Source organism: Pantoea sp. PvP021, from assembly GCF_054056055.1.
The window spans coordinates 1-57,671 of sequence record NZ_JBSRXX010000006.1; the positions used below are offsets into that span (position 1 = coordinate 1).

Below are 57,671 nucleotides of genomic sequence, written 5' to 3' on the forward strand. Positions count from 1 at the left end.
TTTCAGAAGTTTTTCTCCGGCGGCGCAGTCTCCTGTGCCTCTCAACCCGCTTCCCGTTGCCGGTGTTCCGTGTCGATGGAGGCGCATTATAGGGAGTTTCCGCGGGCTGACAAGCGTTTCTTTGAATTAATTTGCTGAGCGCATCTTTTTTAAACGAACGGCTTAAAAAGAGACGTTTCATGACGGAATAACGCACAAAAATCGCCATTAAACGTTGTAAAGAGACCTGCCGTTGCTTAATGCGGGTGCTATTATTTTGCTTCTTCTCGCAGGATAACCCCAGGAAGGATACTCAATGATAAAATCCGCGCGCAGCATGGCTGGTTTGCCATGGATAGCTGCCATGGCCTTTTTCATGCAGTCACTCGACGCCACCATACTGAATACTGCCCTGCCCGCTATCGCCACCAGCCTCGACCGTTCTCCTCTGGCCATGCAATCCGCCGTCATCAGTTACACCCTGACTGTCGCTATGTTGATTCCGGTCAGCGGCTGGCTCGCCGATCGCTACGGCACGCGCAAGGTATTTATCGTTGCCGTTTCGCTGTTCACCCTCGGCTCGCTGGCTTGTGCACTTTCTCCCACACTCCAGGTACTGGTCATCTCGCGTATCATACAGGGCGTCGGTGGCGCAATGATGATGCCGGTCGCGCGACTGGCGCTGTTACGCGCCTATCCGCGCAGTGAGCTGTTGCCGGTGCTCAACTTTGTCACCATGCCGGGATTAGTTGGCCCGATACTGGGGCCAATGCTGGGCGGCGTGCTGGTGACCTACGCGACCTGGCACTGGATTTTCCTGATTAATATCCCGATTGGCATTCTCGGCATTATCTACGCACGCAAATATATGCCGGACTTCACCACGCCGAAGCGCCGCTTCGACTTTTTCGGCTTCTTATTGTTCGGGGCTGGACTGGTGATGATCTCGATTGGGATTGAGCTGTTTGGCGAGCGGATTGTTTCCGCCCGGCTGGCGGGCGGGATATTACTCAGCGGGATTGTGCTTTTGCTTCTTTATATAGTGCATGCCCGAAATCACCCTTCGCCACTGATCAATCTGCCGATGTTTAAAACCCGGACGTTCTCAGTGGGCATCGGTGGCAACATCGCGTCACGTCTTGGCACCGGTTGTGTGCCCTTTTTGATGCCGCTCATGTTGCAGGTCGGCTTTGGCTATTCAGCGATTATCGCGGGCTGCATGATGGCACCCATCGCCATTGGTTCAATACTGGCGAAGTCGACGGTGACGCAACTGCTGCGCTGGCTGGGTTACCGCCGCCTGCTGGTTGGCATTACCGCCATTATTGGCATTCTGATCGCCAGCTTCTCTCTGCAGTCGCCCGCTGAAAGCATCATTGTGCTCTTACTTCCGCTGTTTATTCTCGGCATGGCCATGTCTACGCAGTTTACCGCCATGAATACCATCACCCTGGCCGATCTGAATGATGATAACGCCAGCGGCGGTAACAGCGTGCTGGCCGTGACTCAGCAGCTAGCGATCAGTTTTGGTGTGGCCGTCAGCGCCGCGGTGCTGCGCTTCTACCAGGAGTTTGAAACCAGCACCATTTCACAGTTCCACGCCACGTTTATGACCATGGGCGTGGTAACAGTACTGTCGGCGCTGACCTTTATGCTGCTGAAAAACGGCGATGGCCGTAATCTGATCAGTAATCGCGACAAAAAGAAAAAGCGCTAAACCGATCCACGCACCACCAGTTCCGGCGTCAGCACCAGCGTTTGCTGACTGGCGTCGGGATTGCTGAGACGATGGAGCAGGGTGTCTATCGCCAGTTCACCCAGCGCATCTTTCGGCTGATGGATGGTACTCAGTGGCGGAGTGAGATAGCGCGCCAGTTCGATATCGTCATATCCCATTACCGCCATCTGCTGCGGAACCTGCATGCCGGCCTGATAGAGTGCGTGATAAACGCCCACCGCCATGGCATCGTTGCTGGTGAAAACCGCTTCCGGCGGCGTTTCCAGCGCCAGCAGTTCGACCATCCCGTTGTAGCCTCCCTGGAATTCAAAGTCACCATTCACCACATAGCCGGGCAGAATCGTCAGGCCACTCTTTGTCATGGCGTTGCGATAACCTTCCAGGCGCATACGAGCCGGGGTTTTATCCTGTGGACCGGCGATACAGGCGATGCGGGTATAACCACTGTCGATAAGATGCTGAGTCGCCAGCTCCCCGCCCAGCAGCGCGTTATCCTGAATAATGTCACCACGGCCTTCAAACGGCGCCCAGTCCATCATGACGGCAGGTATAGAGGGATAACGGTTCAGAATGTCGGCCGAGGGCAGGTGACTTTCTGTACACATAATCAATAAACCGTCGACGCGCTTCTGCATCAGCGTTTCCAGGCTGCGGTTCATCCGCTCTTCATCACCTGCCGTGTTACAGAGAATCAGGCTGTAGCCACGCTGATAGCAGCTCTCCTCCACACCCCGCACCACTTCGGCATAAAATGGGTTACTACTGGTGGTCAGCAGCATACCGATCGTGTGCGTCTGATTGATTTTCAGACTGCGCGCCAGCGCAGAGGGGGCGTAATTCAGATGGCGGATGGCCTGCTCAACTTTTTCGCGCACGCCTTCACTAACAAAGCGATTGTTATTGATAACGTGCGAGACAGTGGAGGTAGAGACGCCCGCCAGGCGAGCGACATCTTTCATGGTGCTCAAATGCTTAGCCCTGCTGCTGCAAAAATTCATCGATCTCCGCGCGCCACGGCACGGAGGGCTGCGCACCCGAGCGGGTAACGGCGATAGCAGCGGCGGCATGGGCAAACCGCACCGCGTCATACATCGTTTTCTGCTCCAGTCGCGCGGTAATAAAGGCGCCATTAAAGGTATCGCCCGCCGCGATGGTGTCGATAGCTTTAACACTGAAGCCAGCAATACGCTGACCTTCTCCCTGCTCGCTCAGCCAGACACCGCGGCGACCCAGAGTAATCAGAACCGTGCCGATACCTTTCGCATGCAGTACTGCCGCAGCGCGGGCGGCATCTTCATCGTTGCTGACCGCAATGCCGGTCAGACTCTCGGCTTCGGTTTCATTCGGGGTAATAATGTCGATCAACGCCAGCAGTTCATCTGAGAGCTGGGTGGCGGGTGCAGGATTTAGAATAACCTGCGTCTGATGCTGTCGGGCAAGCGTCGCGGCGGCCAGCACACTTTCCAGCGGTGATTCCAGCTGCATTAATAGTGCATCGGCGTCGGCGATAACCTGCTGATGGCGCGTCACGCAGGCGGGTGTTAACGCCGCGTTTGCACCGGAGTAGATGCCGATGTTGTTCTCACCGTCACCATTGACGAAAATCATCGCCACGCCGGTTGACTCACCCTCGACCACTTCGACCGGCGTGGTATCAATATTGTCCTGGGCCAGTTGCTGACGAACACGTTCACCAATGTCGTCAGCGCCCACACAGGCGATAAATGCGATATCGGCACCAGCACGACCGGCGGCGACAGCCTGATTCGCACCCTTACCGCCAAACGCAATCTGATAATTCTGCCCGATCACCGTTTCACCGGGACGAGGAAAGTGCGCCAGATTAAGGATGTGGTCAGCGTTAATGCTGCCAAGAACGGCCAGTTTTGCGTTTTTGCTCATTAGGGGAGTCCGGAATAAGTGCGCCACCAGGAGGGTGGCGCAGTGCCCTGCTTTTCTTTGAGTTATTGAGTGACCAGCTTCAGGTCGACCGGGTTGATCGCCTTCACTTTTTCACCCTTCAGCACTTTATCAGCGGTATCTACGCCGATCATGCCAATTTTGTCTGGCATCTGTGCCACGGTCGCGGACAGTTTGCCACCTTCTACCGCTTTAACGCCATCAGCAGTACCGTCAAAACCAACGACGATCACACCAGTTTTACCGGCGGTCTGCAGCGCACGCAGTGCACCCAGCGCCATTTCGTCGTTCTGAGCGAATACGGCCTGAACGTCCGGGTGTGCCTGAAGCAGGTTCTGCATGACGTTCAGACCTTTGGTACGGTCAAAATCGGCTGGCTGGCTGGCGAGGATCTGGAATTTATGCGCATCAGCGGCCTGTTTGAAGCCTTCGCCACGCTCACGGGCGGCAGAAGTCCCGGCAATGCCCTGCAGTTCAATAATTTTGGCGTTTTCGCCGACTTTTTTGGCGATGAAGTCGCCGGCCATTTTACCGCCGAAACGGTTATCGGAGGCGACGTGGCTGACAACGGTGCCCTGTGCCGCAACGCGATCCAGCGTGATAACCGGGATGTTCGCCTGGTTAGCCATCTTCACCGCATTGCCCACAGCATCAGAGTCGGTTGGGTTGATCAGCAGCAATTTGGTGCCACGAACCGTCAGATCCTGCACGTTAGCCAGCTCTTTCGCCGGGTTGTTCTGTGAATCCAGCACCACCAGGTTGTAGCCCAGCTTGTCCGCTTCTTTCTGCGCACCCTCTTTCAGCGAAACAAAGAACGGGTTATTCAGGGTTGAAACCACCAGCGCGATAGTATCTTTGGCCATAGCGCTGGTACTGAGCGTTGCGCCAAGGATCACGGCCAGTGCGGTTAACTTTTTCATCATGTCATCCTGTGTAAGGTCAGAGTTATTTACTGCTTTTATTATCTACCAGCACCGCCAGCAGGATTACTACCGCCTTAACGATCATCTGGTAGTACGAAGAGACGCCCATCAGGTTCAGGCCGTTGTTCAGGAAGCCGAGGATCAGTGCGCCAATCAGGGTGCCGAAAATACGCCCTTTACCGCCTGCCAGGCTGGTTCCGCCCAGCACGACCGCAGCAATCGCATCCAGCTCATAGCCGGTACCCGCTGTCGGCTGTGCCGAAGAAAGACGCGCCACTTCAATGGTGCCTGCCAGCGCCGCCAGCATGCCACTCAGTGAATAGACGATGATTTTGACGCGATTCACATTGATGCCGGAGAGACGCGTTGCCGCTTCATTACCGCCAAGCGCATAGATATAGCGACCCAGACGGGTGTGCTGCAGCATGTACCAGGCAGCAATAAAGACCAGCGCCATCAGCCAGACCGGCGCAGGGATACCCAGCGGACGACCAATACCAAACCAGCCCAGCAGATCGGCATTGGCATTAAAACCCGTGTTAACCGGACTGCCGTCGGTGTAGACCATGGTGACACCGCGCAGCAGCAGCATCATGACCAGCGTGGCGATAAACGCCTGCACTTTGCCGCGCGCCACAATGGTGCCGGTCAGGGCACCGATTGCCGCTCCCAGCGCCAGCGACGCCGCCACCGCGACCAGGGCATTGACCTCCATACCCACCAGCGATGCACCCACCGCGCCAGTCAGGGCCAGCAGCGATCCTACAGAGAGGTCGATACCAGAAGTCAGGATCACCAGCGTCATCCCGACCGCCATAATGGCGTTAACCGAGGTCTGCTGCAGAATGTTGAACAGGTTCGCCACGGTAAAGAAGTTCGGGCTCTGGCTGGCCACCACGGCGATCAGCACCATCAGCGCAATCAGCGACTTCTGTTCCAGTAGCCAGCTTTTGCTAAACCAGCGACGGCTGGCAGGTAAAGTTTGGGTCGTCATACCACTAAATCCTCGCTGTGTTGCTTGCCTACGGCGGCGGCCATCAGGCTCTCCTGAGTGGCTTCTTCTCGGGTAAATTCGCCGCTGATACGGCCTTCATGCATCACCAGAATCCGATCGCTCATGCCCAGCACTTCCGGCATTTCCGAGGAGACCAGAATGATGCTCAGCCCTTCGGCTTTAAACTGGTTAATCAGTTGATAGATCTCTTTCTTCGCGCCGACATCCACACCGCGTGTCGGTTCATCCAGAATCAGTACGTTAGGCCGGGTCATCAGCCCGCGGGCAATCGCCACTTTCTGCTGGTTGCCGCCCGAAAGCAGACCAATGGGCTGCTCCATTGAAGGCGTTTTAACGTTAAACAGCCGGATAAAGTCGCCCACGGCCAGCTGCTCTGCCGCATGTTTCAGCGTGCCGCTGCCGTGACTGAAATAGCCTAACGCTGTCAGCGACATGTTCTCTTTTACTGACATGCCCAGCACCAGGCCATCGCGCTTACGATCTTCGGAGATATAGACGATGCCGTTAGCCAGCCCATCCTGCGGTGAGCGCGTCACCACTTCCCGACCATTGAGCCACAGTGTGCCTTCGCGACGCGGCAGGGCGCCGTAAAGCACCTTCATCAGTTCGGTACGGCCCGCGCCCATCAAGCCAGACACGCCGAGGATTTCACCTTTGCGCAGGCTGAAACTGACGTTATCCACGCCCGGTCCGCTGACGTTTTCCACTTTCAGCCGCACGTCGCCTGGTGCCTGATCAATATGGGGATATTGATCTTCCAGCTTACGGCCGACCATCATCTCGATCAGGCTCTCTTCAGTCAGCTCGCTGACCGGGCGTTCAGCAATAAACTGACCGTCGCGGAACACCGTGACGTCATCGCAGATCTCAAAGATCTCTTTCATGCGATGCGAGATATAGACGATGCCGCAGCCCTGCGCTTTCAGTTCGTTGATCACCCGGAACAGCGACAGCGTTTCGGTATCAGTCAGCGCATCGGTCGGCTCATCCATGATGATCACCTGCGACTCAAAGCTCAGGACTTTGGCGATTTCGACCATCTGCTGATCGCCAATCGACAAATCCCCCACCAGCTTGTGGCTGCTGAAGCGCAGATTAAGCCGTTTAAGCAGCGCATCAGCTTCGGCATACATACGCGGCCACTGGATACGGCCAAAACGGCTGACATATTCGCGGCCGAGAAAAATATTCTCCGCCACGGTTAATTGAGGGATCAGGTTCAGTTCCTGATGAATGATGCCAATACCCGCTTCCTGAGACGCTTTCGGCCCGCTGAAACGGGTCTCTTTGCCCAGCCAGCGCAGCGTACCGGCATCATATTGATAGATGCCGGTCAGAACTTTCATCATGGTGGACTTGCCTGCGCCGTTCTCGCCCACCAGCGCCATCACGCGTCCTGCCCGGACATTCAGCGACGCCCCCTTGAGGGCTTTCACACCCGGAAAGGATTTTTCAATGCCGTCGAGTTGCAGTAAAAGTTGCATAGCGGCCTCAGAAGGTCACACCGGCGCTGAGGATGACATTCGCAAACGGAGAGCACTCTCCGCTGCGAATGACCGCCTGACTACGCTGCGTTTGTTGTTTGAATTGTTCATGACTGGTGTAGCTGATGGTGATGATATTCCCCTGGTGCTGTTGCAAGGCTTCGAGCACGGCGACAAGCGCGCTATGAAGTTGCGGATTATGCTGCTTAATCTCTTCCGCGATCAGGGCGCTCTCTACCTGCATCTCCAGTGCGACAGCATTAACCACCTGCATAAAATCGGGCGTACCCGGCGTGAGCGCTAAATCGATGCGCTGCGGTCCGGCCGGAATCGGCAAGCCTGCATCGGCAATCGTCAGCGTATCCGTGTGTCCCAGGCGGGCAATCACATGAGAGAGTTCAGCGTTTAACAAGCGACCTTTTTTCATCTTTTCACTCCACAGCGAAACGTTTCGCTGTCAGGAGTGTATGAAAAGCCGCCATCAACTCAACCGGCAAAGAAGAAATCTGTGATCGCTATCGAAACGTTTCGCTCACGCGGGGAGAAATTTGTATTAAGTCGGGGGAGGGGCAGAAAAAAGGGCCGCGAACGCGGCCCCGGAGGAGAGGATTAAGGCAGTTTCTTAACCTGCTTAACGTCCATCTCAATGCTGTTGAAATCTTTATCCAGTTCACCCGTCAGCTCGACGTTGTCTTTAGGTGAGATAGTCTGGCCGTTCCAGTGCTTGTGGTCGATTTCGACTTTCATGGTGCCGGTCTGGTCGCGGAACAGATAATCTTCGTTGCCGATCTGTTTCTCCAGCTTACCGCGCACGGTGACCCAGCTGTCATCTTTCATCTCTTCAGCCTGCTTTACGGTCACCACACTGGTGTGATCGGCACTGAAACCACCCTGACCGGCTGCTGCCTGCGTCTGTGCGGCTGGCGCACTGGGATCAACAAATCCACCCTGCTGTGCAGCGAAAACCGGGGCGGAAGCCAGCATTACGACGGCCAGAATTGCAGCGTGCTTTTTCATTTTGTCACCTCTTTTCCATGATGTGGTTCGTCTTGTTGAGCTTAGTTGACCATAAAGTTCTTAACAGCTTCTTAAGAGGCAAAAATAAGCTATTTTCGCCGAAATCAGCTGTACAAGCAGGAAGTTGCTTCGTATAAAGCGCTATCGGAACAGGGAGACGTGATGCGTATTTTACTGATTGAAGATGATCGTTTAATTGGCGACGGTATCAAGGCGGGGCTGAGTAAACTGGGCTTCAGCGTTGACTGGTTTACCTCTGGTGAGGCGGGCTTTAACGCGCTGGAGGCCGCGCCCTGGGATGCGGTGATCCTGGATCTCTCACTGCCCGAGCGGGATGGGCTCGATATTCTGCGGCAGTGGCGACAGCAGGGCAAAGATGTACCGGTACTGATACTGACCGCACGCGATGCGCTCGATCAGCGGGTCGAAGGCCTGCAACTGGGAGCCGACGACTATCTGTGTAAACCCTTTGCCTTAACCGAAGTGGCTGCTCGCTTACAGGCGTTGATCCGCCGCCGTCATGGCCAGCTGCAGCCCGAACTCCGGCACGGTAATGTGGTGCTGATCCCCGGCAGCCATAGTGTGATGCGCGAAGGTGAGGCGATTGCGCTGAAAAGCCGTGAACTGGCGCTGCTGGAACTGTTTATGCGAAACCCGGGCCGGGTGCTGACACGCAGCCAGCTGGAAGAGAAGCTCTACAACTGGGACGCCGATGTCTCCAGCAATGCGGTAGAGGTTCACATTCATCATCTGCGTAAAAAACTGGGCAGCCAGTTTATCCGCACGCTGCACGGCGTCGGTTATACCCTGGGAGCGGCTGAATGCGATCAATGAGCCTGTTTCTGCGGCTGGGTATCGGTTTTGTGCTGCTGCTCGGGATCTGCTGGGCCAGCGCCAGCCTGAGTGCCTGGCATCAGACACGTGAAACCCTTGATGAGCTCTTCGATACCCAGCAGATGCTGCTGGCAAAGCGTCTGCTGACGCTGGATTTCTCCTCGCTGGACAATGCCACTCTGCCTAAAACCAAAGAGATACTGCGCCACCATCGCGGCGATCAGGATGACGACGCCCTGGCCTTTGCCGTCTTCACGCGTGACGGCCGGCAGGTGATGAATGATGGTGACAATGGCCGCTACCTGCCGTTTGAGGCGGAGTATCAGGGATTTCATGAGGGCCAGCTCACCAATGATGACGATCGCTGGCGGTTTGTCTGGCTGACCACGCCCGACCAGCAGTTCCGGGTGGTGGTGGGTCAGGAGTCCGAATACCGTGACGACATGACGCGGGATCTGATGAAAGCCAGCATGCTGCCCTGGCTGATCGCGCTGCCCTTTATGTTGCTGCTGCTGATCGGTCTGGTCTGGTCTGAACTGCGCCCCCTGAAGACGCTGGCACAGCAGCTGGCGCAGCGCGCACCCGATGATGATACGCCGCTGCAGGCAGACCGCGTGCCGAAAGAGGTGCAACCGCTGATGGTCGCGCTCAATGGTCTGTTCAGCCGCATCAGCGCAATGATGCAGCGTGAACGGCGCTTTACCTCTGATGCCGCACATGAGCTGCGCAGTCCGCTGGCCGCGCTGCAGGTGCAAAGCGAGGTGATCCAGCTGACTGCAGATGATGAAGTGATGCGAACCCATGCGCTGCAGCAACTGGATGCCGGCATTATCCGCGCAACCCGGCTGGTGGATCAGCTGCTGACGCTCTCACGGGTTGAAGCAGATGATGCACGCAGCGCCTTCGAAACGGTGGCGCTGAAACGCACGGTCCAGGAGACGCTGGCTGCACAGCTGCCGCTGGCGGATAAAACGGGTGTCACGCTGCGGCTGCATGCTGACGCCGATCCGCAGATTCAGGGGCATCCGCTGTTACTGTCATTGCTGGTGCGTAATCTGCTGGATAATGCCATTCGCTATACGCCAGCAGGCAGCGAAGTTGATGTGCGGCTTCAGGCGAATAGCCTGTCGGTAGAGGATAACGGCGAAGGTCTGAGTGCAGCCGATCTGCAACGGCTTGGCGAACGTTTCTGGCGACCGCCAGGTCAGGAGAAAAGCGGAAGCGGGCTGGGATTATCGATAGTCCGCAATATCGCCCAGTTGCACGGGATGCAGGTCAGCTTCAGCCAGCGCTCGGGCGGCGGATTATGCGTTATGCTGCGCTGGTCAGCGCCCGCCCCGTAAGGCGGGCGCTGCAGATCAAATCTCGACCTGGGTGCCCAGCTCAATCACCCGGTTTGGCGGGATCTCAAACTGGTCTGGCGCACGGAGCGCATTGCGCTGCAGCGCCAGGAAGAGTTTGCCACGCAGGCGCAGATACCACGGCCGTTTGCCGATAATCAGCGACTCATGCGACATGAAGAACGATGTCTCCATCATGCGGCAGTTGAGCCCTTCCAGCCCGCAGCGGTGGAAAATCTCCTCGACGTTTGGCGTTTCGCGCCAGCCGTAGCTGGCCACCACCCGCCAGAAGGTGGGCGACAGCTGCTCAATCGTCACGCGACGCACGTTATGCACGTAAGGCGCATCTTCCGTCCGCAACGTCAGCAGCACCACCCGCTCATGCAACACTTTGTTGTGCTTAAGGTTATGCAGCATGGCAAACGGAATCACATTCAGCGCACGCGACATATAGACCGCGGTGCCCGGCACGCGAACCGGCGGCGACTTCTCCAGTGACGCGATCATCGCCTCCAGTGAGTTGCCATGCTCGTGCATGCGGCGCAGCAGGCGGAAACGTTCGCTTTTCCACGTCGTCATAATGATAAACATCACCAGGCCGAGACAGAGCGGCAGCCAGCCACCGGAGAAGATTTTCACCAGGTTGGCGGTAAACAGCGGCACGTCGATACAGAGCATCAGTACCAGGATGACGGCAACCGCCAGCTTATTCCAGTGCCAGTTTTTAACCGCCACGGTACAGGAGAGCATCGCGGTCAGCACCATGGTGCCGGTGACGGCGATACCGTAGGCCGCAGCCAGATTACTTGAATGCTCAAAGCTGATAATCACAATCAGCACGGCGAAGTAGAGTACCCAGTTAATCACCGGAATATAGATCTGGCCCGATTCGCGCTCAGAGGTGTGGATGATACGCATCCCCGGCAGATAGCCCAGTCGCACCGCCTGACGCGTCAGCGAGAAGACGCCGGAGATCACCGCCTGTGAGGCAATCACCGTGGCCAGCGTCGCCAGAATCAGCATCGGGATCAGCGCCCAGTCCGGCGCCAGCAGGAAGAAAGGGTTTTTAATCGCTTTGGGATCGCTGAGTAACAGCGCGCCCTGACCAAAGTAGTTCAGGACCAGCGACGGCAGCACCACCGAGAACCAGGCCAGTCGGATCGGCACTTTACCGAAGTGACCCATATCGGCATACAGCGCTTCAACCCCGGTAATCGCCAGTACCACCGCGCCAAGCGCGAAGAATGAGACAGATTTATAGTGCAGGAAGAACTCGACCGCGTAGGCAGGATTCAGCGCATGCAGCACTTCCGGGTTTTTCATGATGCCGCTGACCCCCAGGATCGCCAGCACCAGGAACCACACCAGCATCACCGGCGCGAAAAGTTTGCCCACCATGCCGGTGCCATGTTTCTGAATCGCAAACAGCAGCGTCAGCACCGCAATCGACATCGGCACAATAAAGGGATCCAGCGACGGCGCGGCAATCTCCAGACCTTCAATGGCTGACATCACCGAAATGGCCGGCGTGATCACCACTTCCCCATAGAAGAAGCTGCCGCCAATCAGGCCCATGATCACCAGCACTGCCGTGGCGCGTGCACCCGTATGGCGGCCCGCCAGCGACATCAGTGTCAGAATACCGCCTTCACCGGCATTGTCGGCGCGCATCACATAACTGATGTACTTCAGTGATACCACCAGCACCAGCAGCCAGAAAATCAGCGACAAAAAGCCAAACACCGCTTCCCGCTCAACGCCGAAGCCGAACTGTCCGGAGAGACATTCACGCAAGGTATACAGCGGACTGGTGCCGATATCCCCGTAAACAACACCAATAGCGGCCAGCGTTAATCCGCTAAGTGACTGCTTATTATCCGAGCTCATAGAGTTATCTTTTGTTGGAGTCTAAGAGGCGCAACAACCCCTCGCTCAGGCCATCAAAAAGCGCACAGTATGCACGGTTTGCCGAAAATTCCTATACCCGCTTCGCCTGTCTGCCAGGGTAACGGGGTGGTTTCAGGCATTAAAGCGTTAATCAGCGCCGCTTTCAAAGCAGGCAAACCTTATGAAACAAAAAAGCTGACAGCTATCAACGCTTTCACGCATGATGATCTATAGAGTAAGGCGCTTGCTGAAGCGCGGCGGCCCGACGATCGTAAGGACATTGAAGTGATTATGGCTCAACCCCATCTTTTGGCAGAAAGAATTTCTCGCCTTAGCAATGCGTTAGAAAAAGGATTGTATGAGCGACATCATGCCATCCGCCTTTGCCTGCTGGCAGCGCTGAGCGGTGAAAGCGTATTCCTGCTGGGACCGCCCGGCATCGCCAAGAGCCTGATTGCCCGCCGCCTGAAATATGCCTTTCAGCACGCCCGCGCCTTTGAATATCTGATGACCCGTTTCTCCACACCGGAAGAGGTGTTTGGCCCGCTATCTATTCAGGCACTGAAGGATGAAGGGCGCTATCAGCGCCTCACTAAAGGTTATCTGCCCGACGCGGAGATTGTTTTTCTGGATGAGATCTGGAAAGCCGGCCCGGCGATTCTGAATACCCTGCTGACCGCTATCAACGAACGCCGCTTCCGCAATGGCGACAGCGAAGAGGCCATTCCGATGCGTCTGCTGGTCACCGCCTCCAATGAAATGCCGGAAGCGGACAGCGGCCTTGAAGCGCTCTATGACCGGATGCTGATCCGCCTGTGGCTGGATAATGTGCATGAGAAGCAGAACTTTCGCAGCATGCTGACCCATCAGCAGGATGAGCACACCAATCCGGTCGCGGAATCCCTGCGCATCAGTGATGAGGAGTATGCGCAGTGGCAGCTCGGCATCAGTCAGGTCAGCCTCCCGGATGCGGTGTTCGAGCTGATTTATCAGCTGCGCCAGCAACTGGAAAGCCAGCCCGCCGCGCCCTATATTTCCGATCGTCGCTGGAAAAAAGCTATTCATCTGCTGCAGGCCAGTGCCTTTTACAGTGGCCGCAGCGCCATTGCGCCGATAGACCTGATCCTGCTGAAAGATTGCCTCTGGCACGACGTCGCGTCCATGCAGCTGCTGGAGCGCGAAATCGATCAGCTGATGACACAGTACGCCTGGCAGCAGCAGCCGATGCTGCTGAAACTGCATCAGATAAAAGCGCGTCGCATGGCTCTGCAGCAGCAACAGAGCATCGCACAGGCGATCACACTGGAAAAACACAGTGGGATGTTCAGTCGCAAACCCCATTATGATCTGCCGGAAAGCTTCACTGATGAGCAACTGACGCTGATGCTGCAAAAGCCGCTGATGCTGCATGACATGCAGGTGACACATCTGGTGATCGCGCGTGATGCACTGAATCAGTGGCTGCAGAAAGGGGGCGAGGTTCGCGGCAAGCTCAATGGAATTGGCTTTGCGCAGAGTCTGGATTTACAGGTGGATGCGCAGCACTGCCTGGCTATCCGTGATGTCAGCCTGCAATCGTCGCGTCTGACACTGCCTGGCGTCAGCAACAGCGAGCCGCTGCCCGGTGAGATCACCGAAGCGCTGGATGCACTGGAGAGTGAACTGCGGTCGCAGCGTCATCTGTTCAGCCAGCATCAGCGCTGCCTGTTTATCAGTGATGACTGGCTGGCGCGGGTTGAAACCAGCCTGCAGGATGTGGCGGAACAGTTGAAACAGGCGCGTAAATGATCCCACTGGAGACGCTCAGCACACTGCTCTCCGTGGGTGAAACCGAACTGATTGAAGAGCTGATTATTGCCCTGCTGGCGTCTCCACAGCTGGCGCTGTTTTTTGAAAAGTTTCCCGGGCTGAAAAAAGCACTGTTACGCGATGTGCCACGCTGGCGAGCGGAGATCAACGCTGAGCTCAAAGCCACGCCGGTTCCGGCCACACTGGCGGAAGAGTTTCAGCTGTTCCAGCGGGTACAACTCCTCAGCGATCGTGAATTCAGCCACCAGCTGAATGCCACACTTCAGGCGCTTGAAAGCCTGCCTTCCCCTTTTCTGGATGAAGCCAACCGGCTGCTGCAGCACACCGATATCAGCCATCTCAGCAGCGCGCAGCACCAGCTTTTTCTACAGCGCTGGCGGCTGAGCCTGACCTTACAGACCCTGACGCTGAATCAGACGTTGCTGGAGCAGCAGCGCGAACGCCTGCTGGCGGAACTGCAGCAGCGTATGGCGCTGAGCGGTCAGCTGGCACCGATTCTCGGCGACGATGACGAAGCCGCCGCTGGCCGGCTGTGGGACATGAGCAAAGCGTCACTGCAGCCTGGCGACTATCAGCTGATGCTGCAATATGGCGACTTTCTGGCGCAGCAGCCGGAGCTGCTGAAACTGGCCCAGCAGCTGGGTCGCAGCCGCGAGGCAAAATCGGTGCCGTCGCAGGATGCCCCTATGGAGGCCTTTCACCATATGGTGCAGGAACCTGCGGCCGTGCCGGAGGAGGTCAGCGGCATTCACCAGAGCGATGACGTGCTGCGTCTGCTGCCGCCGGAGTTAGCTGCGCTGAGTATCAGTGAACTGGAGCTGGAGTTTTACCGGCGGCTGGTAGAGAAACGGCTGCTGACCTACAAGCTGCAGGGCGATGCCTGGCATGAAAAGGTCACGATGCGTCCGGCCAGCCACCAGCAGCATGAAGAGCAGCCACGCGGGCCTTTCATCGTCTGCGTCGATACCTCGGGTTCGATGGGTGGCTTCAATGAGCGCTGCGCCAAAGCGTTTTGTCTGGCGCTGCTGAAAGTCGCGCTGGCCGATCGCCGTCGCTGCTACATCATGCTGTTTGCGCATGAGGTGATCGGCTATGAACTGACCGGTGATGACGGGCTGGAACAGGCGATTCGCTTTCTCAGTCAGCGCTTTCGCGGCGGCACCGATCTGGCAGCCTGCCTCTCTTCCGTTGTGACCCGAATGGAAGGCGTCCTGTGGCAGGAAGCCGATGCGGTGATCGTCTCCGATTTTATTGCCCAGCGTCTGCCGGAAGAGGTGATCGGGACCATTAAAACGCGTCAGCGAAATAATCAGCAACGTTTTCACGCCGTGGCTATGTCGGCCCACGGGAAACCAGGCATTCTGCGCATCTTCGACCATATCTGGCGTTTCGATACCGGCATGAAAAGCCGTCTGCTGCGTCACTGGCGGCGTTAAGTCATCGGGCAGAAATGCATATTTGCTATAGTAAATTACCGTTTCACTTACTCAGCAATCTGGAGCTTCCTGTGACGCTTGCTCAACCTCATCGCGATCTGCCTGCGCCGACGCGAACGCTACTGCTCTCCGGCCATAACATTGAACAAAAACGTGCCGAATTGCTGGCCTATTTCCACCAGACCTGGGAACAGTATGAAAGTCTGTTTACCTGTCTGGCCGATTCCCAGGCCTGGTTTACCAAAGCCATTCCGCTGCGCCATCCTTTAATCTTCTATTTTGGCCACACCGCTACCTTCTACATTAATAAGCTGATGGCCGGACGCCTTATCGACGCGCGTCTGGACGATCGTATCGAAGCGATGATGGCGATTGGTGTGGATGAGATGAGCTGGGACGATCTCAACGACAGCCACTATGACTGGCCCACTGTCGAAGAAGTCCGCGAATACCGCGGGCGCGTTAAAGCGCTGGTCAGCGATCTGATCCAGACCCTGCCGCTGACTCTGCCGATCACCTGGGAGAGTCCGGCCTGGGTGATCCTGATGGGCATTGAGCATGAGCGTATTCATCTGGAAACGTCCAGCGTACTGATACGCCAGTTACCGGTCGGGTGGGTGAAACCCCAGCCCGCGTGGCCGGTCTGCCCGATGGCGCGCCACCAGCGCGAGACTGTTCCGGCCAATACCCTGCTGCCGATGCCCGGCGGCACCGTCACGCTGGGTAAAACCGACGATACCTATGGCTGGGATGTCGAATATGGCCGCCAGCAGATCGCGCTGCAGCCGTTCAGGGCGAGCAAAATGCTGGTCAGCAACGCGGAATTCCTGGCGTTCGTTGAGGCGGGGGGTTATCAGGACGCTCGCTGGTGGGATGACGAAGGCTGGGGCTGGTGTCAGTTTGCAAAAGCGGAGATGCCCACCTTCTGGGTCGGCACGCCTGCGATGCCCGATCAGCTTAAACTGCGTCTGATGTGTGAAGAAGTCGCAATGCCGTGGGACTGGCCAGCCGAGGTTAACCAGCTGGAAGCGGCGGCCTTCTGCCGCTGGAAAGCGGATCAGACGGGAATGAGTGTTCAGCTCCCCTGTGAAGCGGAGTGGGCTCAGCTGCGCGAACAGGTCGCGGGCGATCAGCCGGATTGGGATCGGGCACCGGGCAACATTAACCTTGCGTACTGGGCTTCCTCTTCACCGGTCGATCTCTTCGCCCAGGGCGACTTCTTCGATATCGTCGGTAACGTCTGGCAGTGGACGACCACGCCGACCAACGGCTTTGAAGATTTTAAAGTCCACCCGCTTTACGATGATTTCTCTACCCCGACCTTTGATGGCAAACATTCGCTGATCAAAGGCGGTAGCTGGATATCGACCGGCAACGAAGCGCTGAAATCGGCACGCTATGCGTTCCGCCGCCACTTCTTCCAGCATGCCGGTTTCCGCTACGTGGTTTCCAGCCATCAGGAAACCATGGCGCTGAACCCGTATGAATCTGACGCCATGGTGTCGCAATACCTCGACTTCCAGTATGGCCCGCGCTATTTCGGCGTGGATAACTATGCCGAAAGCCTGGTAAACCTGGCGCTGAACTACACCACAGCACGCGGCGAGGCACTGGATATCGGCTGTGCCACCGGACGCGCCAGTTTTGAACTGGCCCGCCACTTTGAACGTGTCACCGGCATGGACTACTCGGCGCGCTTCATCGATGTGGCGCTTCAGCTGGCCAGCGGCGAAGACTTCCGTTATCTCCTGCCACAGGAAGGCGATCTGGTGGAGTATCGCCAGGTTCGCCTGAAAGATTTCGCGCTGGAGAGCGAACTGGCGCAGCGGATTCAGTTTGTTCAGGGCGACGCCTGTAACCTTAAGCCGCAACCCGCCCGTTACGATCTGGTACTTGCATCCAACCTGATCGATCGCCTGCGTCAGCCCGCACGCTTCCTGCGGGATGTCACGCCGATGCTGCGTCAGGGCGGCATTCTGGTGCTCTCCTCGCCCTATACCTGGCTGGAGGATTTCACGCCGAAGGAGAACTGGCTGGGCGGCGTGCGTGAAAACGGTGAGGCACTGACGACGCTGCAGGCACTGCAACGTCTGCTGGCGGCCGACTTCGACCTGGTCGATGAACCGCAGGATAAACCGTTTGTGATCCGCGAAACGGCCCGCAAGTTCCAGCATACGCTGGCGCAGGTCACCGTCTGGCGCAAACGCTAAGTGAACCGGCAGCGACGCCCGTCGCTGCCGGGAGTTGCCTGAACCACTATTTTGCTGCACATTCATCCTTGTTTACTTAAGCAGACCAATAACGAGGATGGCCATGGCCGAACATCTGCAGCTCGATAACCTGGATCGCGGCATTCTGAATGCCCTGCTCGACAATGCGCGCACTGCTTACGCCGAGCTGGCAAAACAGTTTAACGTCAGCCCCGGCACCATTCATGTCCGCGTGGAGAAGATGAAGCAGGCGGGCATTATCCTGGGCACCCGGGTTGATATCGATCCGCGCCAGCTGGGGTTTGATGTCTGCTGTTTTATCGGCATTATCCTTAAGAGCGCGCGTGACTATCCGGCGGCGCTGAGCAAACTGGATGCGCTGGATGAAGTGGTTGAAGCCTGGTACACCACCGGCCACTACAGCATCTTTATTAAGGTGATGTGCCGATCCATTGATGCCCTGCAACAGGTGCTGATCAACAAGATCCAGACCATAGATGAAATTCAGTCGACGGAAACGCTGATCTCGCTGCAAAACCCGATCATGCGCACTATCAAACCCTGATCCTTCTCCGCCTTGTGCATAATCTTATCCCTGACGAATGTGGCGGCTGGCAACGGCTGCGTTCGCTTCTCATAATCTATTAACCCTGTTGTCCACAGGTGGATCACCGCTTGATCACAGCGTACAATGCTCGCCTTAATGTCCGGGAGAGCAAGATGGCCGATATCACCTTAATCAGTGGCAGTACTCTGGGTAGCGCAGAGTATGTGGCTGAACATCTGGAAGAAAAATTACAGGAAGCGGGCTTCTCAACGCAGATGCTGCATGGCCCGGAGCTGGATGAAGTGCCACATGAGGGTATCTGGCTGGTGGTCTGTTCAACTCACGGTGCAGGCGATATTCCCGATAACCTGCTGCCGCTGTTCGAAGCCATCACGGAAAGCCAGCCCGATCTCTCGCAGGTCCGGTTTGGTGCCATCGGACTCGGCAATCATGAATATGATCTCTTTTGTGGCGCGATCCGCCAGATTGAAGCCCTGTTAATTGCTCAGGGTGCCCGCCAGATCGGCGATCGTCTGGAGATTGATGTGCTGGAGCATGAGATCCCTGAAGATCCCGCGGAAGCCTGGCTGGAAAGCTGGAAAAAGGCGATCTGAAGGGGGCTGGGGATCGCGAAATAGTGACGATCCCCAGTGGAAGATGCTGATTTTATCCTTCTCCGCTCGTTTATTTTGTGGATAACTACCCTGTTTTACTGCGTATAACCGGTAGTTATCCAAAGAACAACCGTAGAATGAATTTTGAGCTGTGGATAACATGCCATTTTGATCCCAGCTTATACGGATCAGGATCACCGATCACTAACAGGTAGTGATCCTCTTCATCCTGTTGTTTCTGCTGTGCTTCTGGCACATATCCACAGAAAAGCGGGATCCTAATAAGAGATCTAACAGAAAGATCATATACAGATCTAAGATCCTTTCTTTTAAAACCGGACGATCCCGCGGCTTTCACCCCAGACGGAATTTGAGTAGAATCCACGCCCCAGGACGACGATCCTGCAAGTTCATCAACCGAGGTACCACTTCATGTTTTATCAGGATCCTTTTGACGTCATCGTAATTGGTGGTGGTCATGCGGGCACCGAAGCCGCAATGGCGGCAGCCCGAATGGGTCAGCAAACCCTGTTACTCACCCATAACATTGATACGCTTGGACAAATGTCCTGTAACCCGGCGATTGGTGGGATTGGCAAAGGACATTTGGTGAAGGAAGTGGATGCCCTGGGTGGTCTGATGGCCAGTGCGATTGACCAGGCGGGTATCCAGTTTAGGATACTAAACGCCAGCAAAGGTCCGGCAGTGCGGGCAACCCGTGCTCAGGCGGATCGCGTGCTCTATCGCCAGGCAGTGCGTACGGCACTGGAGAACCAGCCCAATCTGATGATCTTCCAGCAGGCGGTCGACGATCTTATCGTGGAAAACGATCGTGTGGTGGGTGCAGTCACCCAGATGGGACTGAAGTTCCGCGCGAAAACAGTCGTCCTCACCGTCGGCACTTTCCTTGACGGCAAAATTCATATCGGTCTGGATAATTACAGTGGCGGTCGCGCAGGTGATCCCCCGTCCATTCCGCTGGCAAAAAGGCTGCGTGCGCTGCCGCTGCGGGTAGACCGCCTCAAGACTGGTACGCCACCACGTATCGATGCGCGCACCATCGATTTTTCAGTGCTCAGCCCGCAGCACGGCGATAACCCGATGCCGGTGTTCTCGTTTATGGGCAATGCGTCTCAGCATCCGCAGCAGGTTCCGTGCTGGATCACTCACACCAATGAGAAAACCCATGAGGTGATCCGCAATAATCTGGATCGCAGCCCGATGTATGCCGGGATCATCGAGGGGATCGGTCCACGCTACTGCCCGTCTATCGAAGACAAAGTGATGCGCTTTGCCGATCGTAACTCGCATCAGATCTTCCTGGAGCCGGAAGGGCTGACCAGCAATGAGATCTACCCGAATGGCATCTCAACCAGTCTGCCATTTGATGTGCAGATTCAGATCGTTCGCTCCATGCAGGGCATGGAGAATGCGAAGATCGTGCGTCCGGGCTATGCCATCGAGTATGACTTCTTCGATCCACGCGATCTCAAACTGACGCTGGAGAGCAAATTTATTCACGGCCTGTTCTTTGCCGGCCAGATCAACGGCACAACCGGCTACGAAGAAGCCGCTGCGCAGGGGATGCTGGCGGGTCTGAATGCCGCCCGTCAGTCTGCGGACAAAGAGGGCTGGGCACCACGTCGTGACCAGGCTTATCTGGGCGTACTGGTTGATGACCTCTGTACGCTCGGTACCAAAGAGCCGTACCGGATGTTTACCTCCCGTGCTGAATATCGTCTGATGCTGCGCGAAGACAATGCCGATCTGCGTCTGACCGAAACCGGTCGTGAACTGGGTCTGGTGGATGATGCGCGCTGGGCACGTTTCAATCAGAAGCTGGAAGCAATTGAACAGGAGCGTCAGCGCCTGCGCGATATCTGGGTCCATCCGAAGTCAGAGCACGTGACGGAAGTGAATACGGTACTCAGCGCGCCGCTGACCAAAGAAGCGAGCGGCGAAGATCTGCTGCGTCGTCCTGAGCTGACCTATCCGAAGCTGATGACGCTGGATGCCTTTGGTCCGGCACTGGCTGATGAGCAGGCCGCTGAGCAGGTTGAGATTCAGGTCAAATATGAAGGTTATATCGCGCGTCAGCAGGAAGAGATCGATCGCCAGCTGCGCAACGAGAACACGCTGTTACCGGTGGAGCTCGACTATCGCCAGGTGAACGGCCTCTCAAATGAGGTTATCGCCAAGCTGAACGATCACAAACCGAGTTCGATTGGTCAGGCGACGCGTATCTCCGGTATTACGCCGGCGGCCATCTCAATTCTGCTTATCTATCTGAAAAAACAGGGTCTGCTGCGTAAAAGCGCCTGATCTGAAAACGGGGCGAGGAGACTCGCCCCCGCTGAATGGACTTATGCTGTGATCAACACACTCACGTCGCTGCTACAGGCAGCCGGTATTTCCCTCTCCGATCAACAAAAACAGCAGCTGGTTGCCTATGTCGGCCTGCTGGATAAGTGGAACAAAGCCTACAATCTGACATCAGTGCGCGATCCGCAGCAGATGCTGGTACGCCATATCCTCGACAGCATCGTGGTGGCGCCGCATCTGCAAGGCTCACGTTTCATTGATGTTGGAACCGGACCAGGACTGCCTGGCATTCCGCTGGCTATCGTGATGCCTGATGCGCACTTTACGTTGCTCGACAGCCTGGGCAAGCGGGTGCGTTTCCTGCGTCAGGTTCAGCATGAGTTAGGACTCACTAACATTACTCCGGTGCAGAGCCGGGTTGAGGCGTTCCCGGCTGAGCCGCCCTTTGATGGCGTGATCAGTCGTGCATTTGCCTCGCTGACCGACATGGTGAACTGGTGTCATCATCTGCCGGGAAGAGAAGGGCGCTTCTTCGCGCTGAAAGGCGTGCGTCCGGACGATGAAATTGCGGAGTTACCGGCAGGCTACGTCTCTGATGCTGTGATTAAGTTGCAGGTACCGCAGCTGGAAGGTGATCGCCACCTGGTCATTCTTCGTCACCAATAGGCTTTCGACTGGCAGAGATTTAGCGTTTATCTGCCAGTGATTTTCGTCAGTTCCGGGATGAAAAAAGTGCAGATGATGCGCTATCAATAAAAGATTTTGATTAAGCCCTGGCTGACCGAAGGTTAAAACGCTGACGGAAATTATCCGAAAAGCTCTGTTACATTTAACGTTTAATTCACATTCAGTTATCAGAAATATCACTTGTATAGGCGGGTCGCTGAATAAAAGTAGTCACGGCAGAAAATATATCGCGGTAATAACTTTGCGTGCGTAATATCAATTACACGATTCTTAAGCACAGTTCGATGTCAATAGCGTGTTTTCTGTGAAAATAGTCTTGCAGATGCATTTTTATAATTTCAATCATTTGATTTTATTGAGTTAATTTTTAATACAGATTGTTCTTAAATAGCGCGAAGATAAAACTCAGTGTAGTGAAAGTGCTTATTATGTGATCTAAAGCACGCTTTAAAAGCAAGTTGCGAGAGAATTTTCAGTCAGATTAGGGTGAATCTCTGCAGGGTAATCTTTGGAAAAATAGCCCTCCGGAAAGAAATTTAAATAATTGTTCACCTTTTCGCTACTTACCGATTGAAATCGCAGGTGCGGCCCGTATAATTTGCACGGCTTTTGCTGCTTGACTCAACTGCGCAAAGGCAGTCTTATACGACACGCGACATACCCCTAACGGGGCAGGAGAGTATCAGCGTCATGTCAGTGTCTCTTTACAGTGTAAAATACGCCCGAACGGTGCTGATGATTCAGCTGGTGACGATAGTCATCATCGGTGCACTCTTTGCTCTTAAAGATGTCATCTGGGGTCTCTCTGCTCTTGCTGGCGGTGCGGCAGCCTGGCTGCCAAACGTATTGTTTTTGTTTTTAGCCTGGCGCCTGCAGGGGCAAACCCCAGCTTCGGGGCGAGTCGCGTGGAGCTTCGCTTTGGGTGAAATAGCCAAAGTGTTTGCGACCATCATTTTGCTCATTGTGGCGTTGGGTCTATTCGGAGCGGTTTTCTGGCCGGTCGGAATAACCTGGTTATCGGTGCTGGTGGTACAAATGCTGGCACCGGCGGTAATTAACAACAAAGGGTAAGAGGCATCATGGCTGCAGGAGAAATCTCTACTCCGCAAGAGTACATTGGTCACCACCTGACTCATCTTCAGTTGGACCTGCGTACCTTCGAGATAGTGAATCCGCACGACGCTCCCGCGACGTTCTGGGTATTAAATATCGATTCCATGTTTTTCTCTATGGTGCTGGGAATCATCTTCCTGGTGTTGTTCCGTAGCGTGGCAAAATCTGCCACCAGCGGTGTGCCAGGGAAAATGCAGGCGGCTATCGAACTGGTTGTCGGTTTCGTCGATAGTAACGTGCGCGACATGTATCACGGTAAGAGCAAACTTATCGCCCCGCTGGCTCTGACAATCTTTGTCTGGGTCTTCCTGATGAACTTCATGGATCTGCTGCCAATCGACTTGCTGCCATATATTGGCGAGCACGTATTGGGGTTACCGGCGCTGCGCGTCGTACCATCTGCAGACGTGAACATCACGCTATCTATGGCGTTGGGCGTATTTATTTTGATTCTGTTCTACAGCATCAAAATGAAAGGCATTGGCGGCTTCACTAAAGAGCTGACGCTGCAGCCTTTTAACCACCCGATCTTCATCCCGATCAACCTGATTCTGGAAGGTGTGAGCCTGCTGTCTAAGCCTGTATCACTGGGTTTACGACTGTTCGGTAACATGTATGCGGGTGAACTGATCTTTATCCTTATTGCCGGTCTGTTGCCGTGGTGGTCGCAGTGGGTGCTGAATGTGCCGTGGGCCATTTTCCACATCCTGATCATTTCGCTACAGGCTTTCATTTTCATGGTCCTCACGATTGTCTATCTGTCGATGGCATCTGAAGAACATTGATTTTTTTCTCAACACTACTTTCCCTCTTGATTTCGGGTTGCAGCGCACACCGCTGAAGCCCGGAAGATGAAGGGAGCATTTAACTGAAACAAACTGGAGACTGTCATGGAAAACCTGAATATGGATCTGCTGTACATGGCTGCCGCTGTGATGATGGGCCTGGCGGCAATCGGTGCTGCGATCGGTATCGGCATCCTCGGAGGAAAATTCCTGGAAGGCGCTGCTCGTCAGCCTGACCTGATTCCTCTGCTGCGTACGCAGTTCTTTGTTGTAATGGGTCTGGTGGATGCAATCCCGATGATCGCTGTTGGTCTGGGTCTGTACGTGATGTTTGCTGTCGCCTAAAGCCCTGTGTTCACTCAGCGCACAATGTGCAAGGGTGAACGGATTCTGCCGCTTATCGTTGATAACGGCAGAAAAGTTAAATACTCAATCTAGAGGCATTGTGCTGTGAACATTAATGCAACAATCCTCGGCCAGGCTATCGCGTTCATCCTGTTTGTCGCGTTCTGCATGAAGTACGTATGGCCGCCGCTCATGGCTGCTATCGAAAAGCGCCAGAAAGAAATTGCTGAAGGCCTTGCTTCTGCTGAACGTGCAAAGAAAGATTTGGATCTCGCGCAGGCTAATGCGACCGACCAGCTGAAAAAAGCCAAAGAAGACGCTCAGGTCATTATCGAGCAAGCGAACAAGCGTCGCGCGCAGATTCTGGACGAAGCCAAAACCGAAGCTGAAAACGAACGTAATCGCATCGTGACACAAGCGCAGGCTGAAATTGACGCTGAACGCAAACGTGCGCGTGAAGAACTGCGTAAGCAGGTCGCGTTGCTGGCTATGGCTGGCGCCGAGAAGATCATCGAACGCTCCGTGGATGAAGCTGCTAACAGCGACATCGTTGATAAACTGGTCGCTGAACTGTAAGGAGGGAGGGGCTGATGTCTGATCTGATTACTGTAGCTCGCCCCTACGCCAAAGCAGCTTTTGACTTTGCTGTTGAGCATCAAAGTATTGAACGCTGGCAACAGATGCTGGCGTTTGCCGCAGAAGTGGCTCGCAATGAACAGATGGCTGATCTTCTCTCAGGTGCATTAGCACCCGAAGCGCTGGCAGCGTCGTTTAACGCAGTCTGTGGTGATCAACTGGATGAACCCGCGCAGAACCTGATTAAGGTGATGGCGGAAAACGGACGTTTGACAGCGCTTCCGGCTGTACTGGCCCAATACATCGAACTGCGTGACGCTCATGAAGCCACCGCTGAAGTTGATGTTATCTCCGCCAGTACGCTGAGTGACGACCAGCTGAATAAAATCAGCGCCGCGATGGAAAAACGTCTGTCACGCAAAGTTAAGCTGAATTGCAAAATTGATAAGTCTGTGATGGCAGGCGTGATCATCCGTTCGGGTGATCTGGTTATTGATGGCAGCGTACGCGGCCGTCTTGACCGTCTGGCTGACGTCTTGCAGTCTTAAGGGGACTGGAGCATATGCAACTGAATTCCACCGAAATCAGCGAACTGATCAAGCAGCGCATTGCTCAGTTCAATGTCGTGAGTGAAGCTCACAACGAAGGTACGATTGTTTCTGTAAGTGACGGTATCATCCGCGTACACGGCCTGGCCGATGTCATGCAGGGTGAGATGATTGCCCTGCCGGGCAACCGTTACGCTATCGCCCTGAACCTCGAGCGTGACTCGGTTGGTGCAGTGGTGATGGGCCCTTACGCTGACCTCGCCGAAGGCATGAAGGTTAAGTGTACTGGCCGTATTCTTGAAGTACCGGTAGGCCGTGGCCTGCTGGGCCGCGTAGTGAACACCCTGGGTGCTCCTATCGACGGTAAAGGCGCAATCGACAACGACGGTTTCTCACCGGTTGAAGTCATTGCACCTGGCGTTATCGACCGTCAGTCAGTCGACCAGCCGGTTCAGACCGGTTATAAGTCGGTCGATGCGATGATTCCAATTGGCCGTGGCCAGCGTGAGCTGATCATCGGTGACCGTCAGACCGGTAAAACCGCAATGGCGATCGATGCGATCATCAACCAGCGCGACTCAGGCATCAAGTGTGTCTACGTTGCGATTGGTCAGAAAGCCTCAACCATCTCTAACGTGGTTCGTAAGCTGGAAGAGCATGGCGCACTGCAGAACACCATCGTTGTTGTGGCATCTGCTTCTGAATCTGCTGCACTGCAGTATCTCTCTCCGTACGCAGGCTGTGCGATGGGCGAATACTTCCGTGACCGCGGTGAAGATGCGCTGATCGTATACGATGACCTTTCTAAGCAGGCTGTCGCGTACCGTCAGATTTCTCTGCTGCTGCGCCGTCCACCAGGTCGTGAAGCATTCCCTGGCGACGTGTTCTATCTCCACTCCCGTCTGCTGGAACGTGCATCACGCGTAAGCGCTGATTATGTAGAGCGTTTCACCAATGGCGCAGTGACAGGTAAAACCGGTTCACTGACCGCGCTGCCGATCATCGAAACCCAGGCGGGCGACGTTTCTGCGTTCGTTCCGACCAACGTAATCTCGATTACTGATGGTCAGATCTTCCTGGAATCGAACCTGTTCAACTCCGGTATTCGTCCGGCCGTTAACCCAGGTATTTCGGTATCCCGCGTAGGTGGTGCTGCACAGACCAAGATCATCAAGAAACTGTCCGGTGGTATCCGTACCGCGCTGGCACAGTATCGTGAACTGGCGGCGTTCTCGCAGTTCGCTTCTGATCTGGATGATGCAACCCGCAAACAGCTGAGCCACGGTCAGAAAGTGACCGAGCTGCTGAAGCAGAAACAGTATGCGCCGATGTCTGTCGCACAGCAGGGTCTGGTTCTGTTCGCTGCAGAGCGTGGCTATCTGAACGACGTTGAACTGGCAAAAATTGGCAGCTTCGAAGCTGCACTGCTGGCCTTCGCCGATCGCGACCACGCTGAGCTGATGGCTGAAATCAACCAGTCGGGTAACTTTAATAACGATATCGAAGCCAAGCTGAAAGGCCTGGTCGAAACGTTTAAAGCAACCCAGTCCTGGTAATGTCTGGCGGCTTGTCTGAAAAGGCAGGCCGCAAGGCTTTGAGGAGAAGCTAATGGCCGGCGCAAAAGAGATACGAAGCAAGATTGGAAGCGTGAAAAACACGCAGAAGATCACCAAAGCGATGGAAATGGTCGCCGCCTCCAAGATGCGTAAAACGCAGGAACGCATGGCGGCCAGCCGTCCGTATGCAGAAACCATGCGCAAAGTGATTGGTCACCTTGCGTTGGGTAATCTGGAATACAAGCACCCTTACCTGGAAGAGCGCGACGTGAAGCGCGTCGGCTACCTGGTCGTTTCAACTGACCGCGGGCTTTGTGGTGGTTTGAACATTAACCTGTTCAAAAAGTTACTGGCGGATATGAAGTCCTGGTCCGATAAAGGCGTGCAGAGCGATCTGTCGATTATCGGTTCAAAAGGGGCGTCATTCTTTAATGCTGTGGGTGGCAACATTGTGGCGCAAGTCAGTGGCATGGGCGATAAACCTACCCTGTCTGACCTGATTGGCCCGGTAAAAGTGATGTTGCAGGCTTATGATGAAGGCCGCATCGACAAGCTGATGATCGTCAATAACAAATTCAATAACACCATGTCTCAGACTCCGACCATCACCCAACTGCTGCCGTTACCGCCAGCGGAAGGTGAAGAAGAGATGAAGGCGAAGACCTGGGATTACCTGTATGAACCCGATCCGAAAGCGCTGCTGGATACCCTGCTGCGTCGTTATGTCGAATCGCAGGTTTATCAGGGTGTGGTGGAAAATCTGGCCAGTGAGCAGGCCGCACGTATGGTAGCGATGAAAGCCGCAACCGATAACGGCGGAAATCTGATCAAAGAGCTGCAGTTGGTGTACAACAAAGCTCGTCAGGCCAGCATCACCCAGGAACTTACCGAGATTGTCGGTGGAGCCTCCGCGGTTTAACCAGGTTTGGAATTAGGTAGAGGATTCAAGATGGCAACTGGAAAGATTGTCCAGATTATCGGCGCCGTTGTTGACGTCGAATTCCCTCAGGACGCGGTACCGCAAGTGTACAGCGCCCTCGAGGTTATGAATGGTGATGCGCGTCTGGTGCTGGAAGTTCAGCAGCAGCTCGGCGGCGGCGTAGTACGTACCATCGCAATGGGTACGTCTGACGGCCTGAAGCGTGGTCTGAGCGTCAACGACCTGCAGAAACCGATTCAGGTACCCGTCGGTAAAGCGACCCTGGGCCGTATCATGAACGTTCTCGGCGAGCCAATCGATATGAAAGGCGAGCTGAAAGAAGAAGATGGCAGCGCAGTAGAGATCGCCTCTATTCACCGCGCAGCCCCTTCTTATGAAGATCAGTCTAACTCGCAGGAACTGCTGGAAACCGGCATCAAGGTTATCGACCTGATGTGTCCGTTTGCTAAAGGCGGTAAAGTCGGTCTGTTCGGTGGTGCGGGTGTAGGTAAAACCGTCAACATGATGGAACTGATCCGTAACATCGCGGCTGAACACTCAGGTTACTCAGTGTTTGCCGGTGTGGGTGAGCGTACTCGTGAGGGTAACGACTTCTACCACGAAATGACTGACTCTAACGTTATCGATAAAGTTGCACTGGTCTATGGCCAGATGAACGAGCCGCCGGGTAACCGTCTGCGCGTAGCACTGACCGGTCTGACCATGGCGGAAAAATTCCGTGATGAAGGCCGCGACGTTCTGCTGTTCATCGATAACATCTACCGTTATACCCTGGCCGGTACAGAAGTTTCTGCACTGCTGGGTCGTATGCCATCTGCGGTAGGTTACCAGCCAACGCTGGCAGAAGAGATGGGTGTGTTGCAGGAGCGTATTACCTCCACCAAGACCGGTTCAATCACCTCCGTACAGGCCGTTTACGTCCCTGCGGATGACCTGACTGACCCATCACCAGCAACTACCTTTGCGCACTTAGACTCAACGGTAACGCTGAGCCGTCAGATCGCCTCTCTGGGTATCTACCCGGCCGTTGACCCGCTGGACTCTACCAGCCGTCAGCTGGATCCGCTGGTTGTCGGTCAGGAGCACTATGATGTTGCACGTGGCGTTCAGTCACTGCTGCAGCGTTATCAGGAACTGAAAGACATCATCGCCATCCTCGGTATGGATGAGCTGTCTGAAGAAGACAAACTGCTGGTGGCACGTGCGCGTAAGATTCAGCGCTTCCTGTCTCAGCCGTTCTTCGTTGCAGAAGTATTCACCGGTTCACCGGGCAAATACGTGACGCTGAAAGACACTATCCGTGGCTTTAAAGGCATCATGGAAGGTGAGTTTGACCACCTGCCAGAGCAGGCCTTCTACATGGTTGGCGCCATCGAAGAAGCCGTGGAAAAAGCGAAGAAACTGTAATAACGGTTTCCCGGGAGGAAGATTATGGCTATGACTTATCACCTGGATGTGGTCAGCGCAGAGGAGCAGTTGTTCTCTGGTCTGGTACAGAAAATTCAGGTGTCAGGTAGCGAAGGTGAACTGGGGATTTTCCCTGGCCATGCGCCGCTGCTGACTGCCATTAAGCCTGGAATGATCCGTATCGTGAAACAGCACGGCGAAGAGGAGTTTATCTACCTCTCTGGCGGCGTGCTGGAAGTGCAACCGGGCAGCAGCACCGTTCTGGCCGATACCGCTATCCGCGGTACCGATCTGGATGAAGCACGCGCTCTGGAAGCAAAACGCAAAGCAGAAGACCATATGAACAGCAGCCACGGCGACGTGGACTATGCTCAGGCCTCTGCCGAGCTGGCGAAAGCCATTGCTAAACTGCGCGTGATCGAACTGACCAAAAAAGCGATGTAATCCAGCTTTATGCGTCATGAAATGCCAGCCCTCGGGCTGGCATTTTTTTTGTCTGCTGCGCCTGATCTGCCTGTCCGCCTAATTTCGGCCTGAGAAAAATGTAGTAATCTCAATCCCAAACCGTTTTACTTTCACCCGTAAAAATTCACTCAGGATAGTTATGTCTAACAGTGCGATGAGTGTGGTGATCCTTGCTGCTGGCAAGGGCACCCGTATGTATTCCGATCTGCCTAAAGTTCTGCATACGCTGGCAGGCAAACCCATGGTTCAGCATGTGATTGACGCGGCTAAAGGGCTGGGCGCACAGCAGGTCCATCTGGTTTATGGTCACGGCGGCGATCGCCTGAAGGCGAACCTCACTGACAGCTCGCTCAACTGGGTGCTGCAGGCCGAGCAGCTCGGCACTGGCCATGCGATGCAGCAGGCAGCGCCTGCATTCGCGGATGATGAAGATATCATGATGCTTTACGGTGACGTGCCGCTGATCTCTCAGGCGACACTACAGCGGCTGCGCGAAGCCAAACCGCAGGGCGGCATTGGCTTACTTACCGTGGTACTGGACGACCCAACCGGTTATGGCCGCATTGTGCGTGAGAACGACACCATCACCGGCATTATCGAACAGAAAGATGCCAGCCCGGCGCAGCTCACCATTAAAGAGATCAACACCGGTATTCTGATCGCCAACGGCGGCGATTTAAAACGCTGGCTGGCGCAGCTCACCAACAATAATGCGCAGGGTGAGTATTACATCACCGATATTATTGCGCTGGCGCATCAGGAAGGTCGGGTAATCAACGCGGTTCATCCGGCACGCATCAGTGAAACCGATGGCGTCAACAACCGGCTGCAGCTGGCGACATTAGAGCGCACTTACCAGGCTGAACAGGCGGAAAAGCTGCTGCTGGCTGGCGTGATGCTGCGCGATCCGGCCCGTTTTGACCTGCGCGGGACGCTGACGCACGGGCGGGATGTTGAAATTGACACCAACGTCATTATTGAAGGCCAGGTCACGCTGGGCGCACGCGTCAGAATCGGCGCGGGCTGCATTATCAAAAACAGCGTGATTGGTGATGACTGTGAAATCAGCCCCTATTCGGTGATCGAGGATGCGAATCTCGCCACTGCCTGCACCGTCGGACCTTTTGCCCGTCTGCGTCCTGGCAGCGAACTGGCCGATGCTGCCCACGTGGGCAACTTCGTCGAAATGAAGAAAGCGCGTCTGGGCAGAGGATCGAAAGCGGGGCATCTCTCCTATCTCGGTGATGCGGAGATTGGCGACAACGTAAATATCGGTGCAGGCACCATTACCTGCAACTACGACGGTGCGAACAAATTCAAAACCATAATTGGCGATGACGTATTTGTGGGCTCAGATACCCAGCTGGTGGCGCCGGTCAGCATCGCGGCAGGGACCACCATTGCGGCGGGCACGACCATCATGAAAGATGTGACCCAGGCCGGTCTGGTCTATAACCGTAAAGAGCAGAATCACAAAGCGGACTGGCAGCGTCCGGTGAAGAAAAAATAAATTTTAACGGCCCGCTTTAATGCGGGCCTATGCAGTGCAGTGCCAAAACTATAATCCCCACTCTCTACAAGGCTCGGGGAACCGGCAAAGCCGGATATCAGGTCGCATGACAACAGAAGTGGCGAAAAGCCATGTAGTCAGGAAAACATCATTATGTGTGGAATTGTTGGTGCAGTAGCGCAACGTGATATCGCAGAGATTCTGCTGGAAGGTCTGCGTCGTCTTGAATATCGCGGATATGATTCGGCCGGTCTGGCCGTGGTCGATCGTCAGGGGCACGTCACGCGCCTGCGGCGTTTAGGAAAAGTGCAGAAACTGGCGGAAGCCGCTGAGCAGCAACCGCTGATTGGTGGCACCGGCATCGCGCACACGCGCTGGGCAACCCATGGCGAGCCGTCGGAAGCGAACGCGCATCCGCACGTCTCAGAGCACATCATCATCGTGCACAACGGCATCATTGAAAATCATGAGCCATTGCGCGCTGAACTGATCGCGCGCGGTTATGTGTTTGCCTCTGAAACGGACACCGAAGTGGTGGCGCATCTGGTTCACTGGGAGCAGAAGCAGGGCGGTTCGCTGCGTGAAGTGGTGCTGCGTGTGATTCCGCAACTGCGCGGTGCCTATGGCATGGTGATCATGGACAGCCGCGATCCGTCACTGCTGGTGGCGGCCCGTTCCGGCAGCCCGCTGGTGATTGGTCGTGGCATGGGCGAAAACTTTATCGCCTCGGATCAGCTGGCCCTGCTGCCGGTGACCCGTCGGTTCATCTATCTGGAAGAGGGTGATATCGCCGAAATCAGCCGTCGCGATGTCACGGTGATCGACCGTGAAGGCAACACCGTGACCCGTGCCGAGATCGAGTCGAACCTGCAATATGATGCCGGTGACAAAGGCATTTACCGTCACTACATGCAGAAAGAGATCTACGAACAGCCCATGGCGCTGAAAAGCACCCTGAGCGGTCGGTTCAGCCAGGGTCAGGTTGATCTCAGCGAACTGGGCGCGGGCGCAGAAGCGCTGCTGAGCCAGGTTAAGCATATCCAGATTATCGCCTGTGGCACCTCCTACAACTCCGGCATGGTGTCACGCTACTGGTTTGAGTCGCTGGCAAACCTGCCCTGTGATGTCGAGATTGCCTCGGAATTCCGCTACCGTAAATCAGCGGTGCGCAAAAACAGCCTGCTGATCACCCTGTCGCAGTCGGGTGAAACGGCAGATACCCTGGCGGCGCTGCGTCTCTCTAAAGAGCTGGGCTACCTGGGCTCGCTGGCGGTCTGTAACGTGGCCGGTTCATCACTGGTGCGGGAATCTGACCTGGCGCTGATGACCAAAGCGGGCACCGAAATCGGCGTCGCCTCTACCAAAGCGTTCACCACCCAGTTAGCGGTGCTGCTGATGCTGGTGGCGAAACTGGGCCGTCTGAAAGGGATGTCTGCCGAGACTGAACATGAGATCGTTCATGCACTGCAGGCGTTGCCGAACCGGATTGAGCAGATGCTGGCGCAGGATAAGCTGATTGAAAATCTGGCAGAAGGCTTCTCTGACAAGCATCACGCACTGTTCCTGGGTCGTGGCGATCAATATCCGATTGCCATGGAAGGGGCGCTGAAGCTCAAGGAGATCTCCTACATTCATGCGGAAGCCTACGCCGCAGGCGAGCTGAAACATGGCCCGCTGGCGCTGATTGATGCGGACATGCCGGTGATCGTGGTGGCACCTAACAACGAACTGCTGGAGAAGCTCAAATCCAACATCGAAGAGGTACGCGCACGCGGCGGCCTGCTCTATGTCTTTGCCGATCAGGATGCGGGCTTCAGCGACAGTGACGGCATGAAGATCATCCCGTTGCCGCATGTCGAAGAGGTCATTGCGCCCATCTTCTACACGGTGCCGCTACAGTTACTCTCCTATCACGTCGCCCTGATCAAAGGGACCGACGTCGATCAGCCACGTAACCTGGCAAAATCGGTTACTGTGGAATAACCGGGTGGGCCCCGTCGCGGGCCCACTTTGCTCCGGCCCTCTGTCATATAACTGTCATATTTCGTACATTTCACTGTCATCAAACTGTCCTATTTTCCCTCCTGCAGCAATCACAGATTCTTACTAAAACGGCCCCAAGCCTGACTTTTCTCCCCTGGAGGGAATATGACACTGATGCGTAGCACCGTAGCCCGAATCCTCGCCACCACCTTCGCCGTAAGCGCGGTATCTGCTTTTGCGGCAACCGATCTCACTGGCGCAGGCGGGACGTTCCCGGCGCCGGTTTATGCCAAGTGGGCAGCAGAATATCAAAAAGCCACCGGTAGCAAAGTTAACTACCAGGGTATCGGTTCATCTGGCGGCGTGAAACAGATCATCGCTAAAACCGTCGATTTCGGTGCGTCCGATGCGCCAATGAAAGATGAAGATCTGCAGAAAAATGGCCTGTTCCAGTTCCCTACCGTGATCGGTGGCGTGGTACTGGCGGTTAACCTGCCGGGTATCAAGTCAGGTCAGCTGACGCTGGATGGCAAAACCGTCGGTGATATCTACCTCGGCACCATCAAAAAGTGGAACGACCCGGCGATTGCCAAACTTAACCCAGGCGTGAAACTGCCAGAGACCAACATCAACGTGGTACGTCGCGCTGACGGTTCAGGCACCTCGTTCGTCTTCACCAGCTATCTGGCGAAAGTGAACCCGGACTGGAACAGCAAAATTGGTAAAGGTAACACCGTTAACTGGCCGGTCGGTCTGGGTGGTAAAGGCAACGACGGCGTCGCCGCGTTTGTTCAGCGTCTGCCGGGTTCAATCGGCTACGTGGAGTACGCCTACGCTAAACAGAACAACCTGACCTACACCAAACTGATCGATGCCGATGGCAAAGCGGTCGCCCCAAGCGAAACCAGCTTCAGTAATGCCGCGAAAGGCGCTGACTGGAGCAAATCGTTCGCGCAGGATCTGACCTTCCAGAAGGGCGCTGATGCCTGGCCAATCTCGTCAACCACCTTTATTCTGATCTACAAAGATCAGGCTAATGCGGCCAAAGGCGCTGAAGTACTGAAATTCTTCGACTGGGCTTACAAAAGCGGCAGCAAAACCGCCACAGCGCTGGATTATGCTGCGCTGCCAGAGAGCGTGACTGAACAGATTCGCGCCGCCTGGAAAGCCAACATCAAAGACAGTTCTGGTAAAGCGCTTTATCAGTAATTGACCGACCCTGACCGGACAGCAGTCCGGTCAGACTCAACGGGCGGCGTCATGCCGTCCTGATAACTTCTGAAGACTGAGACTTCTATGGCTGCAACGAAGCCGGCATTCAAAGCCCCAGGCAAACAAGGTGACAGAATTTTTGGCGCGCTGGTCAGGCTGGCTGCGCTGATTGTCCTGTTACTGATGGGCGGCATTATTGTCTCCCTGATCATCTCCTCGTGGCCCAGCATCCAGAAGTTTGGTTTCGCCTTTTTGTGGACCAAAACCTGGGATGCGCCCAACGAACAATTTGGTGCACTGGTACCGATCTACGGCACCCTTGTGACCTCCATTATTGCCCTGATTATCGCAGTACCGGTGAGTTTTGGTATCGCGCTGTTCCTGACAGAACTCGCGCCAGGCTGGCTGCGTCGCCCGCTGGGCACCGCCATTGAGCTGCTGGCGGCCATTCCCAGTATTGTTTATGGCATGTGGGGTCTGTTTGTTTTCGCGCCGCTGTTTGCCGAATACTTCCAGACACCGGTCAATGACGTGATATCGGGCATTCCGATTGTCGGCGAGCTTTTCTCCGGCCCCGCTTTCGGTATCGGCATCCTCGCGGCGGGTGTGATTCTGGCGATCATGATCATCCCTTATATCGCCTCGGTCATGCGCGACGTCTTTGAGCAGACCCCGGTGATGATGAAAGAGTCAGCCTACGGCATCGGCTGCACCACCTGGGAAGTGATCTGGCGCATCGTACTGCCCTTTACCAAAAATGGCGTGATTGGCGGTGTGATGCTCGGACTGGGTCGTGCGCTGGGTGAAACCATGGCGGTGACTTTTATTATCGGCAACACCTACCAGCTCGACAGCCCGTCGCTGTTTATGCCGGGTAACAGCATCACCTCGGCGCTGGCCAACGAGTTCGCTGAAGCGGAATCGGGCGTGCACGTCGCCGCGCTGATGGAGCTGGGACTGATCCTGTTTGTGATTACCTTTATCGTGCTGGCGATTTCAAAGCTGATGATTATGCGGCTGGCGAAAAGTGAAGGAGCGCGCTCATGACCACAATTGAAATTCAGGCGCGCGCCGAACTGGACGCATCACGCCGTAAAATGCAGTCCTGGCGCAGCACTAAAAATAAAATTGCGCTGACGCTGTCGCTGCTGACCATGGCTTTTGGCCTGTTCTGGCTGGTGTGGATCCTGTTCACCACCGTATCGCGCGGCGTGGATGGGCTCTCCTGGTCCCTGTTCACCGAATCAACGCCACCACCCAATACCGCGGGCGGCGGGCTGGCTAACGCCCTGGCAGGCAGCGGATTACTGATTTTCTGGTCTACCTTCTTCGGCACACCGCTGGGCATCATGGCGGGTATCTATCTGGCGGAATATGGGCGCAAGTCGCCACTGGCAGAAGTGATCCGCTTTATTAACGACATTCTGCTTTCGGCACCCTCGATTGTGGTCGGCCTGTTCGTCTACACCCTTGTGGTGTCGCAGATGCAGCACTTCTCCGGCTGGGCCGGGGTGATTGCGCTGGCGCTGCTGCAGGTGCCGATTGTGATTCGTACCACCGAAAACATGATGCGACTGGTGCCAGACAGCATGCGTGAAGCGGCTTACGCGCTGGGTACGCCCAAGTGGAAGATGATCGCGTCTATCACCCTGAAAGCGTCGGTCTCCGGCATCATCACGGGTGTGCTGCTGGCGATTGCGCGCATTGCAGGTGAAACGGCACCGCTGCTGTTCACGGCGCTCTCGAACCAGTTCTGGAGCACCGACATGATGCAGCCGCTGGCGAACCTGCCGGTCACCATCTTTAAGTTCGCCATGAGCCCGTTCGCCGAATGGCAGAGCCTGGCCTGGGCAGGTGTGCTGATTATCACCCTCTGCGTGCTGGTGCTGAACATCGTGGCGCGGGTGATTTTCGCCAAAGGTAAACACGGTTAATTTCCGGCGCGGCCCTGTGCGGCGCCGTATAAGAGAGATGAATTATGAGTATCGCGACAGCATCAGCCGATAAAATTCAGGTCCGTAATCTGAACTTCTATTACGGCAAATATCATGCGCTGAAGAACATCAATCTGGATATCGCTAAGAATCAGGTGACTGCGTTTATCGGGCCATCGGGCTGTGGTAAGTCGACCCTGCTGCGGACCTTCAACAAAATGTACTCGCTCTATCCGGATCAGCGGGCTGAAGGGGACATTCTGCTGGATGGCGAAAACATTCTGGCGACTCAGCAGGATATCGCGCTGCTGCGCGCCCGGGTCGGCATGGTGTTTCAGAAGCCTACGCCGTTCCCGATGTCGATCTATGACAACATCGCCTTTGGCGTTCGCCTGTTTGAAAAGCTGTCGCGTGCCGATATGGATGCGCGCGTGCAGTGGGCGCTGACCAAAGCCGCGCTGTGGAATGAAACCAAAGACAAGCTGCATCAGAGCGGTTACAGTCTCTCCGGCGGCCAGCAGCAGCGTCTGTGCATTGCCCGCGGTATCGCGATTCGCCCGGAAGTCTTACTGCTGGATGAGCCCTGCTCTGCGCTTGATCCTATCTCTACTGGCCGTATTGAGGAGCTGATCACCGAGCTGAAACAGGATTACACCGTGGTGATCGTGACGCACAACATGCAACAGGCTGCACGCTGCTCTGACCATACGGCTTTCATGTATCTGGGCGAACTGATTGAGTTCAGCGATACCGACACGCTGTTCACTAAACCCGCCCAGAAGCAAACCGAAGATTATATAACTGGCCGCTACGGCTGATCTGACAGGAGATCGACATGGATAATCTTAATCTGAATAAGCACATCTCCGGTCAGTTCAATGCCGAGCTGGAGCATATCCGTACCCAGGTGATGATCATGGGCGGTATGGTCGAGCAGCAGCTGACCGATGCAATTACCGCTATGCATAATCTGGATGGCGAACTGGCGCAGCGGGTGATCGACGGTGACCAGAAGGTCAATATGATAGAAGTGGAGATTGATGAAGCCTGCGTGCGCATCATCGCCAAACGTCAGCCAACCGCGATCGATTTGCGACTGGTGATGGCGATCATCAAAGCCATTTCTGAGCTGGAACGGATTGGCGACGTGGCGGAGAAGATCAGCCGCACGGCGCTGGAGAAGTTTGGTCAGCAGCATTTGCCGCTGCTGGTCAGCCTTGAGTCGCTGGGTCGTCACACCGTACAGATGCTGCATGATGTGCTGGACGCTTTTGCACGCATGGATCTCAACGAAGCGATCACTATCTACCGTGAAGATAAAAAGGTGGATAAAGAGTACGAAGGCATTGTGCGCCAGCTGATGACCTACATGATGGAAGATCCGCGCACCATTCCCAGCGTGCTGACGGCGCTGTTCTGTGCCCGCGCCATTGAGCGTATCGGCGATCGTTGCCAGAACATCTGCGAAATCATCTTCTATTTCGTCAAAGGTCAGGATTTCCGTCACGTTGGCGGTGACCGGCTCGATGAATTACTGTCGGGCGATGACGGCAGCAACAGACCTTCCTGATAAATCTTCTTCCTGCGCCTGATCGGCGCAGGGATAAGCCTTTTCAATTGGTCACATCCTGAACTCTCTCTATAATTGCGGCACTTTTCTTTATGAGGTGCGCAACGATGTCCCCTTCTCCCCAATCTAAGCCCGGCGTAACGCCAGGCAAAGCGATGCTGGCTGCGGTCAGCGGTTATGCCATGGATGGATTTGACCTGCTGATACTCGGCTTTATGCTGCCGGCTATCAGTGTTTCGCTGGCGCTCAACCCATCACAGGCGGGATCGCTGGTGACCTGGACGCTGATTGGCGCGGTTATCGGTGGCATCGTATTTGGTCATCTCAGCGACCGCTATGGTCGCATCCGCATGCTCACCGTCACGATTCTGGTCTTTTCGGTCTTTACCGGGCTGTGCGCGGTGGCGCAGGGCTACTGGGATCTGCTCGCCTGGCGAACGCTGGCGGGTGTCGGTCTGGGTGGCGAATTTGGTATCGGCATGGCGCTGATTGCCGAAGCCTGGCCGGCGGAGAAGCGTAATCGCGCATCAGCGTGGGTTGGCATCGGCTGGCAACTCGGGGTGCTGATGGCGGCCTTTATCACACCGCCGCTGCTGACTATCATCGGCTGGCGCGGCATGTTTCTGGTCGGCTTGTTGCCTGCGCTGGTCTCGTTTGCCATTCGTCGCGGCATGGGTGAACCGGAGGCGTATCAACGGCAGGTTAAACATGTGCCGTCACTCTCTTTTCCGGCGCGCCTGAAACTGCTGGTGCGCGATCGCGCCACCGCCAAAGCCAGCCTGGGCATTTTTATCCTCTGTTCAGTACAGAACTTTGGTTACTACGGGCTGATGATCTGGATGCCGAGTTACCTCTCCTCCAGCTTTGGCTTCAGCCTGACGAAGTCGGGCCTCTGGACCGCGGTGACCGTGGTCGGGATGACCTTTGGCATCTGGCTGTTTGGCGTACTGGCCGACCGCTTCGCACGCTGGAAAATCTTCCTGCTCTATCAGTTTGGCGCAGTAGTGATGGTGGTGGTTTATGCTCAGCTGCGCGACCCGAACATCATGCTATTTACCGGCGCGATCATGGGGATGTTTGTTAACGGCATGATTGGCGGTTATGGCGCGCTGATTTCCGATACTTTCCCGCCGCAGGTGCGTGCCACCGCGCAAAACGTCCTGTTCAACCTTGGCCGCGGTGTGGGCGGCTTCGGCCCGGTGGTGATTGGTCTGCTGGCGAGCCAGTTCTCGTTTACGGCGGCGATTACCCTGCTGGCGCTGATTTATCTGCTGGATATTGCGGCGACGCTGTTCCTGCTGCCGAAGAAACAGGGTCAGGAAGATACGCTGGGCGCGATTGGCTGATGCTGCCGTGATGGTATGGCTGGAGTAAGTATCATTCCGGCCATTCCGGGTCAGTAATATGGCTCACGATCACCTGTTCTGCCTTCATTACCCCCTGGCATTACATGGCAGGGGGATCCGTTAACAGGCGATTTAAATCCATAGCAGGCAGAGCGTTCTCGCAGGTTTACTTCATCAGCGGCAGGAGCTGTTGATACAGCGTCGCAAAGGTCTCACGACGTGGCTGGTAGTGCGCTACCCGGGCCGGATCCGGCTGGTGTCGCTGCACCAGAACCGGGGTCGGCACAGTGACCTCTGCATCCAGCGCCTGCTGTGCCAGCCTGGCGGCCCCCAGCGCCGGGCCAACCTCCCCGCCATGGCAGTAATCCAGCGTCTGGCCGCTGATGTCTGCCAGCATCTGACGCCACAGTGCACTGCGTGCGCCGCCGCCGATCAACATAATGCTCTTTGGCTGAACGCCACAGTCATGCAGCGCGTCCATGCCCTCCGCCAGCGCAAACCCGACGCCTTCCAGCACCGATCTCGCCAGCTCGGGACGGCCATGCTGGTGGGTAAAGCCAAAGAAAGCACCCCGGGCATTCGGGTTATTGTGCGGCGTGCGCTCACCGGAAAGATAGGGCAGAAACCACAGCCCGGGCACGTCATCGCGCGCGCGTTCAGCTTCAGCCAGCAGCTCAGGAACATCTCTGCAACCGGTCAGCGTCGCTGCCCAGTCCAGACAGGAGGCTGCGCTGAGCATCACCGACATCAGATGCCAGCGCTGGGGTAACGCATGACAGAAGCTGTGTACCGCACGCTGCGGATTGCTGAGATAGCCGTCGCTCACCACGAAGTAGACGCCCGACGTACCCAGCGACAGCATGCCCTGGCCCGGTTCGGTCATGCCGACACCAATCGCACCCGCAGCATTGTCGCCACCGCCCGCCGCCAGCGGCACGGCGTTCATCTTCCAGCGTGTGGCCAGTTCGGCATGTAAGGTGCCGGTCAGGGCATTGCCCTCATAGAGTTGCGGCATCTGATCGCGGCTGAGGTCGCAGGCGCGCAGCATCACATCGCTCCAGTCACGCCGTGCCACATCCAGCCACATTGTGCCTGCTGCATCTGACATATCAGTGGCGAAGTCGCCACTCAATCGCCAGCGCAGGTAATCTTTGGGCAACAGCACGTGAGCGATCTGATTGAATATTGCCGGTTCATGTTGCTGAACCCACAGCAGCTTAGGAGCCGTGAAGCCGGGCATCATCAGGTTGCCGGTGATCGCCCGCGAATCCGGCACCTTCTGTTCCAGCTCACGGCACTGCGCCTCGCTGCGCCCATCATTCCAGAGCATGGCCGGTCGTAATACCTGGTTTGCACTGTTGAGCAGCGTTGCACCATGCATCTGTCCGCTCAGCCCGATGGCCTGCACCGCGCGCAGATCCTGCTGCGCGCTCAGCGCCTGCATGGTCAAATCCAGCGCCTGCCACCAGCTTTCGGGATCCTGCTCGCTCCACAATGGCTGCGGACGCGAAACCTGCAGCGGCGCTGTTTCCGTCGCCATCACATTGCCTTGTGCATCCATCAGCACCACTTTGACGCCAGAGGTGCCTAAATCGATCCCGATAAACATGCTCTGCTCCTGAGGGGTTAGAAATCAAACAGGTAGTGATTTACCAGATTTTCCAGCTGCTCCTGACGTCCGCTCTGATGCTGCGGATTGAGCTGCTGCTGCTGAGCATGCGCCGCCAGCGCCTCCAGTGAAAACTCGCCTTTCAAAATTTGCTGGCCGAACTCACCATTCCAGCCGCTGTAGCGCTGTGCCACACGCTTATCGAGTTCACCGTCGCTGATCATGCGAGCGGCGACCTTCAGCGCCAGCGCCATGGTATCCATCGCGCCAATATGACCGTAGAAGAGATCATATTTATCAGTGCTCTGACGACGCACTTTGGCATCAAAGTTTAAGCCGCCAGTGGTAAAGCCGCCCGCCTTGAGAATTTCGTACATCACCAGCGCATTCTCTTCCACGCTGACCGGGAACTGATCGGTATCCCAGCCGCACTGCGGATCGCCGCGGTTGGCATCCACTGAACCAAAAATGCCCAGCGCAATGGCCGTCGCAATTTCATGATGGAAAGAGTGACCCGCCAGCGTGGCGTGGTTCGCCTCAACGTTAACCTTGATCTCTTTCTCCAGTCCGAACTGTTTCAGGAAGCCATAAACCGTCGCGACATCATAGTCATACTGATGTTTGGTCGGCTCCTGCGGTTTCGGTTCGATCAGCAGCGTTCCCTGGAAGCCAATTTTGTGTTTGTGCTCGACCACCATCTGCATAAAGCGGCCAATCTGCTCGCGCTCCTGGCGCAGATCGGTATTCAGCAGAGTTTCGTACCCTTCGCGTCCGCCCCACAACACATAGTTTTCACCGCCCAGGGTTTTGGTCGCCTGCATGGCGCTGCAGACCTGCGTCGCTGCCCAGGCAAAGACTTCAGGATCGGGATTGGTGGCAGCCCCGGCTCCGTAGCGCGGATGGGTAAAGCAGTTGGCCGTGCCCCACAGCAGTTTCACGCCGGTCTCCTGCTGTTTCTCCAGCAGTTTATCGGTCATGGCGGCAAAATTCTCTTTGTAGCTGTGCAGCGAATCGCCTTCTGGTGAGACATCAACGTCATGGAAGCAGTACCACGGCACATTCAGCTTGTGGAAAAACTCAAAGGCCACATCCGCTTTCAGTTTTGCCTGCTGCAGCGCATCTCCGCTTTTCTGCCACGGACGATCAAAAGCGCCGACACCAAACATATCCGCGCCATTCCAGCAGAAGGTGTGCCAGTAACAGGCGGCAAAGCGCAGATGCTCCGCCATGGTCTTGCCGAGGATCACCTCATCGGGATTGTAGTGGCGGAAAGCGAGAGGATGAGTCGACTGGGTGCCTTCATAACGAACCCGATCGATCTGATCGAAATAAGCGTGCATGGTTTGCTCCTTAGCATCAGTACCCGAATGGCCTGCGTTGAAGCAATATTTGATATTGGCTGCTGTCTCATCACAATTACGATATTTCACTACGGGTGTCAGATAATTATTATTTGTGCGCTGGCTCGCAAAATAATGTTATTTACGGGGTGGTTTATCATTATCGCTCTCTTGTCCGAAAAAGATGAAACCTCGATCGCGCTCATAAAAAATGAAATAAACCAAAAAACGTAATAGCCGGATAAAAATCAGTAATTGCTGTAACAGGAAAATAAGGGCAACAATTCATCCGCCTGGTTTATAGGCCTGAAACGACAATAGCCTCAACCTACAGGATGATCACAATGAAGATGAAACATGCACTGCTCGCCGCCTGTGCGGCGCTGGCGCTGTTCAGCCAGACCAGCGTGGCAAAAGAAGTGAAGATCGGCATGGCGATTGACGATTTGCGACTCGAACGCTGGCAGAAAGACCGCGATATTTTCGTAAAACAGGCTGAGACGCTGGGCGCGAAGGTGTTTGTTCAGTCAGCCAACGGCAACGAAGAGACACAGATGTCGCAGATTGAAAATATGATCAATCGCGGTGTCGATGTGCTGGTGATTATTCCCTACAACGGTCAGGTATTGAGTAATGTTGTCGCTGAAGCGAAACGGGAAGGCATTAAAGTGCTGGCGTATGACCGAATGATAAATAATGCCGATATCGACTTTTATATCTCTTTCGATAATGAAAAAGTGGGCGAGCTTCAGGCCGAGAGCATTGTGAAACAGGTGCCTAAGGGCAACTATTTTTTAATGGGCGGATCGCCTGTGGATAATAACGCACGCCTGTTCCGTGCCGGACAGATGAAGGTGTTAAAACCCTATATTGATAACGGCAGCATTAAAATTGTTGGTGACCAGTGGGTCGATGCCTGGCTGCCAGAAAATGCCCTGAAAATTATGGAAAATGCCCTGACCGCCAACGGCAACCATATCGATGCGGTGGTGGCCTCTAACGATGCCACCGCAGGCGGCGCGATTCAGGCGCTGAGCGCGCAGGGGCTGGCAGGAAAAGTGGCGATCTCCGGTCAGGATGCCGATCTGGCAGCCATTAAGCGTATCAAAGCGGGCACCCAGACCATGACGGTTTACAAACCGATCACTGAGCTCGCCACCGAAGCGGCGAAAATTGCCGTCGAACTGGGTGAGGGCAAAACACCTGCCAGCAACAGCACGCTGAACAATGGTCTGAAAGAGGTTCCGTCACGGCTGCTGAAGCCGATTCCGGTCAACAAAGACAATATTGAAAGCACCGTGGTGAAAGACGGTTTCCACAAACAGAGCGAACTCTGACTGCGCATAGCGTGAGGGAGAACAGTCGATGCTGCTGGAAATGAAAAATATCACCAAGCGTTTCGGTGCCGTGAAGGCGCTGAATGATGTCAGCCTGCAACTTGAGGCGGGCGAAGTGATGTCGCTGTGTGGTGAGAATGGATCAGGCAAATCGACGCTGATGAAAATCCTGTGCGGACTCTATCCGCACGGCGATTTTGAAGGGCAGATTCACTTCTCTGGCGACGACATTCAGGCGCAGACCATTCGCGATACCGAGCGTAAAGGCATTGTGATTATTCATCAGGAGCTGGCGCTGGTGCGGCAACTGACGGTGATGGAGAACATTTTCCTCGGTGCCGAACTGAGCCGTTTCGGCATGGTGGATGATGAAACCATGACCCTGCGCTGCCAGCAACTGCTGGCGCGGGTCGGGCTGAACGTTTCTCCCGCCACCCGGGTCGGTGAGTTAGGCCTTGGGCAGCAGCAACTGGTGGAGATTGCCCGCGCCCTTAACAAACAGGTCCGGCTGCTGATTCTGGATGAGCCGACCTCTTCCCTGACGGAGCAGGAAACGGACGTGCTGCTCGGCATCATCCGCAATCTGCGTGAACACGGCATTGCCTGCATCTACATCTCGCACAAGCTGAATGAGGTTAAGGCGATCTCCGATACCATCTGCGTGATTCGTGACGGCCAGCATATTGCTACCCGTCCGGCAGCGGGCCTGAGCGAAGATGACATCATCACCATGATGGTGGGACGCGAGCTGACCGCGCTCTATCCCCACGCGCCGCATCAGATTGGCGACGTGATACTGAAAGTTGAAAACCTCACCGCCTGGCATCCGGTTAACCGCCACATCCGCCGCGTTAACAATGTCTCGTTCTCGCTCAGACGCGGTGAAATCCTCGGCATCGCCGGGCTGGTGGGCGCGGGCAGGACTGAGACAGTCCAATGTCTGTTTGGCGTCTGGCCGGGGCGCTGGCAGGGCGATATCTGGATCAATGGCAAACAGGTCAACATCACCGATTGCCGCGCCGCCATTGCGCACGGCATCGCGATGGTGCCGGAAGATCGTAAAAAAGATGGCATCGTGCCGCTGATGGCGGTGGGCAAAAATATTACCCTGGCGGCGCTGGACCAGTTCAGCCACCGACTCTCAACGCTGGATGAAGCGCAGGAGCAGCAGGCGATCAATGACGCGATCGGTCGGCTGCGGGTGAAAACCTCCTCATCAGAACTGCCGATTGGCCGTTTAAGCGGCGGCAACCAGCAGAAAGCGATTCTGGCGAAATGTCTGCTGCTCAATCCAAAAATCCTAATCCTCGATGAACCGACGCGCGGCATTGATGTGGGCGCACGTCAGGAGATCTACCTGCTGATCAATGCGCTGGTTCAGCAGGGTATCGCGGTGATTGTGATTTCCTCTGAGCTTCCGGAAGTGCTGGGCCTGAGCGATCGGGTGCTGGTGATGCATGAAGGGCAGATCAAAGCCGATTTGATTAACGATAACCTGACTCAGGAGCAGGTGATGGAAGCTGCCCTGCGGAGTGAACATTATGCTTAAAAGTGAAAGTACCCAAAGCCGCCTCTCCGGCACGCCGGGCAAACCGTCACCGGGCAGGTTCACACTGCCTAATCTGCAGGTTCTGGTGATGCTGGGCGCAATTGTGCTGATTGCATTGTTCTTTACCTGGACCACAGACGGCGCGTGGCTCAGCGCGCGTAACGTCTCCAACCTGCTGCGTCAGACCGCCATCACCGGCATTCTGGCCGTGGGTATGGTGTTCGTGATTATCTCGGCGGAGATCGACCTGTCAGTAGGTTCCATGATGGGCCTGCTGGGTGGCGCGGCGGCGATATTTGACGTCTGGCTCGGCTGGCCGCTGCCGCTGACCATTGTGGTGACGCTGGTGATGGGATTACTGCTTGGCACGTGGAATGGCTGGTGGGTGGCCTACCGTAAAGTGCCTTCGTTTATTGTGACGCTGGCGGGGATGCTGGCTTTCCGCGGTGTTCTGGTCGGGATTACCGATGGCACTACGGTTGCGCCGATCACGCCAGGCATGTCGCAGATTGGTCAGAGTTATCTGCCGGGCGGCGTCGGTTTCGGCTTTGGCTTTGCCGGTCTGGCGTTGTTTATGTTGTGGCAGTGGCGGCTGCGGCTGCGTCGTCAGCAGCTCGGACTGGCGCAGGGCGCAGCCAGCGGCACCATCGGACGTCAGGCGATCACCGCCATCTTAGTGCTGGGTGCCATCTGGTTGCTCAACGACTATCGCGGCGTGCCGACCCCGGTGTTACTGCTGGCCGTGCTGTTGCTGGCGGGCATGTTTATGGCAACCCGCACCGCGTTTGGCCGTCGTATCTACGCCATCGGCGGCAACATTGATGCTGCGCGCCTGTCTGGCATTAACGTGGCGCGTACAAAGCTGGCGGTGTTTGCCATCAACGGTGTGATGGTGGCGATTGCCGGGCTGATCCTCAGTTCACGACTGGGCGCAGGCTCGCCGTCGGCGGGTAACATTGCGGAACTCGACGCTATCGCCGCCTGTGTGATCGGCGGCACCAGCCTGGCGGGTGGCGTAGGTTCGGTTGCGGGCGCGGTAATGGGGGCGTTTATTATGGCCTCGCTGGATAACGGCATGAGCATGATGGATGTGCCGACTTTCTGGCAGTACATCGTTAAAGGCGCGATTCTGCTGCTGGCGGTGTGGATGGATACGGCAACGCGGCGTCGGGTGTAATCGCGCGGGCGATCACATTGTGGCGCAAACAATTTTTTTGCCCCTTTCAGCCGTGTTATGCAATGCGCTGAGGATTTAAGGGAACGCGCCATCATGCATGAGAAACGCTATCGCATTACCCTGCTGTTTAACGCCAACAAAGTGTATGACCGTCAGGTTGTGGAGGGCGTCGGTGAGTATCTGCAGGCGTCGCAGACTGACTGGGATATCTTCATCGAAGAAGATTTCCGCTGCCGCATCGACAACATCCGGGAGTGGCTGGGCGATGGGGTGATCGCCGATTACGACGATCGCTCTATCGAAACCCTGCTGTCGAATGTTTCCGTGCCGATTGTCGGCGTTGGCGGCTCTTATCATCGGCAGGAGGATTATCCGCCGGTGCACTACATCGCGACTGACAACGCCGCGCTGGTGGAGAAAGCCTTTCTGCATCTGAAAGAGAAGGGCATTAATCGCTTTGCCTTTTATGGTTTACCGGCCTCCAGCGGCAAGCGCTGGGCACAGGAGCGTGAACAGGCGTTTCGCCAGCTGGTGGGACGTGAGCGCTATCAGGGCGTGGTCTACCAGGGCATGGAAACCGCGCCGGAAAACTGGCAGCACGCCCAGAACCGTCTCGCCGACTGGCTGCAGACGCTGCCGCCGCAAACCGGCATTATCGCCGTCACGGATTCACGGGCGCGACACCTGCTGCAAGCGTGCGAACACCTGAAAATACCGGTGCCGGAGAAGCTTACGGTGATCGGGATTGATAATGAGGAGCTGACCCGCTATCTGTCACGCGTGGCGCTCTCGTCCGTGGCGCAGGGCTCGCGACAGATGGGCTATCAGGCGGCCAAACTGCTGCATCGGCTACTGGATAAGCAGCCCTTACCGCTTCAGCGTATCCTGGTGCCGCCGGTGAAAGTCATCGCCCGGCGCTCTACCGACTTCCGCTCGCTGCGCGATCCGGCGGTGATTCAGGCGATGCACTACATCCGCTTCAACGCCTGTAAGGGGATCAAAGTGGAGCAGGTGCTGGATGCAGTCGGGCTATCGCGCTCTAATCTGGAAAAACGCTTTCGGGATGAGACCGGCGACACCCTCCATGCGATGATCCACCGTGAAAAACTGGAAAAAGCGCGCGAACTGCTGGCCTCTTCATCGCTCAACATCAACGAGATCTCGCAGATGTGCGGCTATCCTTCGTTGCAGTATTTCTACTCGGTCTTCCGCAAAAGCTACGACACCACGCCAAAAGAGTATCGCCAGCATTTTGGGGAGAATGTGTTGTAGCAGGAAGCGTTCAGTCTGAGGTGGATGGATACCGGATGAATCAGGGCGGCTTGAGCCACTAGATCATCCGCTGCTCACTCTGCTCCAGCACCGCCAGCGCCAGCCCGTTGGCCGGATCGATCCGTTGCTCAGGAAAGTGCAGCAGGGTATGTGCGGCGGTAAAGGCCAGCGCGTTGCCGTGTGCGGTAGTGCGCACCGCCTTGCAGAAGACTTCACTGGCGTTCCACGGACAATCAATGATGATGGTGGCGGGATTGAGCAGCAGCATAATCTGACTCAGCGCCGCACCCAGATAGCCACCCGCCTGCGCCATCACCTCATCCACCACCCGTGGCGCGCTGTCGCGGTTCTGCCAGCTCAGGCCAGGCTGACGCTGCGCCAGCTGCTGTTTAACCGCAGGCTGGCTGACCAGCGCTTCCAGGCAACCGCGGCGGCCGCAACTGCAACGCGGGCCGTCGGGCTGGACAACCAGATGTCCCGCCTCGCCCGCCGTCCAGCTGTGCCCGGTAAAGACTTCACCATGCTGTACCAGTGCGCCGCCAATTCCCTCGGAAATACGCAGATAAAAGTGACCGCTCTCCACTGATAATCCACGCAGCTGTACCGCCAGCAGCGCAGCGGCTTTGACATTATTCATAATGCGGATGGGGAGACTGACGTGCTTACTCAGCGCGCCCAGCAGGTCAACATCCTGCCATTCGAGGGGCAATGAAATATGCATCCAGCCGCGCCGGGGATCGACGATACCGGGAAAACCCAGGCCAATGCCGAGCAAATCAGGATAGCTTTTCATCAGTTCCCGGCACAGCATCGCCAGCTCAGCCAGCAGTCGGGTCGGGTTACTGGTATCGGTGCGCAGCGTCTTTTCAGCCAGCACCTGTGAAAAATAGTCGCAGACCCGCCAGTGGATGACGTTGCGTTCCACCATGATGCCTGCGCTCTTGAGTTTTTCCGGTCGCAGGGTAATCCCGATTTTAGGCCGTCCGGCGGAAGCGACGCTGACCGGCCCCAGCTCCTCTATGAGGCCCTGCTCCAGCAGGTCATCAATGATTAATGAGACGGTATTTTTGCTGAGTGTCAGCGTCTCCGCCAGATCCTGACGCGACGTCACGCGCAGCTTACGCAGCTGAGTCATCACCCGTTTCTGGTTATTCAGTCGCAGTAGTGCCGGGCCTTTGCCGTTCGTTTTCATTACGGGTTCACTCAACAGAGGAGTAAGAATTGAGTGTATCAGCCCATACGTATTCCACATCCCACACTTTTGCGGGCGGTTTCACACAACCCGATCGCCTGTGGCTAAGATCGTGACCGCGATCAGATCGTGGGATTAATGCTGGGTTTTCTGCTGCACCAGTGGCCGGACGTCGGAATGATCCTGACTCAGCGCGTCCGGCTGCGCCGGGCATGGGCGGAAAGGCAAAGGCGGTATAGCTCGTCGTTATGACGAGGGGCTTCAGGCCCGATGAGCGCAGTGACCCGGCGCTGCCGGGTCACTGTTTAATATTCGTCGCCGCGTACCCGACTGCGATAGCTTTCCCAGTCGAAGCGCACCCACAGGCTGTTGCCAAGGCGCATACGGTCCATGACACGTTCGCCCAGCAGCGTATTCATGCCCGCATGGTCGAGGTTAGATAACATGCCGGTCGGGCGTTTCGAGGAGGATCGGCGATCGACAATCTGGTTAATAATCACTTTTTCGTAGCGCGATTCACTCTGCATACCGATCTCATCAATCACCAGCAGATCAACACTGCTGAGATCCTGAATCAGCCGCTCTTCGGTAATGCCGCTGCTGCCGCTGAAGGTGCCCTTCATGCTCGACATCAGATCGGCAACCGTCACGATCAGCACGCTTTTACCGCGCAGGATCAGGTCGTTGCCAATCGCGGCGGCCAGATGGTTTTTACCGGTGCCGGGACGGCCTGAAAAGACAAAACTGGCGATGCTGCCATCAAATTCAGCGGCATACTGACGCGCCAGTTCCAGCGCCTTGCGCTGTCCCTCATTCTCTACCCGGTAATTATCAAATGAGCAGTTCATATGCAGCTCGCGAATGCCGGAACGGCCCATTACGCGCTGCATTTTCATTGCGCGATTCTCACGCACAATCGCCTCTGATCGCAGGCGACCCTGCTCCTGATTCCACGCCAGCAGCTCTTCGCCATTGGCAAATTTAGGATGGGTGCCTGCGGGCATCATTTTTTTCAGACGGTTAAAGAGATCGTTTGGCGTTTTCATCATTCACCTCGGAAACCATCGGGAATGGTACGGTCAGGATCGGGCAACTGCGTGATATCACGCTTCGGTTGCCCGCCGTTTGCGGCACGGTTCATCTGAATGCTGCGTGCCAGTTTCTGTTGCCACTGTACATGATGGAACATCCGGCCTTCCGCCTGCCAGTAAGCCACAAAGGCCGCCAGCTCGCTGGGGGTCACCGGTTCGCCCAGCGACACACCCCAGATCGCGGCCTGGCGCGTAAAGTCGGCATCCGGCTGCCAGCCCTGATACATGGCGAACTTACCTGCCGGCGTATGGATCGCGGCGGGGGAATCGTCATACAGGCTGTCATCCAGCGCCACATCATTAGGCTGCCGGGCGGCGGCTTCCAGCGCCAGCAGCTCAGCCAGACGCTTAGGTGTGATGGCGTACATCACCGGCGCATAATTATCTAACACCGCCAGCGTGCCCTTTTCCGCCTGCTGCAGGGCAGTCAGCGGATCCTGTCGGAAGGCATCCAGGCCAATGAGCGTTGAAGTTAAGATTTTAGCTGACATGAAAAGACCTGAGGTTAACGAACACCTTGCGCCGGGAACCCGTCGCCGACGCAGAAGTGTTTATTGTACCTTTTTTAATGATGCGGATCGCTTAAAAAGCAAGAGTGCGGATCAGTGCGAAGTGACCGGAGAAGTGGCGTGACGGGCCGGTGCAGATTCGGTGGCGTGCACGCTGACGGCCGCGGCGGCCGGACGGGTCTGCCATAGATAGCGAACCGAGGCCAGCCAGCACAGGCCGTAACCCAGCAGTTCGGTGCCCTCTTCGGCCATGTTTTTCACCACGCGGTTGTAATCCCCCAGCATCAGGTGCTGCCACAACGCATGAATACCAAACAGTCGTGAGAAGACCAGCACCACTAAAAAGCCGGAGGCCATCACCGGCCAGCTGCGGTGCTGCAGCAGCCTGGCCAGCGCATGCAGGGTTTTTTTCGGCGTCCGCAGCGCGACGGCCAGACAACCGGCCGTCACCGCCAGGGCGAACCAGATCCAGCTGCCATGCTGGATGGCATCAAACACAAAGTCGAGCTCACGGATCAGCATACAGCTATAGAAGCCCGCCACTAAGGTCAGCGCGCCGCGCTGAGCCGGACGGCGCTGGGCCGCAATAAAGAACAGGGCGGCAATCACCGCCAGCATGATTTCCTGGGTGGTTTCAGTAAAAGAGGTTTCGTGCAGCGCATCATTCATCCAGGCCACATCAATATAGATGGGCAATATCATCAGAGCGAGAAAGAGTGCTGCCAGTATGAAGACCGTCATTTCACGGCCAATAATTGTCAAATCGTTGCGCATAGTGTTACCAGTATAATGATTAGCGGACTCATTATATTTTAAACGCCCGATTCCCTTTCTCTTTTCATGCCCCGGTCAGAAGCTGGCGCTGAAGCCAAAGGTATAAAGTTGCTGCTCCTGGTTATTCAGCGCTTCGCTTTGTGAAAACGCGGCGAAAGCCGCCAGATTATCGTTCAGAGGCACTTGTGCACCGATGCTCAGATCGATGCCTTCGGACTGATCAGTGCCGTTCGTCGCCTCACGCCGGGAATTCTGCGGCGTGTCTGCCAGCAGATAGTGATAACTCAGCTGCGCCCAGGGCGATATCCATCCCTGCTGTGAATCGATGCGCCAGCCGACGCTGGCGCTCTGCTCACGACTCTGTTGATCGCTGTAGTCACATTGCAGACAGTTCATCTGCTGCGGATCAACGGCATACTGCGCCACCGGCCCGGTGGTAAATGACGGGGCAATGGGCAGGTCAACCCCAGCCCGATAGCGTTTTCCCAGCGGGGTGGTGCCTACGCTGCCGGTTTCACTGTGGACGGCGATGGGTGACGCGGTGGGAGAGTTGATGGCGGCTTCAAACAGGGCGCGGCTCTCATCGCTGAAGGCGAGTGGCGTCAGGGCGATCTTCTCCGCCAGAATCGTATCGTAGTCGGGCAGAAAGTCGGGATGTTGAGGCGCAGAGATGCCGCCGCGCGCAAAAGTCGGTTGCGTTAAGATTAACAGCCATACAGCACAGCAGATCCGCAGACCTTTCCAACCGCTTCTCGGCAACATCGCTTCTCCAGGCAAGGCTGAAGTTATTATCCGGCGTTTAAATTAAATTTCGGCCCGTCTCTGTTATTTAACCGGTGATCGTTTAACTATCAACCGATTAATTCTAAGATCAAGCGGACCGCTAAAATATTCTTGTTATAAAGGAACAAAGCGATGCAACGATGTGGTTGGGTAACGCAGGATCCCCTCTATCTGGCTTATCACGACAGGGAGTGGGGTGTGGCACAGAGAGACAAGCGTGCGCTGTTTGAGATGCTCTGTCTGGAAGGACAGCAGGCGGGGTTATCCTGGATTACCGTGCTGAAAAAGCGCGAAAACTATCGGGCGGCGTTTCACCAGTTTGATCCGCAGGCCATAGCGTTGATGGATGCGGCAGAGATCGACACGCTGATGCTCAACAGCGGCATTATCCGCCACGCCGGAAAAATCGCGGCGATTATCGCCAACGCCCGTGCTTATCTCCAGATGGAAGCGCAAGGCGAGGATTTCAGCCACTTCGTCTGGCAATTTGTCGATAACGTGCAAATCGTCCACCATTATCCTGACTATAGTCAGGCTCCCACCACCTCAGAGCAGGCCATTGCGCTCTCGAAGGCGCTAAAGCAGCGTGGTTTCAAATTCATCGGCCCCACAATCTGCTACTCCTTTATGCAGGCCTGCGGGCTGATAAACGATCATCAGAGCAACTGTTTTTTCCATCCTGACAACCAAAAGGCGTAATTCCCGCTAAATCAGGATTTTTCCTCACTACATTCCCGGCCACCAGGCGGCATAATCGTGCCACTTATGGGAAAGGTTTTCCCCTGTGTGTCGAATGTAAGGGAACAAAAATGCAGAAGAAATTAATCGCCATCACCTTGTTATTAAGCGGCAGTCTGGCCCTGCCAGGTTGTACCACCAATCCTTACACCGGCGAATCTCAGGCGGGTAAGTCAGGTGTGGGCGCAGGCCTGGGTGCGTTAGTGGGTGCCGGTGTCGGTGTACTCTCCTCGTCGAAGAAAGATCGCCGTAAAGGTGCGCTGATTGGTGCTGCTGGCGGAGCCGCACTGGGCGGTGGCGTGGGTTACTACATGGATGTGCAGGAAGCGAAACTGCGCGACAAGATGCGCGGAACGGGCGTCAGCGTGACCCGTAATGGCGATAACATCGTCCTGAATATGCCAAACAATGTCACCTTCGACTCCAGCAGCAGCAATCTGAAACCTGCCGGCGCGAACACCCTGACAGGTGTTTCAATGGTGCTGAAAGAGTATCCGAAAACCGCGGTAAACGTAGTGGGTTATACCGACAGCACCGGCACCCGCGCGCTGAACATGCGTCTGTCACAGCAGCGTGCTGAAAGCGTCGCCAGCGCGTTGATCGTGCAGGGTGTTGCCAGCGATCGCCTGCGCACCCAAGGTGCAGGCCCGGATAACCCGGTTGCCAGCAACAGCACCGAAGCAGGCAAAGCGCAAAATCGTCGTGTTGAGATCACGCTCAGCCCGCTGGGATAAACGCGGTCGCCCCCGCCCGGGGGCGCCTTTTTTCTGTAAAGCATCGCGTTAAAAGTATCTGTAATGTTTCTGCGAATAGAGCCAGCAGAGGCTTTATGGTAGCCTGATCAAAAATTGATCAATGGACGCCTTCCTATGTCTCTTAAAGCCATCAGGCCGGTGAACAGGTGGCTGAAATGGTCATCCGGCTGATTGATGGCGCACCGTCGGAAACGTTACAGACCCTGTGGCAACCCTGGCTGCAATTACCTGCGTAGCGCTTTTTTGCGCCGGGCTTTGCTTGTGCTAGTCTCTGCCGGGTTTCTTATTACGCAGGATATCTCATGAAAATCAGGCCGCCTCGCGCCACCATCAGCGATGTTGCTCACGCGGCACGAACCGGTAAAACCAGCGTTTCACGCTATCTCAATGGTGAACTGCATCTGCTCTCTGCCGGTCTGAAAGCGCGGATCGAACAGGCTATTGCTGATCTCAGCTATCGCCCGAGTCAGATGGCGCGTGGCCTGAAGCGCGGACGTACCCGCCTGATCGGGCTGATTATCGCCGATATCACCAATCCCTATTCTGTTGATGTCATGAGCGGTATTGAAGCCGCCTGCCGCGAGCAGGGCTTCACGCTGCTGATGTGTAATACCAATAACGAAGTGGATCTGGAGCAGCACTATCTGCAATTGCTGAGCAGCTATCAGGTTGAGGGCATTGTGGTTAACGCCGTCGGGATGCGCGAAGAGGTGCTGAACCATCTGCAACAATCCCTGCTGCCGATGGTGCTGATTGACCGTAAAATCCCCGATTTTCCCTGCGATGTGGTGGGCCTGAATAACGCCGAGGCAGCTGAAACGGCAACGCGGCATCTGGTCGACAATGGCTATGATGCGCTGCTGTTTCTTAGCGAGCCGCTGGGCAGCGTCAACACGCGCCGTGAGCGCCTGCAGGCCTTCCGCCAGCTACTGGCAGAGCATCCGCAGGTTGAGCATGAGAATACGGAAGTGGCGCTGCATCAGCCCGCCGCGCTGGATCAGGCGCTGCTGGCCTTTAATCAGCGTCACACCGGTAAACGTTGCGCAGTGATGGTTGCCAACGGGGCGCTGACCCTGCAGGTAGCGCGATCGCTACAGCGACTCAATCTGCACTGGGGCCGCGATATCGGCCTGCTCGGTTTTGACGAACTGGAGTGGGCGGCGCTGGCCGGTGTCGGTATCACCACGCTGAAACAGCCCACCTGGCAGATTGGCTACAGTGCGCTGGAACGACTGATTACGCGCATCGAAGGCAGCGGATTGCCGGTTGCCGAGCAGGTCTTTTCTGGCGAACTTATCGTTCGCGGCTCCAGCCAGCCTCTTAACTGAATTTCAGATTTAACCTTCCGTTTACGTGCTCGCTTCGTGAGCACGATCATAATTTCACAGTTTGCTGCTTTGCTTTGGAACCGGTTCCATTTAGGGTTTTTGTATTCGTTATGGGCAGAACCCTGCCATGGAGTAGAACATGAAACCTGACATCATCGTGGTGACCGCCGCATATGGCCACTCACAGATCGCCGCTCTCGGCGGTCAGCGTGCGCTGCTGCCGATTATCCAGCAGGCGGGCGCAGACGGGGTCGAAATCCGCCGCGAACTGCTTGATGACGCGGCGCTGGCCGATCTGCCGGCACTGGCCCGGGCGGTGGCGCAGCATCAGCTGCACAGCAGCTATTCGGTGCCCGATACGCTGTTTTGTGACGGCGGCGAAATCAATCCCCGTATAACCCACTACGTTGAAGAAGCACACCAGTTAAACGCTCAGCGGCTGAAAGTGGCGCTGGGAGAGTTCACCGGTGCGCTGCCTTGCGAAGCGTTGCAGGCGCTGCTGGCGGATCTGCCATTTCAGCTGACGGTAGAAAACGACCAGACTGAGCATGGCCGACTGGCTCCGTCAGTTGCCTTTTTCACGGCGGTCAGGGAAGCGGATCTGCCGATCAGCATGACCTTTGATATGGGTAACTGGTGCTGGACCGGTGAGGATGCCGATCAGGCGGCGCAACAGCTGGCTGCGCAGGTGGGCTATGTGCATGTCAAAGCCGCCGTGGCGCACCAGGATAGCTACCGCGCGATTGCGCTGGATGAGGCTGATGACCACTGGCGCACACTGCTGCAACAGTTGCCCGCACAGGCACCGCGCGGTATTGAATTTCCGCTGGAAGGCGACGATCTGACTGCGGTGACACGCCACTACGTGTCGCTGCTGCGTAACGTGTAAGGAGTGAAGATGACCACGCATCACACTATGCATCACAACGGTCCGCTTGATGTTGTCACTATCGGTGAAGCGATGGCGATGTTCATCGCCCGTGAAACCGGCGACCTGGCCGCAGCAGAGACCTTTGTTAAACGCGCGGCGGGCGCTGAACTCAATGTGGCGACCGGCCTGGCTCGTCTTGGCCTGAAAGTGGGCTGGGTCAGTCGTATTGGCGATGACGCTTTTGGCCGGTTTATCTGCCAGCAGCTGGAAAAAGAGGGTATCGACCACGCCCGGGTGACGGTCGATAAGCGCTATCCCACCGGTTTTCAGCTCAAGTCCAAAGTCGACGACGGCTCTGATCCGCTGGTGGAATATTTTCGTAAAGGCTCGGCGGCCAGCCATCTGTCGGTCGACGATTTTGACGCGGACTATTTTGGTTCGGCGCGACATCTGCACCTGAGCGGTGTGGCGGCGGCGCTGTCAGAGAGTTCGCTGGAGCTGCTGAAGCACACCGCCAAAGAGATGCGTGCGCGCGGTAAAACTATCTCGTTTGATCCTAACCTGCGGCCGGTGCTGTGGCGCAGCGAAGAGGAGATGCGTAAGCAGCTCAATCTGCTGGCGGAGTATGCCGACTGGGTACTGCCGGGCGAAAAAGAGGGGCTGATTCTGACCGGCTATCGTCAGCCAGAAGCGATCGCGGATTTCTATCTCGATAAGGGCGTGAAAGCGGTCGTGATTAAAACCGGTTGTGACGGTGCCTGGTATAAAACGGCGCAGGGCGAGCAGGGCCAGGTTGAGGCGATAAAAGTCGACAACGTGGTGGATACCGTAGGCGCCGGAGACGGCTTTGCCGTTGGCGTCATCAGCGCCCTGCTGGAAGGTCAGTCGTTGCCGCAGGCGATTCGTCGCGGCAACAAAATTGGTTCGATGGCGATTCAGGTCATTGGTGACAGCGAAGGTCTGCCGACGCGTCAGCAACTGGGCGACGTGTAGTTCGCGCCCCTCTACAGTCACAGGAGTTCCCGATGAAAAAGCAGACAATCGCGCCAAAACGCTGGTGGTTCATCATGCCCATCGTGTTTATCACCTACAGCCTGGCGTATCTCGATCGTGCAAATTTTAGCTTCGCTTCTGCTGCCGGGATTAATGACGATCTCGGCATCACCAAAGGTATGTCCTCGCTGCTGGGTGCGCTGTTCTTCCTGGGTTACTTCTTTTTCCAGATCCCGGGTGCAATTTACGCCGAACGCCGCAGCGTCAAGAAACTGATCTTCTGGTGCCTGATCCTGTGGGGCGGCTGTGCCTCACTGACCGGCGTGGTCAGCAACATTCCGATGCTGGCGGCCATTCGCTTTATTCTGGGCGTGGTGGAAGCCGCGGTGATGCCCGCGATGCTGATCTACATCAGCAACTGGTTTACCAAGTCGGAACGTTCACGCGCCAATACCTTCCTGATCCTGGGTAATCCGGTCACGGTGTTGTGGATGTCGGTCGTGTCAGGCTATCTGATCGAATCGTTTGGCTGGCGTGAGATGTTTATCTTCGAAGGGATTCCGGCGGTGGTCTGGGCGATCGCCTGGTGGTTCCTGGTGCAGGATAAGCCGGCGCAGGCGCGCTGGATGAGCGATGCCGAGAAAGCGGCATTGCAGGCTGAACTGCAGAAAGAGCAGGAAAATATTAAAGCGGTGCGCAACTACAGCGAAGCGTTCCGCAACCGCAACGTGATCATTCTCTGCCTGCAATATTTTGCCTGGAGCATCGGCGTCTATGGCTTTGTGCTGTGGCTGCCGTCGATTCTGCGTAATGGCACGCAGATGGGCATGGTAGAGGCGGGCTGGCTCTCCGCAGTGCCTTATCTGGCGGCGACCATTGCGATGGTGGTGGTCTCCTGGGCGTCGGATAAAACCCAGAACCGTAAGCTGTTCGTCTGGCCGCTGCTGCTGGTGGGCGCGCTGGCGTTCCTGGGCTCTTATCTGGTGGGATCGAACAATTTCTGGATGTCCTACACCCTGTTAGTGATTGCCGGTGCCGCGATGTATGCGCCTTACGGGCCGTTCTTCGCCATTATTCCTGAGATGCTGCCACGCAATGTCGCCGGTGGCGCAATGGCGCTGATCAACAGTATGGGTGCGCTGGGGTCGTTTATCGGTTCATGGATTGTCGGCTATCTTAATGGAGCCACCGGCAGCCCGTCCGCGTCCTACATCTTTATGGGATCGGCCCTGCTGGTTTCGGTGTGGCTGACGCTGATTGTGAAACCGGCGCAGAACAAAGCGCCGCCGCTGCAGGGTGCG

The 57,671-nt window shown here is 56.0% G+C and carries 52 protein-coding genes (1 of these 52 running past the window's edge); 37 read left to right on the forward strand and 15 right to left on the reverse strand.

Going from position 1 to position 57,671, the window contains the following annotated elements; all coding sequences use genetic code 11:
• Positions 1-295: 295 nt before the first annotated feature.
• Entirely contained in the window at positions 296-1,696 is a 1,401-nt protein-coding gene (gene mdtD / locus ACVKSX_RS15995) for a multidrug transporter subunit MdtD (RefSeq protein ID WP_263054536.1), read from the forward strand.
• On the opposite strand, the gene rbsR is transcribed toward mdtD, so the two are convergent.
• The 7 genes from rbsR to ACVKSX_RS16030 form a co-directional block, all read right to left on the reverse strand.
• Positions 1,693-2,676 (reverse strand): ribose operon transcriptional repressor RbsR, encoded by a 984-nt coding sequence (gene rbsR / locus ACVKSX_RS16000; RefSeq protein ID WP_033773177.1) that lies wholly within the window; start codon positions 2,674-2,676, stop codon positions 1,693-1,695. The two genes, mdtD and rbsR, sit on opposite strands and share 4 nt — an antisense overlap.
• 13 nt (positions 2,677-2,689) lie before the next feature.
• Positions 2,690-3,619, reverse strand: coding sequence for a ribokinase (gene rbsK, locus ACVKSX_RS16005; RefSeq protein WP_010258835.1), 930 nt, complete (start codon positions 3,617-3,619; stop codon positions 2,690-2,692).
• 62 nt (positions 3,620-3,681) lie between these two features.
• The gene (gene rbsB, locus ACVKSX_RS16010) at positions 3,682-4,557 is read right to left on the reverse strand and encodes a ribose ABC transporter substrate-binding protein RbsB (RefSeq protein ID WP_010672181.1); all 876 of its coding nucleotides are present in this window, start codon (positions 4,555-4,557) and stop codon (positions 3,682-3,684) included.
• A 25-nt stretch (positions 4,558-4,582) separates the two neighbouring features.
• Positions 4,583-5,554 (reverse strand): ribose ABC transporter permease, encoded by a 972-nt coding sequence (gene rbsC / locus ACVKSX_RS16015; protein ID WP_010258841.1) that lies wholly within the window; start codon positions 5,552-5,554, stop codon positions 4,583-4,585.
• The gene (gene rbsA / locus ACVKSX_RS16020) at positions 5,551-7,059 is read right to left on the reverse strand and encodes a ribose ABC transporter ATP-binding protein RbsA (protein ID WP_033768394.1); all 1,509 of its coding nucleotides are present in this window, start codon (positions 7,057-7,059) and stop codon (positions 5,551-5,553) included. Before rbsA ends, rbsC begins: the two co-directional genes overlap by 4 nt.
• Before the next feature lie 7 nt (positions 7,060-7,066).
• Positions 7,067-7,486: a D-ribose pyranase gene (gene rbsD / locus ACVKSX_RS16025; RefSeq protein ID WP_003849483.1), complete on the reverse strand. Its 420-nt coding sequence runs from the start codon at positions 7,484-7,486 to the stop codon at positions 7,067-7,069.
• 182 nt (positions 7,487-7,668) lie between these two features.
• Complete coding sequence (locus tag ACVKSX_RS16030; RefSeq protein WP_010258845.1) at positions 7,669-8,076, reverse strand: YgiW/YdeI family stress tolerance OB fold protein; 408 nt, start codon at positions 8,074-8,076, stop codon at positions 7,669-7,671.
• A 162-nt stretch (positions 8,077-8,238) separates the two neighbouring features.
• Here ACVKSX_RS16030 and qseB point away from each other — a divergent pair, with 162 nt between their 5' ends.
• The gene (gene qseB, locus ACVKSX_RS16035; RefSeq protein WP_010258847.1) at positions 8,239-8,910 is read left to right on the forward strand and encodes a quorum sensing response regulator transcription factor QseB; all 672 of its coding nucleotides are present in this window, start codon (positions 8,239-8,241) and stop codon (positions 8,908-8,910) included.
• A complete protein-coding gene (qseC, locus tag ACVKSX_RS16040) occupies positions 8,898-10,253 on the forward strand; it encodes a quorum sensing histidine kinase QseC (protein WP_122457444.1) in 1,356 nt (451 codons plus the stop codon). The genes qseB and qseC overlap by 13 nt, the downstream gene beginning before the upstream one ends.
• 15 nt (positions 10,254-10,268) lie before the next feature.
• On the opposite strand, the gene kup is transcribed toward qseC, so the two are convergent.
• The gene (gene kup, locus ACVKSX_RS16045) at positions 10,269-12,137 is read right to left on the reverse strand and encodes a low affinity potassium transporter Kup (protein WP_354439173.1); all 1,869 of its coding nucleotides are present in this window, start codon (positions 12,135-12,137) and stop codon (positions 10,269-10,271) included.
• Between the two features lie 291 nt (positions 12,138-12,428).
• Here kup and ravA point away from each other — a divergent pair, with 291 nt between their 5' ends.
• The 24 genes from ravA (at position 12,429) to ACVKSX_RS16165 (ending at position 39,052) form a co-directional block, all read left to right on the forward strand.
• The gene (ravA, locus tag ACVKSX_RS16050; protein ID WP_354439174.1) at positions 12,429-13,925 is read left to right on the forward strand and encodes an ATPase RavA; all 1,497 of its coding nucleotides are present in this window, start codon (positions 12,429-12,431) and stop codon (positions 13,923-13,925) included.
• Positions 13,922-15,382, forward strand: coding sequence for an ATPase RavA stimulator ViaA (gene viaA, locus ACVKSX_RS16055; RefSeq protein WP_010672185.1), 1,461 nt, complete (start codon positions 13,922-13,924; stop codon positions 15,380-15,382). Before ravA ends, viaA begins: the two co-directional genes overlap by 4 nt.
• A gap of 71 nt (positions 15,383-15,453) precedes the next feature.
• Positions 15,454-17,592 (forward strand): 5-histidylcysteine sulfoxide synthase, encoded by a 2,139-nt coding sequence (gene ovoA / locus ACVKSX_RS16060; RefSeq protein ID WP_336999468.1) that lies wholly within the window; start codon positions 15,454-15,456, stop codon positions 17,590-17,592.
• 103 nt (positions 17,593-17,695) lie between these two features.
• Complete coding sequence (asnC, locus tag ACVKSX_RS16065; RefSeq protein WP_003849496.1) at positions 17,696-18,157, forward strand: transcriptional regulator AsnC; 462 nt, start codon at positions 17,696-17,698, stop codon at positions 18,155-18,157.
• A 155-nt stretch (positions 18,158-18,312) separates the two neighbouring features.
• Positions 18,313-18,753, forward strand: a complete 441-nt coding sequence (gene mioC, locus ACVKSX_RS16070; RefSeq protein ID WP_010258855.1) for an FMN-binding protein MioC — start codon at positions 18,313-18,315, stop codon at positions 18,751-18,753.
• Between the two features lie 432 nt (positions 18,754-19,185).
• Positions 19,186-21,075, forward strand: coding sequence for a tRNA uridine-5-carboxymethylaminomethyl(34) synthesis enzyme MnmG (gene mnmG / locus ACVKSX_RS16075; protein ID WP_354439177.1), 1,890 nt, complete (start codon positions 19,186-19,188; stop codon positions 21,073-21,075).
• 48 nt (positions 21,076-21,123) lie between these two features.
• On the forward strand, positions 21,124-21,741 hold the full coding sequence (rsmG, locus tag ACVKSX_RS16080) for a 16S rRNA (guanine(527)-N(7))-methyltransferase RsmG (protein WP_010258859.1): 618 nt from the start codon (positions 21,124-21,126) through the stop codon (positions 21,739-21,741).
• A gap of 711 nt (positions 21,742-22,452) precedes the next feature.
• The gene (atpI, locus tag ACVKSX_RS16085) at positions 22,453-22,833 is read left to right on the forward strand and encodes a F0F1 ATP synthase subunit I (RefSeq protein ID WP_010258861.1); all 381 of its coding nucleotides are present in this window, start codon (positions 22,453-22,455) and stop codon (positions 22,831-22,833) included.
• Between the two features lie 8 nt (positions 22,834-22,841).
• Positions 22,842-23,660, forward strand: coding sequence for a F0F1 ATP synthase subunit A (atpB, locus tag ACVKSX_RS16090; RefSeq protein ID WP_010258863.1), 819 nt, complete (start codon positions 22,842-22,844; stop codon positions 23,658-23,660).
• A 105-nt stretch (positions 23,661-23,765) separates the two neighbouring features.
• On the forward strand, positions 23,766-24,005 hold the full coding sequence (gene atpE / locus ACVKSX_RS16095; RefSeq protein WP_003849523.1) for a F0F1 ATP synthase subunit C: 240 nt from the start codon (positions 23,766-23,768) through the stop codon (positions 24,003-24,005).
• A gap of 105 nt (positions 24,006-24,110) precedes the next feature.
• Entirely contained in the window at positions 24,111-24,581 is a 471-nt protein-coding gene (gene atpF, locus ACVKSX_RS16100; RefSeq protein ID WP_003849528.1) for a F0F1 ATP synthase subunit B, read from the forward strand.
• A gap of 14 nt (positions 24,582-24,595) precedes the next feature.
• Complete coding sequence (gene atpH, locus ACVKSX_RS16105; protein WP_003849530.1) at positions 24,596-25,129, forward strand: F0F1 ATP synthase subunit delta; 534 nt, start codon at positions 24,596-24,598, stop codon at positions 25,127-25,129.
• Between the two features lie 14 nt (positions 25,130-25,143).
• On the forward strand, positions 25,144-26,685 hold the full coding sequence (gene atpA, locus ACVKSX_RS16110) for a F0F1 ATP synthase subunit alpha (RefSeq protein ID WP_010258868.1): 1,542 nt from the start codon (positions 25,144-25,146) through the stop codon (positions 26,683-26,685).
• Positions 26,686-26,737: 52 nt separating this feature from the next.
• On the forward strand, positions 26,738-27,604 hold the full coding sequence (atpG, locus tag ACVKSX_RS16115) for a F0F1 ATP synthase subunit gamma (protein ID WP_010258869.1): 867 nt from the start codon (positions 26,738-26,740) through the stop codon (positions 27,602-27,604).
• A 30-nt stretch (positions 27,605-27,634) separates the two neighbouring features.
• The gene (gene atpD / locus ACVKSX_RS16120) at positions 27,635-29,032 is read left to right on the forward strand and encodes a F0F1 ATP synthase subunit beta (protein WP_010258870.1); all 1,398 of its coding nucleotides are present in this window, start codon (positions 27,635-27,637) and stop codon (positions 29,030-29,032) included.
• Between the two features lie 24 nt (positions 29,033-29,056).
• Entirely contained in the window at positions 29,057-29,476 is a 420-nt protein-coding gene (locus ACVKSX_RS16125) for a F0F1 ATP synthase subunit epsilon (protein WP_010258871.1), read from the forward strand.
• Between the two features lie 160 nt (positions 29,477-29,636).
• Complete coding sequence (gene glmU / locus ACVKSX_RS16130) at positions 29,637-31,007, forward strand: bifunctional UDP-N-acetylglucosamine diphosphorylase/glucosamine-1-phosphate N-acetyltransferase GlmU (RefSeq protein WP_354439184.1); 1,371 nt, start codon at positions 29,637-29,639, stop codon at positions 31,005-31,007.
• 153 nt (positions 31,008-31,160) lie between these two features.
• The gene (gene glmS, locus ACVKSX_RS16135; RefSeq protein WP_354439185.1) at positions 31,161-32,990 is read left to right on the forward strand and encodes a glutamine--fructose-6-phosphate transaminase (isomerizing); all 1,830 of its coding nucleotides are present in this window, start codon (positions 31,161-31,163) and stop codon (positions 32,988-32,990) included.
• A 165-nt stretch (positions 32,991-33,155) separates the two neighbouring features.
• Entirely contained in the window at positions 33,156-34,199 is a 1,044-nt protein-coding gene (gene pstS / locus ACVKSX_RS16140; RefSeq protein ID WP_010258875.1) for a phosphate ABC transporter substrate-binding protein PstS, read from the forward strand.
• Positions 34,200-34,286: 87 nt separating this feature from the next.
• Positions 34,287-35,249 carry a phosphate ABC transporter permease PstC gene (pstC, locus tag ACVKSX_RS16145; protein WP_010258877.1) on the forward strand — a complete coding sequence of 321 codons (963 nt, stop codon included), beginning with the start codon at positions 34,287-34,289 and terminating at the stop codon, positions 35,247-35,249.
• Positions 35,246-36,136, forward strand: a complete 891-nt coding sequence (gene pstA, locus ACVKSX_RS16150) for a phosphate ABC transporter permease PstA (RefSeq protein ID WP_010258878.1) — start codon at positions 35,246-35,248, stop codon at positions 36,134-36,136. Before pstC ends, pstA begins: the two co-directional genes overlap by 4 nt.
• A 44-nt stretch (positions 36,137-36,180) precedes the next feature.
• Complete coding sequence (gene pstB / locus ACVKSX_RS16155; RefSeq protein ID WP_010258879.1) at positions 36,181-36,954, forward strand: phosphate ABC transporter ATP-binding protein PstB; 774 nt, start codon at positions 36,181-36,183, stop codon at positions 36,952-36,954.
• Between the two features lie 17 nt (positions 36,955-36,971).
• On the forward strand, positions 36,972-37,706 hold the full coding sequence (phoU, locus tag ACVKSX_RS16160; RefSeq protein ID WP_354439188.1) for a phosphate signaling complex protein PhoU: 735 nt from the start codon (positions 36,972-36,974) through the stop codon (positions 37,704-37,706).
• 107 nt (positions 37,707-37,813) lie between these two features.
• Complete coding sequence (locus ACVKSX_RS16165; RefSeq protein WP_010258883.1) at positions 37,814-39,052, forward strand: MFS transporter; 1,239 nt, start codon at positions 37,814-37,816, stop codon at positions 39,050-39,052.
• A 166-nt stretch (positions 39,053-39,218) separates the two neighbouring features.
• Here ACVKSX_RS16165 and xylB read toward each other — a convergent pair whose 3' ends face one another.
• Complete coding sequence (gene xylB, locus ACVKSX_RS16170) at positions 39,219-40,661, reverse strand: xylulokinase (protein WP_187500793.1); 1,443 nt, start codon at positions 40,659-40,661, stop codon at positions 39,219-39,221.
• Positions 40,662-40,678: 17 nt separating this feature from the next.
• Entirely contained in the window at positions 40,679-42,001 is a 1,323-nt protein-coding gene (xylA, locus tag ACVKSX_RS16175; RefSeq protein ID WP_003849568.1) for a xylose isomerase, read from the reverse strand.
• Between the two features lie 344 nt (positions 42,002-42,345).
• Between xylA and xylF the strand changes: the two genes are divergently transcribed.
• The 4 genes from xylF to xylR all read left to right on the forward strand — a co-directional run bounded on the left by xylF (position 42,346) and on the right by xylR (position 47,336).
• The gene (gene xylF, locus ACVKSX_RS16180; protein ID WP_010258888.1) at positions 42,346-43,338 is read left to right on the forward strand and encodes a D-xylose ABC transporter substrate-binding protein; all 993 of its coding nucleotides are present in this window, start codon (positions 42,346-42,348) and stop codon (positions 43,336-43,338) included.
• Positions 43,339-43,366: 28 nt separating this feature from the next.
• Positions 43,367-44,887: a xylose ABC transporter ATP-binding protein gene (locus tag ACVKSX_RS16185; RefSeq protein ID WP_010258889.1), complete on the forward strand. Its 1,521-nt coding sequence runs from the start codon at positions 43,367-43,369 to the stop codon at positions 44,885-44,887.
• Positions 44,880-46,064: a xylose ABC transporter permease XylH gene (xylH, locus tag ACVKSX_RS16190; RefSeq protein ID WP_033773189.1), complete on the forward strand. Its 1,185-nt coding sequence runs from the start codon at positions 44,880-44,882 to the stop codon at positions 46,062-46,064. Before ACVKSX_RS16185 ends, xylH begins: the two co-directional genes overlap by 8 nt.
• Positions 46,065-46,157: 93 nt before the next feature.
• Entirely contained in the window at positions 46,158-47,336 is a 1,179-nt protein-coding gene (xylR, locus tag ACVKSX_RS16195; RefSeq protein WP_010258893.1) for a D-xylose utilization transcriptional activator XylR, read from the forward strand.
• A 58-nt stretch (positions 47,337-47,394) separates the two neighbouring features.
• Here the strand turns inward: xylR and ACVKSX_RS16200 are convergent, their stop codons facing one another.
• From ACVKSX_RS16200 to ACVKSX_RS16220, 5 genes are all read right to left on the reverse strand, one after another.
• On the reverse strand, positions 47,395-48,528 hold the full coding sequence (locus ACVKSX_RS16200; protein ID WP_010672193.1) for an ROK family protein: 1,134 nt from the start codon (positions 48,526-48,528) through the stop codon (positions 47,395-47,397).
• Between the two features lie 305 nt (positions 48,529-48,833).
• Positions 48,834-49,574, reverse strand: a complete 741-nt coding sequence (gene dnaC / locus ACVKSX_RS16205; RefSeq protein WP_354439236.1) for a DNA replication protein DnaC — start codon at positions 49,572-49,574, stop codon at positions 48,834-48,836.
• Complete coding sequence (gene dnaT, locus ACVKSX_RS16210; protein WP_010258900.1) at positions 49,574-50,110, reverse strand: primosomal protein DnaT; 537 nt, start codon at positions 50,108-50,110, stop codon at positions 49,574-49,576. Before dnaT ends, dnaC begins: the two co-directional genes overlap by 1 nt.
• A 111-nt stretch (positions 50,111-50,221) precedes the next feature.
• Positions 50,222-50,902, reverse strand: a complete 681-nt coding sequence (locus tag ACVKSX_RS16215; protein WP_010671597.1) for a hypothetical protein — start codon at positions 50,900-50,902, stop codon at positions 50,222-50,224.
• Positions 50,903-50,977: 75 nt separating this feature from the next.
• Complete coding sequence (locus tag ACVKSX_RS16220; RefSeq protein ID WP_052270967.1) at positions 50,978-51,664, reverse strand: autotransporter; 687 nt, start codon at positions 51,662-51,664, stop codon at positions 50,978-50,980.
• Positions 51,665-51,817: 153 nt separating this feature from the next.
• Between ACVKSX_RS16220 and ACVKSX_RS16225 the strand changes: the two genes are divergently transcribed.
• The 6 genes from ACVKSX_RS16225 to ACVKSX_RS16250 all read left to right on the forward strand — a co-directional run.
• A complete protein-coding gene (locus ACVKSX_RS16225) occupies positions 51,818-52,384 on the forward strand; it encodes a DNA-3-methyladenine glycosylase I (RefSeq protein ID WP_187507112.1) in 567 nt (188 codons plus the stop codon).
• A 110-nt stretch (positions 52,385-52,494) separates the two neighbouring features.
• Positions 52,495-53,157 (forward strand): OmpA family lipoprotein, encoded by a 663-nt coding sequence (locus ACVKSX_RS16230; protein ID WP_010258904.1) that lies wholly within the window; start codon positions 52,495-52,497, stop codon positions 53,155-53,157.
• Positions 53,158-53,480: 323 nt separating this feature from the next.
• Complete coding sequence (locus ACVKSX_RS16235; RefSeq protein WP_163762556.1) at positions 53,481-54,506, forward strand: LacI family DNA-binding transcriptional regulator; 1,026 nt, start codon at positions 53,481-53,483, stop codon at positions 54,504-54,506.
• A 139-nt stretch (positions 54,507-54,645) separates the two neighbouring features.
• Positions 54,646-55,395: a hypothetical protein gene (locus ACVKSX_RS16240; RefSeq protein WP_010671601.1), complete on the forward strand. Its 750-nt coding sequence runs from the start codon at positions 54,646-54,648 to the stop codon at positions 55,393-55,395.
• A 9-nt stretch (positions 55,396-55,404) separates the two neighbouring features.
• On the forward strand, positions 55,405-56,370 hold the full coding sequence (locus ACVKSX_RS16245; RefSeq protein WP_010671602.1) for a sugar kinase: 966 nt from the start codon (positions 55,405-55,407) through the stop codon (positions 56,368-56,370).
• Positions 56,371-56,402: 32 nt separating this feature from the next.
• Positions 56,403-57,671, forward strand: the 5' portion of a protein-coding gene (locus tag ACVKSX_RS16250) for an MFS transporter (RefSeq protein ID WP_010258909.1). 12 nt of this gene lie beyond the right edge of the window; 1,269 of the gene's 1,281 nt are visible here — the first part of the coding sequence; the start codon lies at positions 56,403-56,405; its stop codon lies beyond the right edge, outside the window.

Excerpts from the sequence above, each read along its gene's own strand:
- ACVKSX_RS16185 (WP_010258889.1), top strand. The coding sequence starts at position 43,367 with ATGCTGCTGGAAATGAAAAATATCACCAAGCGTTTCGGTGCCGTGAAG.
- ACVKSX_RS16230 (WP_010258904.1), top strand. The coding sequence starts at position 52,495 with ATGCAGAAGAAATTAATCGCCATCACCTTGTTATTAAGCGGCAGTCTG.
- glmU (WP_354439184.1), top strand. The coding sequence starts at position 29,637 with ATGTCTAACAGTGCGATGAGTGTGGTGATCCTTGCTGCTGGCAAGGGC.
- mdtD (WP_263054536.1), top strand. The coding sequence starts at position 296 with ATGATAAAATCCGCGCGCAGCATGGCTGGTTTGCCATGGATAGCTGCC.
- qseB (WP_010258847.1), top strand. The coding sequence starts at position 8,239 with ATGCGTATTTTACTGATTGAAGATGATCGTTTAATTGGCGACGGTATC.
- ACVKSX_RS16240 (WP_010671601.1), top strand. The coding sequence starts at position 54,646 with ATGAAACCTGACATCATCGTGGTGACCGCCGCATATGGCCACTCACAG.
- ACVKSX_RS16125 (WP_010258871.1), top strand. The coding sequence starts at position 29,057 with ATGGCTATGACTTATCACCTGGATGTGGTCAGCGCAGAGGAGCAGTTG.
- pstC (WP_010258877.1), top strand. The coding sequence starts at position 34,287 with ATGGCTGCAACGAAGCCGGCATTCAAAGCCCCAGGCAAACAAGGTGAC.
- rbsA (WP_033768394.1), bottom strand. The coding sequence starts at position 7,059 with ATGCAACTTTTACTGCAACTCGACGGCATTGAAAAATCCTTTCCGGGT.
- glmS (WP_354439185.1), top strand. The coding sequence starts at position 31,161 with ATGTGTGGAATTGTTGGTGCAGTAGCGCAACGTGATATCGCAGAGATT.
- rbsB (WP_010672181.1), bottom strand. The coding sequence starts at position 4,557 with ATGAAAAAGTTAACCGCACTGGCCGTGATCCTTGGCGCAACGCTCAGT.
- atpH (WP_003849530.1), top strand. The coding sequence starts at position 24,596 with ATGTCTGATCTGATTACTGTAGCTCGCCCCTACGCCAAAGCAGCTTTT.
- ACVKSX_RS16220 (WP_052270967.1), bottom strand. The coding sequence starts at position 51,664 with ATGTTGCCGAGAAGCGGTTGGAAAGGTCTGCGGATCTGCTGTGCTGTA.
- atpA (WP_010258868.1), top strand. The coding sequence starts at position 25,144 with ATGCAACTGAATTCCACCGAAATCAGCGAACTGATCAAGCAGCGCATT.
- pstA (WP_010258878.1), top strand. The coding sequence starts at position 35,246 with ATGACCACAATTGAAATTCAGGCGCGCGCCGAACTGGACGCATCACGC.
- ACVKSX_RS16030 (WP_010258845.1), bottom strand. The coding sequence starts at position 8,076 with ATGAAAAAGCACGCTGCAATTCTGGCCGTCGTAATGCTGGCTTCCGCC.
- ACVKSX_RS16225 (WP_187507112.1), top strand. The coding sequence starts at position 51,818 with ATGCAACGATGTGGTTGGGTAACGCAGGATCCCCTCTATCTGGCTTAT.
- ACVKSX_RS16245 (WP_010671602.1), top strand. The coding sequence starts at position 55,405 with ATGACCACGCATCACACTATGCATCACAACGGTCCGCTTGATGTTGTC.
- pstS (WP_010258875.1), top strand. The coding sequence starts at position 33,156 with ATGACACTGATGCGTAGCACCGTAGCCCGAATCCTCGCCACCACCTTC.
- dnaT (WP_010258900.1), bottom strand. The coding sequence starts at position 50,110 with ATGTCAGCTAAAATCTTAACTTCAACGCTCATTGGCCTGGATGCCTTC.
- phoU (WP_354439188.1), top strand. The coding sequence starts at position 36,972 with ATGGATAATCTTAATCTGAATAAGCACATCTCCGGTCAGTTCAATGCC.
- ACVKSX_RS16200 (WP_010672193.1), bottom strand. The coding sequence starts at position 48,528 with ATGAAAACGAACGGCAAAGGCCCGGCACTACTGCGACTGAATAACCAG.
- ACVKSX_RS16215 (WP_010671597.1), bottom strand. The coding sequence starts at position 50,902 with ATGCGCAACGATTTGACAATTATTGGCCGTGAAATGACGGTCTTCATA.
- xylA (WP_003849568.1), bottom strand. The coding sequence starts at position 42,001 with ATGCACGCTTATTTCGATCAGATCGATCGGGTTCGTTATGAAGGCACC.
- mnmG (WP_354439177.1), top strand. The coding sequence starts at position 19,186 with ATGTTTTATCAGGATCCTTTTGACGTCATCGTAATTGGTGGTGGTCAT.
- xylF (WP_010258888.1), top strand. The coding sequence starts at position 42,346 with ATGAAGATGAAACATGCACTGCTCGCCGCCTGTGCGGCGCTGGCGCTG.
- rbsD (WP_003849483.1), bottom strand. The coding sequence starts at position 7,486 with ATGAAAAAAGGTCGCTTGTTAAACGCTGAACTCTCTCATGTGATTGCC.
- kup (WP_354439173.1), bottom strand. The coding sequence starts at position 12,137 with ATGAGCTCGGATAATAAGCAGTCACTTAGCGGATTAACGCTGGCCGCT.
- ravA (WP_354439174.1), top strand. The coding sequence starts at position 12,429 with ATGGCTCAACCCCATCTTTTGGCAGAAAGAATTTCTCGCCTTAGCAAT.
- rbsR (WP_033773177.1), bottom strand. The coding sequence starts at position 2,676 with ATGAAAGATGTCGCTCGCCTGGCGGGCGTCTCTACCTCCACTGTCTCG.
- rbsC (WP_010258841.1), bottom strand. The coding sequence starts at position 5,554 with ATGACGACCCAAACTTTACCTGCCAGCCGTCGCTGGTTTAGCAAAAGC.
- dnaC (WP_354439236.1), bottom strand. The coding sequence starts at position 49,574 with ATGAAAACGCCAAACGATCTCTTTAACCGTCTGAAAAAAATGATGCCC.
- qseC (WP_122457444.1), top strand. The coding sequence starts at position 8,898 with ATGCGATCAATGAGCCTGTTTCTGCGGCTGGGTATCGGTTTTGTGCTG.
- asnC (WP_003849496.1), top strand. The coding sequence starts at position 17,696 with ATGGCCGAACATCTGCAGCTCGATAACCTGGATCGCGGCATTCTGAAT.
- mioC (WP_010258855.1), top strand. The coding sequence starts at position 18,313 with ATGGCCGATATCACCTTAATCAGTGGCAGTACTCTGGGTAGCGCAGAG.
- atpD (WP_010258870.1), top strand. The coding sequence starts at position 27,635 with ATGGCAACTGGAAAGATTGTCCAGATTATCGGCGCCGTTGTTGACGTC.
- pstB (WP_010258879.1), top strand. The coding sequence starts at position 36,181 with ATGAGTATCGCGACAGCATCAGCCGATAAAATTCAGGTCCGTAATCTG.
- ACVKSX_RS16165 (WP_010258883.1), top strand. The coding sequence starts at position 37,814 with ATGTCCCCTTCTCCCCAATCTAAGCCCGGCGTAACGCCAGGCAAAGCG.
- atpE (WP_003849523.1), top strand. The coding sequence starts at position 23,766 with ATGGAAAACCTGAATATGGATCTGCTGTACATGGCTGCCGCTGTGATG.
- rbsK (WP_010258835.1), bottom strand. The coding sequence starts at position 3,619 with ATGAGCAAAAACGCAAAACTGGCCGTTCTTGGCAGCATTAACGCTGAC.
- xylB (WP_187500793.1), bottom strand. The coding sequence starts at position 40,661 with ATGTTTATCGGGATCGATTTAGGCACCTCTGGCGTCAAAGTGGTGCTG.
- xylH (WP_033773189.1), top strand. The coding sequence starts at position 44,880 with ATGCTTAAAAGTGAAAGTACCCAAAGCCGCCTCTCCGGCACGCCGGGC.
- atpI (WP_010258861.1), top strand. The coding sequence starts at position 22,453 with ATGTCAGTGTCTCTTTACAGTGTAAAATACGCCCGAACGGTGCTGATG.
- atpB (WP_010258863.1), top strand. The coding sequence starts at position 22,842 with ATGGCTGCAGGAGAAATCTCTACTCCGCAAGAGTACATTGGTCACCAC.
- atpG (WP_010258869.1), top strand. The coding sequence starts at position 26,738 with ATGGCCGGCGCAAAAGAGATACGAAGCAAGATTGGAAGCGTGAAAAAC.
- ACVKSX_RS16235 (WP_163762556.1), top strand. The coding sequence starts at position 53,481 with ATGAAAATCAGGCCGCCTCGCGCCACCATCAGCGATGTTGCTCACGCG.
- viaA (WP_010672185.1), top strand. The coding sequence starts at position 13,922 with ATGATCCCACTGGAGACGCTCAGCACACTGCTCTCCGTGGGTGAAACC.
- xylR (WP_010258893.1), top strand. The coding sequence starts at position 46,158 with ATGCATGAGAAACGCTATCGCATTACCCTGCTGTTTAACGCCAACAAA.